This window comes from Polaromonas sp. P1_F4, from assembly GCF_056405675.1.
In genome coordinates this window covers 224,087-266,479 of sequence record NZ_JBFUBP010000007.1, presented here as the reverse complement: position 1 = coordinate 266,479, position 42,393 = coordinate 224,087, and the positions used below count along the sequence as shown (strand labels likewise).

40 protein-coding genes and 1 pseudogene (1 of these 41 running past the window's edge) are annotated in these 42,393 nt (G+C 62.3%); 15 read left to right on the top strand and 26 right to left on the bottom strand.

Going from position 1 to position 42,393, the window contains the following annotated elements:
* Positions 1–191, top strand: a pseudogene (locus tag AC1DYQ_RS16055) (IS21 family transposase); the annotation flags it as partial.
* A gap of 686 nt (positions 192–877) precedes the next feature.
* Here the strand turns inward: AC1DYQ_RS16055 and AC1DYQ_RS16050 are convergent.
* Complete coding sequence (locus tag AC1DYQ_RS16050; protein ID WP_477687588.1) at positions 878–2,698, bottom strand: DEAD/DEAH box helicase; 1,821 nt, start codon at positions 2,696–2,698, stop codon at positions 878–880.
* Positions 2,699–2,922: 224 nt separating this feature from the next.
* Between AC1DYQ_RS16050 and AC1DYQ_RS16045 the strand changes: the two genes are divergently transcribed.
* Both AC1DYQ_RS16045 and AC1DYQ_RS16040 read left to right on the top strand, forming a co-directional pair.
* A complete protein-coding gene (locus AC1DYQ_RS16045) occupies positions 2,923–3,348 on the top strand; it encodes a YybH family protein (RefSeq protein WP_477687587.1) in 426 nt (141 codons plus the stop codon).
* A gap of 193 nt (positions 3,349–3,541) precedes the next feature.
* Entirely contained in the window at positions 3,542–3,919 is a 378-nt protein-coding gene (locus AC1DYQ_RS16040) for a nuclear transport factor 2 family protein (protein WP_477687586.1), read from the top strand.
* A gap of 29 nt (positions 3,920–3,948) precedes the next feature.
* Here the strand turns inward: AC1DYQ_RS16040 and AC1DYQ_RS16035 are convergent, their stop codons facing one another.
* From AC1DYQ_RS16035 to AC1DYQ_RS16020, 4 genes are all read right to left on the bottom strand, one after another.
* On the bottom strand, positions 3,949–4,335 hold the full coding sequence (locus tag AC1DYQ_RS16035; protein WP_477687603.1) for an Hsp20/alpha crystallin family protein: 387 nt from the start codon (positions 4,333–4,335) through the stop codon (positions 3,949–3,951).
* Between the two features lie 112 nt (positions 4,336–4,447).
* The gene (locus AC1DYQ_RS16030) at positions 4,448–4,885 is read right to left on the bottom strand and encodes an Hsp20/alpha crystallin family protein (RefSeq protein ID WP_477687585.1); all 438 of its coding nucleotides are present in this window, start codon (positions 4,883–4,885) and stop codon (positions 4,448–4,450) included.
* 287 nt (positions 4,886–5,172) lie between these two features.
* Entirely contained in the window at positions 5,173–5,418 is a 246-nt protein-coding gene (locus AC1DYQ_RS16025) for a GlsB/YeaQ/YmgE family stress response membrane protein (RefSeq protein ID WP_457282025.1), read from the bottom strand.
* 72 nt (positions 5,419–5,490) lie between these two features.
* A complete protein-coding gene (locus tag AC1DYQ_RS16020) occupies positions 5,491–6,084 on the bottom strand; it encodes a DUF4142 domain-containing protein (protein ID WP_477687584.1) in 594 nt (197 codons plus the stop codon).
* Between the two features lie 291 nt (positions 6,085–6,375).
* On the opposite strand from AC1DYQ_RS16020, the gene AC1DYQ_RS16015 reads away from it, so the two are divergent.
* The 6 genes from AC1DYQ_RS16015 to AC1DYQ_RS15990 all read left to right on the top strand — a co-directional run bounded on the left by AC1DYQ_RS16015 (position 6,376) and on the right by AC1DYQ_RS15990 (position 12,992).
* Complete coding sequence (locus AC1DYQ_RS16015; protein ID WP_477687583.1) at positions 6,376–7,008, top strand: helix-turn-helix transcriptional regulator; 633 nt, start codon at positions 6,376–6,378, stop codon at positions 7,006–7,008.
* Between the two features lie 205 nt (positions 7,009–7,213).
* Positions 7,214–7,912: a zinc ribbon domain-containing protein gene (locus AC1DYQ_RS16010; RefSeq protein WP_477687582.1), complete on the top strand. Its 699-nt coding sequence runs from the start codon at positions 7,214–7,216 to the stop codon at positions 7,910–7,912.
* Between the two features lie 48 nt (positions 7,913–7,960).
* Entirely contained in the window at positions 7,961–9,007 is a 1,047-nt protein-coding gene (locus AC1DYQ_RS16005) for a hypothetical protein (protein ID WP_477687581.1), read from the top strand.
* A 48-nt stretch (positions 9,008–9,055) separates the two neighbouring features.
* Positions 9,056–10,201: a transporter substrate-binding and LysM peptidoglycan-binding domain-containing protein gene (locus AC1DYQ_RS16000; protein WP_457282030.1), complete on the top strand. Its 1,146-nt coding sequence runs from the start codon at positions 9,056–9,058 to the stop codon at positions 10,199–10,201.
* A gap of 298 nt (positions 10,202–10,499) precedes the next feature.
* The gene (locus AC1DYQ_RS15995) at positions 10,500–12,599 is read left to right on the top strand and encodes a D-(-)-3-hydroxybutyrate oligomer hydrolase (RefSeq protein WP_477687580.1); all 2,100 of its coding nucleotides are present in this window, start codon (positions 10,500–10,502) and stop codon (positions 12,597–12,599) included.
* 198 nt (positions 12,600–12,797) lie between these two features.
* Positions 12,798–12,992 (top strand): CsbD family protein, encoded by a 195-nt coding sequence (locus tag AC1DYQ_RS15990; RefSeq protein ID WP_477687579.1) that lies wholly within the window; start codon positions 12,798–12,800, stop codon positions 12,990–12,992.
* A 123-nt stretch (positions 12,993–13,115) separates the two neighbouring features.
* On the opposite strand, the gene AC1DYQ_RS15985 is transcribed toward AC1DYQ_RS15990, so the two are convergent.
* The 6 genes from AC1DYQ_RS15985 to AC1DYQ_RS15960 form a co-directional block, all read right to left on the bottom strand.
* Positions 13,116–14,327, bottom strand: coding sequence for an NnrS family protein (locus AC1DYQ_RS15985; RefSeq protein WP_477687578.1), 1,212 nt, complete (start codon positions 14,325–14,327; stop codon positions 13,116–13,118).
* Between the two features lie 73 nt (positions 14,328–14,400).
* Positions 14,401–14,868, bottom strand: coding sequence for an Rrf2 family transcriptional regulator (locus AC1DYQ_RS15980; protein WP_477687577.1), 468 nt, complete (start codon positions 14,866–14,868; stop codon positions 14,401–14,403).
* 14 nt (positions 14,869–14,882) lie between these two features.
* Positions 14,883–17,159, bottom strand: coding sequence for a nitric-oxide reductase large subunit (locus AC1DYQ_RS15975; RefSeq protein ID WP_477687576.1), 2,277 nt, complete (start codon positions 17,157–17,159; stop codon positions 14,883–14,885).
* A gap of 40 nt (positions 17,160–17,199) precedes the next feature.
* Positions 17,200–17,487, bottom strand: a complete 288-nt coding sequence (locus tag AC1DYQ_RS15970) for a DUF2249 domain-containing protein (protein ID WP_477687575.1) — start codon at positions 17,485–17,487, stop codon at positions 17,200–17,202.
* Between the two features lie 300 nt (positions 17,488–17,787).
* On the bottom strand, positions 17,788–18,192 hold the full coding sequence (locus AC1DYQ_RS15965) for a response regulator (protein WP_457282037.1): 405 nt from the start codon (positions 18,190–18,192) through the stop codon (positions 17,788–17,790).
* Positions 18,193–18,362: 170 nt separating this feature from the next.
* Positions 18,363–18,839 (bottom strand): FKBP-type peptidyl-prolyl cis-trans isomerase, encoded by a 477-nt coding sequence (locus AC1DYQ_RS15960; protein ID WP_457282038.1) that lies wholly within the window; start codon positions 18,837–18,839, stop codon positions 18,363–18,365.
* Positions 18,840–19,050: 211 nt separating this feature from the next.
* Here AC1DYQ_RS15960 and ypfH point away from each other — a divergent pair, with 211 nt between their 5' ends.
* Entirely contained in the window at positions 19,051–19,698 is a 648-nt protein-coding gene (ypfH, locus tag AC1DYQ_RS15955) for an esterase (RefSeq protein ID WP_477687574.1), read from the top strand.
* 427 nt (positions 19,699–20,125) lie between these two features.
* Here the strand turns inward: ypfH and AC1DYQ_RS15950 are convergent, their stop codons facing one another.
* The 3 genes from AC1DYQ_RS15950 to AC1DYQ_RS15940 are packed head-to-tail and all read right to left on the bottom strand — an operon-like array spanning position 20,126 to position 22,430.
* Positions 20,126–20,785, bottom strand: a complete 660-nt coding sequence (locus AC1DYQ_RS15950) for an SPOR domain-containing protein (RefSeq protein ID WP_477687573.1) — start codon at positions 20,783–20,785, stop codon at positions 20,126–20,128.
* Positions 20,779–21,696, bottom strand: a complete 918-nt coding sequence (locus AC1DYQ_RS15945) for a biotin--[acetyl-CoA-carboxylase] ligase (protein ID WP_477687572.1) — start codon at positions 21,694–21,696, stop codon at positions 20,779–20,781. Before AC1DYQ_RS15945 ends, AC1DYQ_RS15950 begins: the two co-directional genes overlap by 7 nt.
* 59 nt (positions 21,697–21,755) lie before the next feature.
* The gene (locus tag AC1DYQ_RS15940) at positions 21,756–22,430 is read right to left on the bottom strand and encodes an SET domain-containing protein (RefSeq protein ID WP_477687571.1); all 675 of its coding nucleotides are present in this window, start codon (positions 22,428–22,430) and stop codon (positions 21,756–21,758) included.
* Positions 22,431–22,514: 84 nt separating this feature from the next.
* Between AC1DYQ_RS15940 and AC1DYQ_RS15935 the strand changes: the two genes are divergently transcribed.
* Entirely contained in the window at positions 22,515–23,048 is a 534-nt protein-coding gene (locus AC1DYQ_RS15935; protein WP_477687570.1) for a TlpA family protein disulfide reductase, read from the top strand.
* Positions 23,045–25,999, top strand: coding sequence for a DNA topoisomerase III (locus AC1DYQ_RS15930; RefSeq protein WP_477687569.1), 2,955 nt, complete (start codon positions 23,045–23,047; stop codon positions 25,997–25,999). Before AC1DYQ_RS15935 ends, AC1DYQ_RS15930 begins: the two co-directional genes overlap by 4 nt.
* Before the next feature lie 139 nt (positions 26,000–26,138).
* Here the strand turns inward: AC1DYQ_RS15930 and AC1DYQ_RS15925 are convergent, their stop codons facing one another.
* The 7 genes from AC1DYQ_RS15925 to AC1DYQ_RS15895 form a co-directional block, all read right to left on the bottom strand.
* Positions 26,139–26,798, bottom strand: coding sequence for an HAD family hydrolase (locus tag AC1DYQ_RS15925; protein ID WP_477687568.1), 660 nt, complete (start codon positions 26,796–26,798; stop codon positions 26,139–26,141).
* A 2-nt stretch (positions 26,799–26,800) separates the two neighbouring features.
* Positions 26,801–28,174 carry an aldehyde dehydrogenase family protein gene (locus AC1DYQ_RS15920; protein WP_477687567.1) on the bottom strand — a complete coding sequence of 458 codons (1,374 nt, stop codon included), beginning with the start codon at positions 28,172–28,174 and terminating at the stop codon, positions 26,801–26,803.
* Complete coding sequence (locus tag AC1DYQ_RS15915; RefSeq protein WP_477648783.1) at positions 28,152–28,970, bottom strand: gamma-glutamyl-gamma-aminobutyrate hydrolase family protein; 819 nt, start codon at positions 28,968–28,970, stop codon at positions 28,152–28,154. Before AC1DYQ_RS15915 ends, AC1DYQ_RS15920 begins: the two co-directional genes overlap by 23 nt.
* 148 nt (positions 28,971–29,118) lie before the next feature.
* Complete coding sequence (locus AC1DYQ_RS15910; protein ID WP_477687566.1) at positions 29,119–30,252, bottom strand: iron-containing alcohol dehydrogenase; 1,134 nt, start codon at positions 30,250–30,252, stop codon at positions 29,119–29,121.
* Positions 30,249–30,770: an N-acetyltransferase family protein gene (locus AC1DYQ_RS15905; protein ID WP_477687565.1), complete on the bottom strand. Its 522-nt coding sequence runs from the start codon at positions 30,768–30,770 to the stop codon at positions 30,249–30,251. Before AC1DYQ_RS15905 ends, AC1DYQ_RS15910 begins: the two co-directional genes overlap by 4 nt.
* Positions 30,757–32,142, bottom strand: coding sequence for a glutamine synthetase family protein (locus tag AC1DYQ_RS15900; RefSeq protein WP_477670574.1), 1,386 nt, complete (start codon positions 32,140–32,142; stop codon positions 30,757–30,759). Before AC1DYQ_RS15900 ends, AC1DYQ_RS15905 begins: the two co-directional genes overlap by 14 nt.
* Before the next feature lie 20 nt (positions 32,143–32,162).
* A complete protein-coding gene (locus tag AC1DYQ_RS15895; RefSeq protein ID WP_477687564.1) occupies positions 32,163–33,653 on the bottom strand; it encodes an amino acid permease in 1,491 nt (496 codons plus the stop codon).
* A 189-nt stretch (positions 33,654–33,842) separates the two neighbouring features.
* On the opposite strand from AC1DYQ_RS15895, the gene AC1DYQ_RS15890 reads away from it, so the two are divergent.
* Entirely contained in the window at positions 33,843–34,799 is a 957-nt protein-coding gene (locus tag AC1DYQ_RS15890) for a helix-turn-helix domain-containing protein (RefSeq protein ID WP_477667718.1), read from the top strand.
* Positions 34,800–34,911: 112 nt separating this feature from the next.
* Here the strand turns inward: AC1DYQ_RS15890 and AC1DYQ_RS15885 are convergent, their stop codons facing one another.
* The 5 genes from AC1DYQ_RS15885 to AC1DYQ_RS15865 form a co-directional block, all read right to left on the bottom strand.
* Entirely contained in the window at positions 34,912–36,045 is a 1,134-nt protein-coding gene (locus tag AC1DYQ_RS15885; RefSeq protein WP_477687563.1) for a 2-aminoethylphosphonate--pyruvate transaminase, read from the bottom strand.
* 32 nt (positions 36,046–36,077) lie between these two features.
* A complete protein-coding gene (locus AC1DYQ_RS15880) occupies positions 36,078–36,590 on the bottom strand; it encodes a DinB family protein (RefSeq protein ID WP_477687562.1) in 513 nt (170 codons plus the stop codon).
* A 7-nt stretch (positions 36,591–36,597) separates the two neighbouring features.
* Complete coding sequence (locus tag AC1DYQ_RS15875; protein ID WP_457282055.1) at positions 36,598–38,313, bottom strand: putative 2-aminoethylphosphonate ABC transporter permease subunit; 1,716 nt, start codon at positions 38,311–38,313, stop codon at positions 36,598–36,600.
* Positions 38,313–39,365: a putative 2-aminoethylphosphonate ABC transporter ATP-binding protein gene (locus AC1DYQ_RS15870; RefSeq protein ID WP_477687561.1), complete on the bottom strand. Its 1,053-nt coding sequence runs from the start codon at positions 39,363–39,365 to the stop codon at positions 38,313–38,315. Before AC1DYQ_RS15870 ends, AC1DYQ_RS15875 begins: the two co-directional genes overlap by 1 nt.
* A 135-nt stretch (positions 39,366–39,500) precedes the next feature.
* Positions 39,501–40,559: a putative 2-aminoethylphosphonate ABC transporter substrate-binding protein gene (locus AC1DYQ_RS15865; RefSeq protein ID WP_477687560.1), complete on the bottom strand. Its 1,059-nt coding sequence runs from the start codon at positions 40,557–40,559 to the stop codon at positions 39,501–39,503.
* A gap of 189 nt (positions 40,560–40,748) precedes the next feature.
* On the opposite strand from AC1DYQ_RS15865, the gene AC1DYQ_RS15860 reads away from it, so the two are divergent.
* Positions 40,749–41,555, top strand: a complete 807-nt coding sequence (locus tag AC1DYQ_RS15860) for a phosphonate utilization associated transcriptional regulator (RefSeq protein WP_477687559.1) — start codon at positions 40,749–40,751, stop codon at positions 41,553–41,555.
* On the top strand, positions 41,542–42,393 hold the 5' portion of the coding sequence (gene phnA, locus AC1DYQ_RS15855) for a phosphonoacetate hydrolase (RefSeq protein WP_477687558.1). The gene runs 387 nt beyond the window's last position; only the first 852 of its 1,239 coding nucleotides appear in the window; it begins with the start codon at positions 41,542–41,544; its stop codon lies beyond the right edge, outside the window. Before AC1DYQ_RS15860 ends, phnA begins: the two co-directional genes overlap by 14 nt.

Genomic DNA, 42,393 nt, shown 5'->3' with positions numbered 1-42,393 from the left:
GGCGTACAGGCCTGGCTCGCAACACCGTGAAGAAGCACCTGCGATCAGAGGAGAGCGAGCCTAAGTACCCAAGACGGGTCAGCTCAAGCAAGCTCGATCCCTACGCCGAGAAGCTGGCCACCTGGCTGGTAATCGAGGCAACAAAATCGCGGAAACAGCGGCGCACTTTGAGGCAGATCCACACACCATTGCAAGAGCATCTTCTAGTAGTGTGTCGTAGTTTGTCGTGATGAAGCTTACTTTTGATCTTGCTTCGAGGTTGCTACGAGTTTTAAATAATTGTTTTACAAACTGCTGATGGGCATCAACCTCTACCAGCGGTGCTACATGTGTACCGATGAGTTCTGCGACACCGCCTGCGGCCGGGCGGTAGCCATAGCGAACAGTAGTGGCGATCGCCTGAATAACTGTTTTGTAGGTAGCCTCCAAGGCTGCCAGAGGGATATTTGTTGCGGCTAAGGTTACCGTTTTTAGTTTGGAACGTTCCGCCAGAGCTATTAAGTCGCCCAAATGACTCAGTGCATGCTCTACATGCGCCTCTGGTGTGAGGTCATCCATGATGCTTTGAAATATCACAGCTGCTTGTCCCGCAAGCAATGCTTTTACCCGTGCTGTGAGGGGATACATAAGTGGAATCCCCGATACCACGCTTGCCCCTGCACCTAAGAGCCAATGTTGTTTACTCAGTTCCAGTAACTTTAGAAGTTCTTCTACTCCGTGCTCAAATGATTTCATGGCGCCTCCTGCCTTATTGTTTGATTTCAAAAAAATGTGGGAGATAAGATTCGTGCCGAAATGCGAGGTCGTGGGCTCGGCGGTGCAAGCGCGATACTTGTGTGGTTGCAATATCTTGGCTAACGCGTCTTCTCTGAATTGTTCATCCGGCGTTCAATCTCACCCCAAACCCGCGATCCCCACCCACTCCCATCACCAGCCGCTGCGTGGCACGCGTAGCCGCCACATAAAACACCCGCGCAGCCTCTTTCTCGTCTTCCCCTGGCGCGGGCATGTTTCCTACGCCGGGTAAGGCCACCACGGGAAACTCCAAACCCTTGCTGACCTTCATGGTCATGACTTTTATCTTGTTGCTGGCGGGGTCGAAGTCTCCCGGGCCAAGGCGGTTCTCCACTGGCAACTTGCGTTGTGCCAACGCCTGTGCGCACAGATCGCGTGTCCTCGTGTCGGCGCACAGTACCGCCATGTCTCCCCAGGCAAAGCCTTCTTTGTGGGCGTTGGCCAGGTGGTCGGCAATGGCGAATGCTTCATCGCGCAGTGTGGGTAAGCGAATGATGAGTGGTGCTTCGCCATCGCGGCCGCAGCTGATGGGCTTGAGCAGGGGGATCCCGTCATCATCCCGGTCGTCTGCAGTCAGCAAATCGGCTGCAATCAGATTGGCGGTTTGCAGGATCTGCTTGGTGTTGCGATAGTTGATCTTCAAAACCGTAGTGCGGCCTTGGGCCTGCACGCCCACGCTCTTGAAGCTGAACTGCTTGGTACGACTGCGATCGTAAATGCTTTGCGCATCGTCGAAGAGCAGTAGCAAGCTGTTGGTCGCCGGGTCGACCATCTGCGTGATGAGCTTGAGCCATTCAGGCGCAAAGTCGTGGCCCTCGTCAATCATGACGGCCTGATACTGGCCACTCGGAATGTGCTTGCGGTCTACGGATGTAATGACGCGCTGCACCAGCTCTTCCACAAACTGCTTACTGCTCACTTGCCCCGGTAGAGCTTGTCCAAAGGCCACTAATTGGTCACGGCACCATTTATGAAAGTGACGCACATGCACTTTGCCGCTCAAGCCCTTGGCGTTCATCACGCTGTGGAGCTTCACGCCCAGCGGTTCGTTAAAGCACAGGATGAGGATGGGCTTCGATGTTGGTGTGTGCGCCTTGGCAAGGTATTCAGCGCGATAACCGAGGATCATGGTCTTGCCTGAGCCCGCCACGCCGTGAATGACCCTGTGGCCATCCCCCAGGCTGCGAGCAAGTTGCTCTTGCTGCAAGTCCATCACACGCATGATGTCGGGCAGTTCGGCGCCTTCGTCGCTGTCGTTGAACAGCTCGCCGCTTGTTTGAACGCGCACTTCAGGGAACATGATCCAGCGCACACGATCCAGCTGCGGCAGCGACATGATGCCGTTCATCATGTAGGGGAACATGTCCCATAGCCGGCTTTGGAATTCCTCTGCACCCACTGGCTCCAGCATCTCGTCCTGGCAGATCACGCGGTGGGGTTCTATGGCATTGCCGAGTTCAGCATCATCGAACTGCTTGCGGGTGATGCCGGTAAATACCACGCCGTAGCTCCACGGAAAGGCCAGTTTGCCTTTGTATTTGCCGTCTTCGTGCACCAGCTGTTTGTCGCGCTGTAAGGCGTCGACCACCTGGTGCGTATATTGGCGCGCCTGCTCAAGAGGGTTCATGACATTTTTGGGAATGCCATCTTGAAGGATTTCCCAGGTCTGCTTGTCGGCACGCTGGATGGTGCTCAACCGCCAGTCCTTAACTTCCAGCACCATCAAGCCGCGCCGGGGATGCATCACCACAAAATCAGGGTGTGCGTATTTGGGGCCAACCGGCACGTCGTACCAGAGGAGATAGTCGTCGTCGAGCTTTTGCTCCAGTCGTTCGGCCAGCCGCCTTTCGCCGCTGGTCATGCGGGAAACGCAAGTGCCGATTGAGGGGATAAGGGTCGCCATTCAGTAGTCACCGAACCATTAACAATTTGTGACGATCATCATGGACCCGAAGTCGCATCGCAGCTAGGGTGCTTCTGCGGTCAAGCCGCTAGAACGTACGAATTTTGCATGTGAATATTCACCAAAATGCCGCGTATTGCGACTTCTCCGCTTTCCCCCTCCTCCCTTGTCCTACGCCGCACCCCGCGCGCCAGGCTTACCTTGACCTTTTAAGGAGACATAAGATGAGCAAACAACAGCAGGATTTCAAAACCTTGATGAAAGAGCGGCAGCACGTCGCAGCCGCGTATGTCAGTGGTGACGCGGCGCCGCTGGGGCGTGTTGTGGCGCAGGAGTCACCGGCCACCTTTATGAGCCCGGGCGGCGGGGTGGTGCGGGGCACGCAGGAAGTGTGGTCGCGCTACCAGCAGGATGCCGGCCGGTTTGAGCCGGGCAGCACGACGCAGCTGGAGATTCTTGACATGGCTGCGGGCGACACCGTTGCCTTCTGGACGGGCATTCAAAAAGCGCAGGCCCGCATGAAGGGTGAGCCAGAGCCCGTGGCGAACAAGCTGCGGGTGACGGAAGTGTTCAGGCGCGAAGGGGATGCCTGGAAGCTGGTGCATCGGCATGCGGACCCATTGGTTGAAGTTGCCAAGCGCCCAAGTTAGCGCTGGGGCTTCTTTCTTCGTCCTCTGAAACTTGAATGATCCTGGCCCGTTGTCAGGATGGCCGTTGCTGTCTGCAGCAAATGGCGCGGCATGCAACACTTGCGCTTTGCCGTAGAACCATGGCTGCGATGAAACGGCCATGAGACCAATGCGCATCAACAGCCGTGAATCAAACAACAAGCCAAGGAAACCCATGCCCACGCCTGAAACCGTAGACCGCTTTGTTGCCCGCGTTGAACAGAACGCGCACACCGAAGCGATTGAAGAGTTCTACACGCCCGACGCCACCATGCAGGAGAACCAGCAGCCTCCGCGCCGCGGGCGCGACAAGCTGGTGGAAGGTGAGGCGAAAGTGATGGCGCGCGTGAAGTCGGTCACGTCAACCTGCGTGCGGCCGGTATTCATCAGCGGTGACAAGGTGGTCATTCGCTGGGTGTTCAATTTTGTGTGGGCCGACGGCAGCGCCATGCGCATGGAAGAGCTGGCTTACCAGCGCTGGGAAGGCGAGCGCATTGCCGAAGAAACGTTCTTCTACGACCCGGCGCAGCGCACGCCGGTGCCGGCCAAGTAAGCAGGCAGGCCCGGCCGTGCGGGGTGCGATCAAGCCGCCTTGATTTCGATGCGCCGGGGCTGTGCGTGCTGCGCCTTGGGTATGCGCAGCTTCAGCACACCGTTCGCCAGTTCGGCGCTGACTTTCTCGGTGTCCAGCTCCTTACTGAGCGTGAACACGCGGTGAAAGCGGCCCAGCCCCACTTCGGTGTGGGTTGACTGCAAACCTTCGGGCGCAGACAGGGCCGACTCGGCGTCTATCGTCAGCGTATCGGCCTCTACCTGCAGGTGCAGCTTGTCGCGCGGCACGCCGGGCAGGTCGGCATACAGGGTAATGCCGGTGCTGTCTTCCACCACATCGACAGGTGGCGTCAGTGCGCCATTGCCGTAGCGCGAGGTGTCTTTCTGCGCCACTTCGCCCGTCTGGCTGGTTTGCATGCTGCGGCCGGAGGTGCTGCCGTTGTTGGCACTTCCATTACCGCTGCTCCGTGCGGCACCGCTGTTGCCGCCGGTTTGTTGGGTGTTTGCGTAGTTCATGGCATGCCTCCTTTCACTGGATGGTGATGCGGCGCGGCTGGGCCGATGCGCGCCGCTGGATGGTGATGTGCACCAGGCCGTCCTTGAAGCTGGCGTTCACGGCGTCGGGGTCGGCGTCGTCGGGCACGGTGAGCACGCGGCGGAAGCTGCCGGCAAAGCGCTCATTGATGTGCAGCGTTGATTGCGCGCCCGCTTCGGGCAGCTCGGTTTTGCGCTCACCGGCAATGGTGAGCAGGCCGCGCTCCAGGCTGACGTCGAGTGACTTCGGGTCAATGCCGGGTGCAAAGGCATACACCTCTACGGTTTGCGGCGTGCCGCCAATGTTCAGGGCGGGAAAGCTGCTGCGGCCAAAGCCGCGAATGCTGGGAGACAGATCGAAGGCCTGCTGCACGTCGCGCTGCAGGCGATCGAGTTCGGCGAACATGTCGCGCGGAAATAACGATCGGTACATGGCGAAAACCTCCATACGGGTTGAACATCAGTGCGCCAGAAAATCGCCAAAAAAAGCGGCTTCCGGCGCCCGGGAAGAGGATGTAGGAATCGCCAAAAAAATTTCAAGAGGGAATTTGCGCACGTCACTCTCAGGCGCGGCGGGTCTGCAAAAGGGCGGCCCAGGCAGCGGCGCGGCGGTCAGGTTTAAAACTTTTTTCGCAAGGCACCCACGCGTGAGCCGCACAGCACAACGCCCCGGTGCACGTGAATGCACCGGGGCGTCTGGCTGGCATTTTTACGGCCTGCTCAGCGCTTGGCGATCAGGCGGTAGCCCAGCAGCAGCACGATGGAGCCAAGCACGGCGGCGATGAAGCCGGCCGTTTCGCCTTGCTGGTACCAGCCCATGGCCGCGCCCAGGTAGGTGGCAAGGAATGAGCCCGCAATACCGATGAGCACGGTAATGATGAAGCCGCCAGGGTCGCGGCCGGGCATCAGGAACTTGGCGACAAAGCCGATGATGAAGCCAATGATGATGGTCCAGATAATTGACATAGCGTCTTCCTAAAAAAGTGGGGAAACCCAGGGCGCGTGCCACAGCCCGCGATGAGTAGCTTACTTGGCGGCTTACTTGGTCGGTACTACAGCCTTGGCCATTTCCAGATGGGCTTCCACCTTGGGCAGCATCTTGCCGGCCAGCGCCTTCAGGTCGGCGTCTTTGGCGTCCTTCTGGATCTTGGTCAGCAGCTTGATGGTGGCTTCATGGTCGCCCACACCGGAACGTTTGGCGTATTCCGTGTCAAACAGGTTGCCTGACAGGGCCTTCATTGCGGTGGCTTTGGTTTTGGCCATCACGCCGGGGCCGTCGGGCAAGGTCGCGCCTTTGGCGCGGGCCAGTGCCTGCACTTCGGCCAGCGCGCTGTTGTGGTCTTCAATCATTTGCTGCGCAAACTTTTTGATCTCGGCGTTCTGTGATTTTTCCAGCGCCATCTTGCCGCTTTCGATCTCGGCGATGTTGGCTTGGGCCAGGTCGTCCAGCATGCCCTTGTCGGCACGGGCCAGCTTGCCGGCGTCGGCCGCTGTTGGGGTGCCAGCGGTGGTGCTGGTCTGGGCCGCGGCAGGCAGGGCAGCCAGTGCCAGGGCAGAAGCGGCCACGGCGGCCAGTGCCACGCTGCTGAGTTTGAATTTTGATCGGTTCAATCGGTTCAATCGGTTCAACATGAGGGCCTCCTTTGAAGGGGTGGTTGTTGATTGGGTTGATTTGGGTATGGAGGAACAGACGCCGCGAAGAAGCACGCCGCGGCAGATAGCGTTGTACTTTCGCTGCTGTGGCGGCCGTGCGGTGCAGGAGGCCGGGCAGGCTCTGTGTAGGAATTTGCTTGCGCGTGGTGTCCGGCTGCCGCGCACGGGCGCCGGCTTTTTGTTCCATACATGCAGCGTGGTGCGATACGATGGCCGTCTGGACAATTTGTCTGAAATTCGAATCGCCTGACTCGCCGGAGGCCGTGCACCATGAAAAAACCCAGTAAAACGCCCAGCAACAAACATCTGCTCGCCGAGCTGAAAAACATTGCCGAAGGCCTGGGCAAAACGTTTGCGCCGTTTTGCGAAGTGGTGGTGCACGACCTGACGCATCCGAAGAACGCCATTCTGGCGATTGAAAACAACCTGAGCGGCCGACGCCTGGGCCAGCCCGCCACCGAGCTGGGCCTGGCGCGCATCCAGGACCCGGACTACCCCGCGGTAATCGCCAACTACGCCAACCAGTTCGCCGACGGCCGCAAGGTCAAGAGCACGTCAGTGGGCATTCGCAATGAAGAAGGCGAGTATGTGGCGGCGATCTGCCTGAACGTGGACCTGACGCTGTTCAACGGTTTCCAGGCGGCGATGTCGCAGTTCACCGCGATTGAAAGCAGCGCCGTCACCGAAACGCTGGACGCCGCCAATGCCGACCGCATACAGCAGTGCATTGACGAATTTGCCGCGGCCCGCGCCACGACCTCACGCTCGCTCAAGCCCGCAGACCGCAAGCAGCTGGTGCAAGACCTCAAGAAAGCCGGCTACCTGGAGATTCGCCGCGGCGCCGAGATTGCCGCCGCGCACATGGGCGTTTCGCGCGCCACGGTGTACAGCGACGCGAAGTAAGTAAAAAGTAAAGCAGGGAAGGTGGGCAGGGTGTCTGGGAAATCAGACATTGTGTCCGACTGAAAGGGGCTCGTACCCTTGGTTTTGGGGAAGAAACCAGGTGCTGCTATATAGTCATCAACGACTAATGGCCGCGAGACGCGCCTGCGCCTGGAAAACAGCCGCAAGTGAGCCGAAAAAATTGTTACCGAGGAGTGAGGGAACCATGACAGACAACACCACGCCACCCGAGGGCGGATCCGGCTTTTTTGGAAAACTCCGGGACGTCTTGTTTGAGCCTGAACCCACGCCCGGCGCGCCTGCCTCTGCGGACAAATCTGCCGTCACGGCGCCAGCTCCCTTGCCATCGGCCGCGGCCAATGTGGCGGCCGCCAAAGCCAAAAATCCGATGGTGGACCGCATGATGGAAGTCGTGATGGAAAAAACCACGGCCTATACGGCGCTGGTAGAGGCCGTCACGCCGCTGGAGGCCTTCATTCCTGACGAGGCATCGCGCTACAAGGCCGCATTCGGCATTGTGGGCAAGACGCGGACGGTGGACCAGATCGTCCAGTCCATCGACATGCAGCATCTTCCCGCGCTTGAAGCGGAATCCCAGCGCTTTCATGGCCAGGCCAAAAACCAGCAGGACCTGCAGATCAATGCACGAATCCGGGAGATAGATTCCCTGCGTGCTTCGGTCGCCAAGGTGGACGAAGAGCGCGCACGCCTGCAGGAAAGGCTGGGGCAGATTCAGCAGGAAGTGGAGACCGCCCACAAAAAAATCGCCGGATTCGAAAGAGAAATTGCGGCCAAGCGCGCGGAGATCGTTGAAGTCAACATCCGGTTTGAAAGCGCTCTGGCCGTGGTCAAGGCCCAGCTGGTGGAAGCCAGGGCAAAAGTCGTGCGCTACCTCGGCACCTGAAGCGCTGAACATTCCTGATCCGTACACGCAGAATCAAAGGACAGAACTGTGAACCTCATTCCACAGAATTTCAAACCCAAATCGTTCTGGGAGCGCCCGGAAGGCGTGACCGGCCAGATCGTTGGCGTCAGCCTGATCGCCGGCGCCGGTTTCCTGCTTTACAAGGCTCTGCCCTACATCATCACGCTGCTGCAAAACACCATCTATGCCGCATTGCTGGGCGTTGTGGTGGTGGTGCTCGGCTTCATCATTACCGACAAGCGTTTCTGGCGCCTGGGCAAGTACATGTACATGAGCCTGATGCGCAAGATCACGCAAGTGTTCGTGGAAATCGATCCCATCGGCATCATGAAAAATTATGTGGAAGAGCTGCAGGACAAGCTCGCCAACATGAACACCCGCATCGCCAAGCTTTCCGGGATGATTCGCCAGTGCAAGGAAGAGATTGCCAACAACAACAAGTCGCGCGACGGATCCCTGCGGCTGATGAGCGAGGCGAAAAAACAGAACAAGACGATGGACGCAGCGCTGGCTTCGCGTGAAGTGGGCCGCATGAACGACGCCAACCTGACCTATCAGGACCTGCTGGCGAAACTGGAACTGCTGTACCGCGTGCTCGCCAAGTACCAGGAGGTGTCGAACTTCCTCATCAAGGACATGCAAAGCGAGATCAAGGTCAAGGAGCGCAAGAAGGAAATGATGGACAACGCCCATTCGGCCATCAAGTCTGCGCAAGCCATCATCAACGGCGACCCTGACACGCGCGCCATGTTCGACATGGCCAACGAATACCTGGCGGCCGACTATGCGATGAAGATCGGCGAGATCGAGGATTTCGCCCGCATGTCCGATAGTTTCATGCGCTCCGTCGACCTGCAAAATGGTGTGTACGAAGGCGATGCGATGCAGATGCTGGCCGAGTGGGAAAAGAATGCCGAGTCGCTGGTGCTGGGCGATTCAAAGCGCCTCCTGATCGAGAACAACCCGTCGCCCGGCCTGCCGGTGAGTATCGTCAGCAGCCCGCAGGGCGTACCCGTGGAAGCGCGCGCCGACGGGGTGGACTGGTTCCAGAAAAATTCAGCAGACAAAAAATAAGCTTCAACAAGACTTCCGAAACCAGAAAACGCAAAGCGGACTAAAGCCATGGCCCTCAAACCTATTCCCCGATTGATCCTGATTGTTGCCGTCGTCGGCGGCGCCGTGTATGGCGGCATGAAATACCTCGATTCGCGCGCCCCTGCCAACATGAGCGGCAACCCCGGCGCAGGGGCCAATCCGGCCCCACCCGCCGACGCGCCCGCGCCCAAGGCGGCGGCTGTCGCTCCGGCCGCGGGCGGCGGGGCAACCTTCCAGAGCATCGTGGACAAGGGCACAGTGCGCGTCAGCGTGCAGTCGCCGGCCAAGCCCTTTTATTACGTTGAAAACGGCAAGCCGCAGGGGTTTAACTACGAATTCCTGAAGGTGCTTTTCGCCCAAAGCGAGTTCACGCCCAAGGGCGGGCAAATCAACATCGACACCGACCATATCGTGGACACCTACCCCGATGTGCCGGCTGCGCTGCTCAAGAACGACAACCGGGGCAATTCAACGGTGGACATCGCCATTGACGGCCTCACCTTTACCGACGAAGACCTGCCGGGCGTGGTGTATTCCATTCCGTATGTCGAGGACTTCGGCTACGCCCTCATTACACCGAAGGTGTCCTCTATCCGGAGCGTTGAAGACCTCAACGGCCTGACCGTCGGCATCCTCAAGGGCGACCCCGACGTCAAGGCGTATGTGTCGCGCCAGTTCCCGAAGGCGCGTCTGATCGAGCTGAGCGACGAATCTGTCAATGGCGAGCGCAACTGGATCAACAACTTCATCAAAAAGGGCCAGGTAGATGCGGTGATTTACGACTACCCCTTCGGAGTGGCCGAAATCCGCGGGACAGACCTGCAGTTCGCGGTGTCCAAGCTCCCGGGTTCCAACATCAAGTACAAGATAGGTGTGCGCAAGGCAGACAGCCAGCTGCTTGAAAACATCAACATCGCCATTCGCAAGGCCAAAGTGCTGCCCGAGTACGGCGAACTGGTGAAGAAATACTTCACGAGCACCAATCTGGCCAAGGTCAAGAACGCCGACAAAACCGAAACGGTCTATGTGGTGAAAGCGGGCGACACACTCTCGAAAATCGCCGCCGCCACGTTGGGAAGCAACATGCGCTTTGGCGAGATTGAGTCGCGCAACAACCTGCCCAACCCGAACCTGATTCACGTCGGCCAGAAGCTGGTGATTCCCAAGGGTTGAAGCACACGTTGAATCCCAATGCTGCAACCGGTATGGCTTGTGGCTGGGTAACGCGGCTGTTCGTTCACCGGGCAGCCTGAATCGCGGCGCATGGCGCCGCTTTTTTTTGGCCGTACGCTTTTCGCTGCGTCTATCCGCTGTGGCAGCGGGGGCGACCAAGCCTTTGAGGCGGTCCGGGGCCAACGCGAGGTTGAGGCAAAACCCTTACAAGAAAAACCTTACAAATCCGACAATCCAAAACGCCCATACAGACGGCATTGCGCTGATGATGTTGTACGAATAACCCGAGGAGGACGACATGAAATTCACCCTGATCAAAACAACCACGGCCCTGGCGGCAGTGGCCGCGCTGGGCGGCTGCGCAAGCGGTGTGGGCGTGCAGCCCAACATCAAACCGGTCTGGCTGGGCGGCATCACCACCGGCGTGTATGACGGCGGCAACGACGACTTGCTGACTGCCGGCCTGGGCAAGAGCGGCCTGGCCGCAACGGCGCCGCTGCCCGTCGACCCTTTGAACCCAAGCGCGGCCGAACTGCGCCGGATTGCGATTTACAACAACTACCGCGCCATCCTCGACATTTCCCCCGGCGGCGGCTACGGCACGCTGTACGGCCCCAATGTGGATGCCAAGGGCAACATCACGGCCAGTGAAGGCAAGATCGCCGGCACGGAATACATCGCCTATTCAGACGACGGCAGCGGCCGGCAGAACGTCACGATGATGGTGCAGGTGCCGGCCAGCTTCAACCCGGCAAGCCCATGCATCGTCACCGGCACCTCGAGCGGTTCGCGCGGTATCTACGGCGCCATTGGGTCGTCGGGTGAATGGGGCCTGAAAAACGGCTGCGCCGTGGCCTATACCGACAAGGGCACCGGTAGCGGCATGCACGACTTGCAGAACAACACGGTGCACCTGCAAAACGGCCTGCGCGCCGACGCAGTGGCGGCCGGCACTGCCTCCAACTTCACTGCCAACCTGACGCAGGCTGAGCGCGCAGCCTTCAACGCGGCCACGCCCAACCGCTTTGCCGTCAAGCATGCGCATTCGCAGCAGAACTCTGAAAAGGACTGGGGCCGCTACACGCTGCAGGCTGTGGAGTTTGCCTACTTCGTATTGAACGAGCGCTATGGCAAGCCTTCGCCGAACGGCGGCGGCCGCCTGAAGACGCTGAACCCGTCGAACACCATCGTGATCGCGTCCAGCGTGTCCAACGGCGCGGGTGCCGCGCTGGCCGCGGCCGAGCAGGACACGCAAGGGCTCATCAGCGGCGTGGCCGTGGGCGAGCCGCAGGTGCAGCTGGTGCCCGATGCGCGGCTGAGCGTGCGGCGCGGCAGCAGCACGCTGGCCGGCACCGGCAAGCCGCTGTATGACTACACCACGCTGGCCAACCTGCTGCAGCCTTGTGCTGCGCTGGCTTCGCCAGGCACCAACGTCTTCAACACCATCAACCCGGTCATTGCCGCGAGCCGCTGCAGTGCGCTCAAGGCCAACGGCATGGTCGCGGGCAACACCACGGCTGAGCAGGCGGGCAGCGCCATGGCCACGCTGGTGCAGGCAGGCTGGCAGCCCGAGGGTAACGACCTGCAGGCGTCGCACTATTCGTTTGCCACCCTGCCGGTGGCGCTGACGTATGCCAATGCCTACGGGCGGGCCGGCGTGCAGGACAACCTCTGCGGCTACAGCTTTGCCGCCACGGCGCCTGCCGCTTCGCCCACACCCAACCTGCCGGTGCCTGCGCCGGCGGGCCCGCTGGCCACGTCATTCGGCACCGGCAACGGCATACCGCCCACGGTGGGCGTGAACATCGTCAACAACGCCAGCCTGGGCGGCCCGATGCTGGACGCGGCTTCCATCTCTGCCGGCAACGTGCAGGACTACAACAGCGCCGGTGCCCTGTGCCTGCGCAACCTGGCCACGGGAAACACCCCCGACGCACTGCGCGTGCGCGAGGGCATCCAGCAGGTGCTGCGCACGGCCAACCTGCAGGGCAAGCCCGCGCTGATCGTGCATGGCCGCTCTGACACGCTGGTGCCGGTGGCGTTTACCTCGCGCCCCTACTTTGGCCTGAACAAGATGGTGGAGGGTTCGCGCAGCAAGCTCTCGTACATCGAAGTCACCAACGCCCAGCACTTTGATGCCTTCCTGGGGTTTCCGGGTTACGGCCAGCGGCTGGTGCCGCTGCACCGCTATTTCATCCAGGCCATGGACATGATGTATGCCCACCTCAAAACCGGGGCACCGCTGCCGGGCAGCCAGGTGGTGCGCACCGTGCCGCGCGGCCTGAGTGGCACCACGCCCAACCCGATCGCGCCCGCCAATGTGCCGCCCATCAAGCTGCAGGCGGATGCGCCGGACCGGATCACGTTCTCCAGCAATGTGGTGACGGTGGCTGATTGAGTGATGAAGGTGTACAGGCAAACAGGGACCGACATGCGTTTGGGTGCTTGGCCTACGCTGCGTTCCCGGCAGCCCGGTATCTTGGTAACTGGCTGACGTGACACGACGAACGTTGGCCCGGGATACCCCTCGCGATGGCCTCGCAAGGGTCTCGCCAGGGTTTCCTGGACCTTCCCGTCGAATTCATCAGGAGTCATCATGAACAAGGATCAAGTCAAAGGCGCAGCCAAAGACGCAGCTGGCAAGGCACAGGAAGCTGCCGGCAAGCTCGTGGGAAGCAAGGACCAGCAAGCCAAGGGCTTGGTCAAACAGGTGGAAGGCTCTGTGCAGAAAAATTATGGTGATGCCAAGGAAGTCGTCAAGGACGTGACCAAGGGCAACAACCGCTTCTGAGGCTTTTGAGCCAGCATGCCCGGCTTGCCGGGCAGCATGAACAGCGGCGCATTGGCGCCGCTTTTTTATGGGTGTTTGTTTTTCAGCTTTGGTGTGGCGGGGCGGGCTGACCCGGCCAGTCACCTAGCCGGGATGCCCGTCCGCACGCGCACGCGTCAGGGCCGGCCAGTAGCTCACGGCATACAGCGCGAAGCCGGCGGACCACAGCGCGGCCGAAACCAGTACGGCGTGCAGCGTCTCGGCCGGCGCGATAAGCGGCACGAACACGCGCACCAGCGCCGAGGCGAGGACAAGCACATAGCAGGTGACTTCGGTGCGGCCCGCCTGGAGCTGCCGGCCGGTATGGCCGAGCGCGGTGCGGGTCATCATGCCGATGATGAGCCCGCCGATGGCGCCCACCGTCAATGCGTGGGTTGCCGCCGAAGGTGTGACCCAACCGGCCGCAGCCAGGACGCGCAGCACCAGGTGCACCGGAATCCAGAAGTAGGCGGCATGTAGCACCCAGACCAGCGGTGTGTGCATGGTCTTCCACGGTTGCCACAGTGCCCAGCGCGCAAGGTGTGCGGCCGCACAAACGCCGGCCAGCGCCGCCAGCGGTGCGCCCTGCAGCTGCAGCGCATCGGCCAGCAGCAGCACCAGCACCGAGCCCAGCGCGGCTTTCTCGAGCCAGGGGCGGCGGGTGGCGTTGGCGCCCGGCACGCCGTTGTTGGTGAACATGGGGATCACGCGGCCACCCATCACGGCCATGATGAAGAGCATGACGTCAAGCGCGGCCTGAATGCCGACCCAGCCGGGCAACTGCATGAGCCCGAGCTGCGCAAGATGCACCGCCAGCACGGCCACCGCCATCAGCAGCAGCAAGCCGATGAAAAAGTAGTTGCGGCGATTGCGCGCGGCGATGAAGGGAATCGCCAGCGCGGCGGCCGCGGCCAGCGGAAACGCGACGTTGACCGCCGCCGCTGCCCAGCCGAAGGGCGTGAGCACAAGCACCCGCCCGGCCACCCAGAGCGCTGCCAGCGCGGCCAGGGGCAGGCCGGTGGGCGTGGGGCGGTTGGACCAGTTGCGCCCGGCCGTGAACAGGAAGCCCACCACCACGGCCAGCGTGAAGCCGAACAGCATTTCGTGCGCATGCCACATCGGCCCCTGCAGGTAGGGCTGGCCCAGCCAGCCGGCGAACTGCAGCGCCCACAGGCCAATCGACAGCGCGGCGAACACGCTTGCCAGCAGGTAGAAGGGCCGAAAGCCGGTTTGCCAGAGCGCGATGCCTTGCGTTTGCGCCGATGGAACAGGAGCGCTTTTGGGCGGGCTTTTGAACTGGATGGGCTGTGTTGTCATGCAGGAATATCCGTAGGTAGCGTGGTGTGCGGCGAACTGTTGCTGATGCACTCTGCGACAACAGGGGTTGCGCTCATGAGGCGCGCCCGGCCGGCGAAGCCGATGCCGTCTGGCTGGTGAAGAAGCTGGCGAGCGACTGACGGTTGCGAACGAGGTCTGCCAGCGTGTAGCGGTCGAGCACGCTGTAAAACGCGTCGACCGCTTCGCCAAGCACGCCGCGCAGGCGGCAGATGCGGGTGATGGCGCAATGGCCGCCCGCCTCTTCAAAGCATTCGGCCGGCACGTCCGTTCCTTCGGTTGCGCGCACCACCTCGCCCACAACGATCAGCTCCGGCGCTTTTGCCAGCCCCAGCCCGCCGCCCTTGCCGCGCACGTTGGCCAGCCAGCCGTTCTTGCCGAGGAAGTGCACAACCTTCGTCAGGTGGTGTTCGGACACGTCAAACGCATCCGCTATCCCGGCGATGGTGGCGCGCCGCTCTGGTTGCGCCGCCAGGTAGATCAACACACGCAGGCTGTAGTCGGTGAAAGCCGTGAGTTTCATGGTGGCTTGCCGGGTCAGGGCCCCGCCGTTGCGGGTACCGCGGTCATGCCGGCCGGCTGTACGGCCGGGCGGCGCAGCAGGCGCGCGGCATACCAGGCCAGGAAGCACGCACCGATGGCGAACAGGATGTCGCCGGGTACGCGCATCCAGACCAGGGTTTCCATCACGCCCGAGTGGATGATCTCGGGCGAGCGGGCGTACCACAGGCCCTTGGTGACGCTGGCCCAGGCCTGGTAGATGCCGGCAGGCAGCAGCGACAGGAAGACCATCATCGCCAGGCCGATGTTCAGGCTCCAGAAGGCGGGCTTGAGCAGGTTGTCGGCATGCAGGTGGCGCGCATACAGGCCGCGCAGGCAGAACAGCATGAGGCCGATGCCCAGCATGCCGTAGACACCGAACAGCGCGGCATGGCCGTGGGCCGCCGTCATGTTCAGCCCCTGCACGTAGTACAGCGAAGCCGGCGGATTGATGGCAAAGCCCAGCAGGCCGGCGCCCACGGTGTTCCAGAAACCGACGGCCACAAAACACATCACGGGCCATTGGTAGGTGGCGAGCCATGGCATGGCCCTGGAGCGCCGGTAAGTCTGCAGGGCTTCCAGGCCGATCAGGGTCAGCGGCACCACTTCGAGCGCCGAGAACACCGCGCCGACGGCGATGACCGAGATCGGCGTGCCGGTGAAATACAGGTGGTGCAGGGTGCCCAGGATGCCGCCGAACAGGAAGATGATGGTCTCGGCGATGATGGCGCGGTTGGCGCTTTCGGCGCGCACGAGGCCCAGCTTGGTGAAGATCAGCGCGACGACGGCGGTGGCGAACACTTCAAAGAAGCCTTCGACCCACAGGTGGACCAGCCACCAGCGCCAGTACTCGATCATCGAATAGTGGGTGTGCTGGCCCCAGGTGAGTGACGAGGCGTAGAAGCCGCCTATGCACATGGCCGACAGGAACACCATGGCGATCATGCCGCGCGTTTCCGAAGGTTTGACCAGTGCCGGCCACAGCGCGCGGCCCAGCAGGAATACCCAGAACAGCAGGCCCACGAACAGCAGCAGCTGCCAGACACGGCCCATGCTGGTGAACTCCAGGCCCTGGTTGCCGATCCAGAAACTGAAGTCGACACCGCGATGCTGCAGCGTGCCCAGCCAGCCGGTGGCGGTAGAGCCGACAACAATGGCGATCAACGCCCAGAACAGCACGTCGACGCCGAGCTTTTGCAGTTTGGGCTCTCGGCCCGACAGCAGCGGCGCGATGTAAAGGCCCGTGGCCAGCCATGCGGTGGCGATCCAGAAGATGCCGACTTGCGTGTGCACCGTGCGGCTGACGACATAGGGCAGCACCTGCGCGAGCGGCAGGCCGAAGAAGGACGACCCCTCAACTGCGTAATGCGCGGTGACCACGCCCATGCCGATCTGCAGCAGCATCAGGCCGATCACGGCAAAGAAGTACTTGCGCGTGGCCTTCATCGAAGGTGTGGCAACGGCGCCCAGCAAAGGGTCGGCCTGGGGCGGTTGCGCCTCGGGCCCGTGCCGCTGGCTTCCATGCAGCCACAGCATGGCGGCTATGCAGGCCAGCAGCAGGACGATGCTGACCATCGACCAGATGGCGGCCGAGTTGGTCATGGTGTTGCCCACCAGCGGCTCGTGCGGCCAGTTGCTGGTGTAGGAAAGGTTTTCTTCTCCTGGGCGGTCGGTAACGGCGGCCCAGGATGTCCAGAAGAAGAATGCCGCGAGCGCCTGGCGGTCGGCTGCGTCGGGCAGCGCGCCTTCGCTCATGGCGTATTGCTCGCGCAAGGCGTCCAGGCTGGCGTCGTGGCCGAACAGGCCTTCGTAGTGGCGCGCCACCTCGCGGATGGCTTGCGCCCGCGCGGGTGTGACGGTGACGGCGCCGCTGGCCGCGTCGTAGGTGTTGCGGCGCATTTCTTCCTTGAGCGCCGCTGCGACTGCGCCGTGGTCTGAGGCCGTGAGCGCGGCGGGCGCCTTGCGAAGCTCCTGCGTGCGCAGGGCCTGCAGGGCCAAAGCTTCCCGGTGCAGCCAGTCGGCAGACCAGTCCGGCGCCACATAGGCGCCGTGGCCCCAGACACTGCCTTGCTGCTGGCCGCCGCTGGCCAGCCAGGCGCGCTGCCCTCTTTGCACCTGCTCGCCCGTGAAAAGCACGTCGCCTGTGGTGCTGACGACGGCGTTGGGGATGGGCGGTGCGGTCAGGTAGATCTGCCAGCCGAGGTAGCCGAGCGCCCCGAAGGACAGGACGAATACGAAGCCGAGCCAGCGCCACAGCATGTTGTTGTTTTTCATCGGGTTTCCTTGGGAAGTCTTGAGTGGGAATGCGTGGAAGTCAGCCACCACCGCAGGCGCCGCAGCACTGCCGGCCGCCCTGTGCAGGTGCAAGCCGGGTGATGGCGACGCGCCAGGTGTCGGGCCCCTGCTCCAGGTAGTCCCAGGAGAATCTGCCGGGCAGGTCCATCATGAACCGGGCATGCAAGGGCTTCGGGTTGTGGTCGTTGATCAACTCCATGGCCTGGCCGGTGCCGAGTTGGTCGAATGTCGAGAAGACCAGCGGATGGCGCTCGCTGGGCGCAAGCTCGCGGAGATCGACCCTGGTGTGGGAAGCGGTGTGTGTCATGGGGACTCTTTCAAAGGAATCGCGAATGGTCTTCATAAGATGCATTCGAGATACACCTATGGTTAGCCATCGGTCCCTGGGCGCTGTTGATCCAGATCAAACGGAGCCGCTGCAGGCAGCACTTTTCTGGTTTTGCCGCAGAAGCCGGCGTGGAGTGCGGGCGCGGCGATGCAGCGCGCCCAGGCGGGCGTTCACATCAGGGCCTGCCGGGCAGCGAGAGTCGCGGCATGGCGCCGCTTTTGTGTGTGGGCTTGTTTTAGCGGGCGCCTGAGCAGAACGCCTGCCGCTTGAACGTGGGGACTACTGGGGCAGCAGCGGGGCCGTACCGCCCAGGCTGGCCGCATGGGCCTGGCAATAGAGCACCAGCTTTTCCACGTCCTGCGATTTGTCGAACACCTCGTCGGCGCCGAGCTCGCGGCAGTAGTGCAGGATGTTTTCCTGGTTGTGGCTGGTCAGCACCACGACCTTCTGGCGGGAGCTGCGGTGCTGGCAGTCTTTCAGCACGCCAAAGCCGGAGCCTTCGGCGAGAAAGAGGTCGACGATTGCAAGGTCCCAGTCATCGTGGTGGGAACCCAGCCACTGGCGGGCGCTGGACTCGGAATCGGCGTGGCCGACGAAACGCAGGGGTGCGATTTCTTCCATGGCCTCAACCAGTGTTTTGCGTATGTCCGGCTTGTCTTCGACAAGAAACGCGTTGATGACCATGGGTACCTCTGAAGTTAATCCATGAAGTTAGCCATCATCCTGCGCCGGGGCTGTGGTCGTGCATCTCCGGGGGATGTAGGCTCAATCCCACTGTAGTTCAGCGGGCCCCCCAGAGCGGTAACGGTACGTAACGCTAACGGCTTAATCGCCGAACGGTCACGTTGCGCAGATTAATGGTGGTGGCCGTGCTCGCCGTGCACATGGCGGTGGGCAATTTCTTCCTCCGAAGCGGCGCGCACGTCGGTCACTTTCAGGGTGAAACGCAGGGCCTTGCCGGCCAGCGGGTGGTTGCCGTCCAGCAGGACGGTGTCGCCCTTGATCTTGGTGACGTTGAAGACATGCTCGCGGCCGTCGTCGCCCCGGCCTTCGAGCTGGCCGCCCACCTTGACCCCGGGCGGAAACTGCGTGCGGGGGATGGTGCGCACCAGGCTTTCGTCGCGCAGGCCGAAGGCGTCCGCCGGCTCCAGCGCCAGCACGGTCTGGAAGCCCTTTTCCTGGCCGTCCAGCGCTTCTTCGATCTTGGGCAGGGTGTTGCCGTAGCCGCCGTGCAGGTAAACCATGGGGGCGCTGCTTTGCTCAACCAGCTTGCCCTGGGCGTCTGCCACCTTGTAGCTAAGGGTAACGGCGGTGTTTTTTCCGATTTTCATGGTGTTTTTCCAGATCTCTGGTGCGTGAAAAACGCTGATTCTCGCCGACTCGGGCCAAAATTGTCCGGACGGCCGGAACGGGAGGCTGTTGTCGCGGGGCCGCCCGGCTGATGTTGAAAGCCGGCGTGGAGGCCCCAGATGCGTTTTCCCCCCCCGCCTTCCCGCCTGCTTCCGCCTGCTTTTGCCTGTTTTTTTATCACGACGCCCTGCCATGAACCCCATTGACACCGAAACCATTGAACTGCTTCCGGCCACCGCCGTACCGCGGCAGCTGTTTGTGCTGCTGCACGACGCGGGCGGCACGGCCGCCGACATGCTGGAGCTGGGCAACCTGCTGGGCGGCGCGTTTCCCGAGGCGGCCGTGCTGATTCCGGAAGGCCTTTCGGGCCCGCATGCCGATGCGGCGGGCGCTACCGCGGCGGGCAAAGATGACGCCGCTGCGCTGGCCGCGCGCGTGGAGGTTCTGGCGGCCTTTGTGCGTGCGCAGCAGCGGCGCTTTGAGATCCTGCAGTCGGACACCGCGCTGGCCGGCTTTGGCGCCGGCGCCAGCCTGGCGCTGGCCCTGAGCGATGCGCACGACGGCCTGGCGGGCCGCCTGCTGGCTTTCGGCGGCGGCTACCAGATCTGGCCGGCGAAAGCGCCCGCACTCACCACCCTGCACCTGCTGCACGGGCAAAACGACGACGTGGTGCCGCTGGCACGCACGCGCGGCGACTTCGACCACCTGATGGAACTGGGCGCCGACGCCACCCTGGACGTGGCTGCCAGGCTGGGCCACGAACTGCACCCCGCGCTGATGGACCAGGCCGTGACGCGTCTGCAGACCTGCGTGCCGCTGCGGCACTGGAAAGCCGTGTAGAGAATCACCCCCGTCCAGGCTCACTGCGTGTAGCTTGTTCCCCCTCGAGGGGGCGGTGAAACTGGTACACCCCTGTCCAAGCTCACTGCGTGTAGCTTGTTCCCCCCTCGAGGGGGCGGCGCCTGCGGCCCGGCAAAGCCGGTTCCGCGGCCCCTGCTGGCTTGGGTGTGGCGGCTCAGGTATTTCTCAAGAAAATAGTGCCGAGAGCCAAGCGGGACGGGCGCAAGCAGCTCCTAAATCAATAGCAACTGGGTGCGCACCGGATACGGAACCTTCGACAGGCTCGGGATGATCGGATATGAAGCGTGTAACCGCGGCGAGCTCTTAAGCCAGCATGAGCCGCGGAACCGGCTTTGCCGGGCCGCAGGCGGGCGGCCCCCTCGGGGGGCAGGGAGCTACACGAAGTGAGCGACCGTGGGGGTCTTATCTAGCAAGCCCGTAAGGGCTTGCCCGCCAACTGCGGCTTGAGCAACTCCAGTTTGGCCATGAGCGGCGCATCAACGGCCGGGAGTCTGAGCAGCTGGCCGCGTATTTCAGGCTGTTCCTCCACTACCTTGGCAGTGCGCACACCGCGTGTGGCGACCTTGGCCAGTTCACGCTCGGCGTCGGCCTGGGAACTGAAATGGCCCAGCGAAAGGCCTGGTCCCAGCGAGGAGTTGACGAGGGGCTCAAACGATACCCCCATGCCGCGCAGCTCGCTGCGTTTTTTGGCCAACGCGTCCTCGTTGGTGTATTTGCCCATGTAGACGATCCAGCGGCCCGGCTCCGAGCTGTTCTCGAGTGACCAGCTGCCGATAGGCAGGCCGGCCTCCAGTCCGAAGCGCAGGGCGATGGTCTGCTCGGGGGTGAAAAGGCCGGCCTGCAGGCATTCAGGGGCGGGCGGCGGCGCTGCAGTGGTGGTGCTTTCCAGCTGGCCGGCATCGGTGGCGCTCAGAAGGCGCATCGCCTTGGGCCGGATCTGCTGCGCCAGGCGCTGGGGTTCGGCCTGGGCGATGGGTGCAAAACCGTAGTCGGCCAGCAGGCCTTGCGTCCAGGCGAAGTAGCCTGCGTTGGCCAGGACCAGCGCCAGCACCAGCAGCCTCAGCATGGGCGCGCATCCTTGGGAGGTTGCGCCGCCACGGGCCGTACGCTGACTTCGGAGCTGGTGATTTGTTTCATGCCAGCCGCAGTATGCACCAGCAGCGCGCCGTTTTCGCCCACGCCGTGGGCTGTGCCTTCCATGCCGTTCTGGCCGTCGGACAGCTGCACGGCCCGGCCTGCCAGAACGTCGCGTGCCGCAAAACGCGCCTGGAAAGGCGCAAAGCCAAAGCGTTCAAACGCCTGCATCGCCTGTACCAGCGGCGGCACGATGCGCAGCAAGGTGGCGGGTGCGTCCAGCGCCGGCAGCAGCGTTTGCAAGCCGCCCGGCGGAATGCCGGGCATGGCGGGTGCGGCAGCCGCAACGGGGATGTCCACCGCGCGGATGTTGATGCCGATGCCGACCACCACGTAACGGATGCCTTCCCAGCTGGCGGTTTCCACCAGGATGCCGGCCAGCTTGCGGTCGCCTTCGGGGGTGGACAGCCAGAGGTCGTTGGGCCATTTCAGGCCGATACGGGGTTTGGCGGCCTGGCCGGAGGCGCTGCCGGCGAGCGGCTCGAGGCTTTCGGCCACGCTGATGCCGGCCACCAGGGAGAGGCCGGACCAGTCGGCGGGCGCAAGCGGCAGGCCCAGCGAAAACGTGAGGCTGTCGCCGCGGCGGCTTTGCCACTGGCGGCCCAGCCGGCCGCGCCCGGCGGTTTGCTGTTCGGCCACCAGCAGCAGGGGCTCGGGCCGGGGGGCGATGCCGGGGCTGCCGCCGCTACCGGAGGGGCTTCCGCGAAAACGCCGCATCAGCTCGGTGTTGCTCGAATCAATCTCGGGCAGGACTTCCACCGTGAACCCCGGCAAGGACGGCGCCAGGGCCTCCCAGAGAGCTTCGGCGGGCCAGCGGATGGGGGATGTAAGGGGAGTGCTCATGAGAAGGTTGCTGCCGGTTGCACCGGCGGCATGGCCTGTGAAGCGGGTTGAGCGCCTGCTCAGTCCTTCTTTTTCTTTTTGGGTTTCTTGCCGGCCTTTTTATCGGCAGCCTTCTTGTCAGCCTTGGCTTCAGCCTTTTTGTCGGCTTTTTTGTCGGACTTCTTTTTGTCCTTGTTCTTTTTCTTGCCTTCGTCGTCTTTGGGCGCCAGCAGTGTGCCGCGGCAGTTTTTGGCGCCGCACCAGCAGGGGTATTCGGCCAGCAGCTTCTTGGTGTAAGGCGCGTCGATGATCAGGCCGTAGTCGTAGAACAGTTCTTCGCCGGCCTTGATGTTGCGCAGCGCCTTGATGAAAACGCGGCCGCCTTCTTCGTCGGCTTCGCAGTTGGGCTTGCAGCTGTGGTTGATCCAGCGCGAGGAATTGCCGCCGTGCTTGGCGTCGATCACATGCTCTTCGTCGATGTGGAAGTAGAACGTGTGGTTGGGGTCCTTCGGGTCGTGCGGGTGACGGCGCAGCGCCTCTTTCCAGTTGATGATTTCGCCGACGTATTCGATCAGCGTTTCACCTTCGGCCAGGTCCTGCACGGCGAACACACCCTTGCCGTGTACGCCGGAACGCCGCGTCTGGATACGGCGCCCGTCGGCAGCCGGAGCCGCGGGTTTGGAAGGAGATGCGGGGACTGCGGAAGCCTGGGTTTTTGACACGACGTATTTTTTTGGTATGGTTAATTCATGCATGTGCGCGTGCGTGCGCATGCGTGCGCACCCGCGCGCGTACATGCGCGAGAGCCGCTATTGTAGTGATGCGCCCAAGGAGCCCCCGTGTTCAACCGCAGAAACCTGATGCAGACCGCTGCTGCCCTTGCCTTGCCGACCGCGGTGGGGCTGGGCCTGCCGGCGTGGGCCAAAGGCGGGGAAAGCCCCTTGCCGAAGGTCGGCAGCACCCTGCCTTTGCCGGCCGTCACGCTGCTGGACGGCAGCGCCTGGAAGCCTGCCGAGGTGGGTGGAAAGACGCTTGTGGTGTACTGGTGGGCCAGCTGGTGCCCTTTTTGTGCGGTGCAGTCGCCCCATATAGAAGCTTTGTGGCGGGCCCAGAAGGCCAACGGGCTGGAGGTGCTGGCCCTGTCGATTGACAAGCAGCCGGCAGCCGCCGCTGCCTATATGAAGACCAAGGGCTACAGCTTTCCCGCCGGGATGCTGACCCCCGAGGTTGCCAAATCCCTGCCCAAGCCGGTGGGCCTGCCCGTGGTGGTGGTGCTCAAGGTGGCGGCGAACGGACGTGAAGGCAAAGTCGTATTTGCCGAAAGCGGGGAAATGTTCCCCGAAGATGTAGAAGGTTTGAAGAAGTACTTATGAAAACTCTGGTGATTGCAGAAAAACCCTCGGTCGCACAAGACATTGTGCGGGCGATCACGCCTACGGCCGGCAAGTTTGAAAAGCACGACGAGTACTTTGAAAGCGACGAGTGGCTGGTGACGTCGGCCGTGGGCCACCTGGTCGAGATCCAGGCGCCGGAAGAGTTTGACGTCAAGCGCGGCAAGTGGAGCTTTGCCAACCTGCCTGTCATTCCGCCCTACTTCGACCTCAAACCCATGGATAAGACGAAGACGCGTCTCAACGCGATCGTCAAGCTGACCAAACGCAAGGACGTGGGCGCCCTCGTCAATGCCTGCGACGCGGGCCGCGAAGGCGAGCTGATCTTCCGGCTGATCCAGCAATACGCCAACAGCAAGCACCCGGTGAAACGGCTGTGGCTGCAGTCCATGACGCCGGCGGCCATCCGCGACGGCTTTGAGAGCCTGCGCACCGAAAAGCAGATGCAGGGCCTGGCCGATGCGGCGCGCTCACGCTCGGAAGCCGATTGGATGGTCGGCATCAACGGCACGCGCGCCATGACGGCCTTCAATTCGCGCGACGGCGGTTTCTTTTTGACCACCGTGGGCCGTGTGCAGACGCCGACGCTGTCGGTGGTGGTGGAGCGCGAGGAAAAAATCCGCAAATTTGTCAGCCGCGATTATTGGGAAATCCACGCGACCTTCCTGGCCGAGGCCGGTGAATACCCCGCCAAGTGGTTCGACCCGAAGTGGAAAAAAGCCGCCGCCAATGCCGACAACACCGAGCCCGACGCCGAACTGAAGGCCGACCGGGTCTGGTCCGAGCGCGAAGCCATGGCGATTGCCGAAGCCGTGCGCGGCAAGTCCGCCACGGTGACGGAAGAAAGCAAGCCCACCACGCAGGCCGCAGGCCTGCTGTTTGATTTGACCTCCTTGCAGCGCGAGGCCAACGGCAAGTTCGGTTTTTCGGCCAAGACGACGCTGTCGATTGCGCAAAGCCTGTATGAACGCCACAAGGCCCTGACCTATCCGCGTACCGACTCGCGTGCGCTGCCGGAAGACTATTTGCCGGTGGTCAAAAAGACCTTTGAAATGCTGGAAAGCAGCGGCATGAAGCATCTGGCGCCGCATGCGGCCACGGCCATCAAGGGCAATTACATCAAGCCCAGCAAGCGCATTTTCGACAATGCCAAGGTGAGCGACCACTTCGCCATCATCCCAACGCTGCAGGCGCCTAGCGGCCTGAGCGAAGCCGAGCAAAAGCTGTACGACCTGGTGGTGCGCCGTTTCATGGCGGTGTTTTTCCCGAGCGCCGAATACCTGGTCACCACGCGTATTTCGCAGTCGGTCGGCCACAGCTTCAAGACTGAAGGCAAGGTGCTGGTCAAGCCGGGCTGGCTGGCGATTTACGGCAAGGAAGCCGCCGACGAAGTGGCCGACGCCAAGGATGGCGACAAGGGCCAGAGCCTGGTGCCGGTCAAGCCGGGCGAAATGGTGCGCGCCGAAGTGGTCGAGGCCAAGGGCCTCAAGACCCGGCCGCCCGCCCGCTATTCTGAAGCCACGCTTCTGGGCGCAATGGAAGGCGCCGGCAAGACGATTGACGACGACGAGTTGCGCGAAGCCATGCAGGAAAAAGGCCTCGGTACGCCGGCGACCCGCGCCGCTACGATTGAAGGGCTGATTGCCGAAAAATACATGCTGCGCGAAGGCCGCGAGCTGATCCCGACGGCCAAGGCCTTCCAGCTCATGACGCTGCTGCGCGGACTGGACGTGCAGGAGCTTTCAAAAGCCGAGCTGACCGGCGAGTGGGAATTCAAGCTGGCGCAGATGGAGCACGGCAAGCTGAGCCGCGAAACCTTCATGGCAGAAATTGCGACCATGACCGAGCGCATGGTGGCCAAGGCCAAGGGCTACGACAAGGACACGATTCCCGGCGACTACGCTACGCTCTCGGCGCCCTGCCCCAACTGCGGCGGCGTCATGAAGGAAAACTACCGGCGCTACACCTGCACCGGCAAGAACGGCGACGACGGCTGTGGTTTCAGCTTCGGCAAAACGCCGGCGGGCCGCACCTTTGAAGTGGCTGAGGTTGAGCAGTTCCTGCGCGACAAGAAGATCGGTCCGCTGGACGGCTTCCGTTCCAAGGCCGGATGGCCTTTCACCGCGGAGATGGTGATCAAGTTCGACGAAGAGACCAAGAACTACAAGCTCGAATTCGACTTCGGCGACGACAAGAATGCCGAGACCGGCGAGATCGTCGACTTTGGCGACCAGCAGTCGCTGGGCCCCTGCCCGCGCTGCGCCGCACGGGTGTTCGAGCTTGGCAAAAACTACGTCTGCGAAAAGTCGGTGCCCACGCTGGCGCAACCGACGCCCAGCTGCACCTTCAAGACCGGCCAGGTGATCCTGCAGCAGCCGATTGAGCGTGAGCAAATGCACAAGCTGCTGGAAACCGGCAAGACCGATCTGCTCGACAAGTTTGTCTCCATGCGCACGCGCCGCCCTTTCAAGGCCATGCTGGCCTGGGACAAGGAGGCCGACAAGGTGAACTTCGAGTTTGCGCCGTCCAAGTTCCCGCCGCGCAAGCCGGCGGCCGCCAAGACCGGCACGGTGAAGACGCCTTTCGGCAAAACCGTCGCCGCGAAAACTGCAAAAGCACCGGCAGCCAAAAAAGTCGCCGCCAAGAAAACGCCCGCCGCCAAAACCGCCAAGCCCAAGACGCCCCGCGTCGCCAAGCCGGGGGCTGGCCTCAAGCCCAGCGACGCACTGGCCGCGGTGATCGGCGCCGAGCCGGTGGCACGCACCCAGGTCATCAAAAAGCTCTGGGACTACATCAAGGCCGAAGGCCTGCAGGATGCGGCCAACAAGCGCGCCATCAACGCCGACGCCAAGCTGCTGCCGGTGTTTGGCAAGCCGCAGGTCACGATGTTCGAGCTGGCCGGGATTGTGGGCAAGCATCTGAGCGCGGAGTAAGCGTCAGATATGGGAAGAAGTTGCTATTGTTTTAATAGCTGCTGGCGCCCGCCCTGATGGTCTTGCAGGCCATTTTTATACTCAAATGAGGCGGATGCAGCCCTCTCCGGGGCTGTTTCAGCTGCGCAGGTCGGGCTGCTCAGTGCAACTGCAGCGCGGGCCAGCCGCGCTCAGTCCCAATCGCTGCCAGCGTCGCATCGGCATTCACAGTCACCGGGTGTTTCACGGCTTCCAGCAGCGGCAGGTCGTTGATGGAATCGCTGTAGGCGGTTGTTTTGCAATCCTTGAAGCGCAGGCCGCGTGCGGTGAGCCAGGCATGCAGGCGCTCGACCTTGCCTTCGCGCATGTTCAGCACGCCGGTGGTGCTGCCGGTGAAACGGCTGCCTTGCATCTCGGGCTCGGTGGCAATCAGGTGCTCGATGTCGAAGTAGATGGCCGTGAGCTCGGTGATGAAGCGGTTGGTGGCTGTCGTCATGACCACCAGGTCACCGGCTTCCAGGTGCTTGTCGACCAGTGCGATCGCAGCCGGCGTGATGCGCGGCACGACCCATTTGGCCAAAAACTCCTGCCGCATCGGCTCCCACTCCTGGGCTGTGCGCCCAGCCAGGGTGCCCACATAAAAATCGGCAAACTCCTTCAGGCCCACGGTGCCCGCCTTGTAGCGCGCTGCCATGTCGGCGTTGCGCGCGGTGAATTCGGTCTTGCCCAGGTAACCCTTCTCGATCAGGAAATCGCACCACAGCACATCGCTGTCACCGTTGAGCACGGTGTGGTCCAGGTCGAAGAGGGTGAGCTTCATGCTCAGGATTGACGGAGATGCCAAGCCTTCGGCCGGGTGAAGGTCTGGATGCCGTAGGTGGACAGTGTCAGGCCCACACCCGAATCACCGTAGCCGCTCCAGGGCAGGCGCGGGCTGACACGGTCGCAGCAGTTCCAGTAAACGCTGCCGGCGTTGACCTGTGACAGCAGTGCCCGGGCGCGCTTTTCATCGGGTGTGAAGACGCCGGCGGTCAGGCCGTAGCGTGTGTCGTTCATGAGTTTGACGGCCTCTGCGTCGCCCGATACCTTCTGGATGCCGATGACCGGCCCAAAGCTTTCCTCGCGCATCAGCTCCATGCTGTGGTTGACGTTGCTGAACACCGTGGGTTCATACCAGGTGCCAGGTCCAGCGCCGCGCTTGCCACCTGCCAGCAGGGTCGCCCCTTTGGCTTTGGCATCGGCGACCTGGGCATCCAGAACCTCCAGCTGCGGCGCGCGGGTGATGGCGCCGATGTAGGTGTCTTCGCTCATCGGGTCGCCGGTCTTGAAAGTCTTCACGGTGTCCACAAAGGCGGTAACGAACGCGTCGTAAATTTTTTCATGCACGTAGATGCGCTCAACCGAGCAGCAGCTCTGGCCGGTGTTGTACATCGCGCCATCGGCCAGTGATTCGGCGGCGTTCTTCACGTTGGCGTCTTCGGTCACGTAAGTCGGATCCTTGCCGCCCAGCTCAAGCTGGAGCTTGACCATGCGCGGGCCGATGGCTTTTGCGATCTTTGCACCGGTGGCGTAGGAGCCGGTGAAAAAGAGGCCGTCCACCGGCTGCTCCATCAGCGCCGCACCGACTGCGCCGCCGCCGATCAGCAGCACAAACACGTCTTGAGGAACACCGGCCGCATGCAGCAGGCGCGCGATGGCCTGGCCCGTCATGGCCGCATATTCGGAAGGCTTGTAAAGCACGGCATTGCCTGTCAGGAGCGCGGGAATGAACACATTGCCGCCGACAAACCAGGGGTAGTTCCAGGCCGAAATATTGGCGACCACGCCCAGCGGCGTGTGCTCGATCTGCTCGGTCATGCCGCCATCGGCAAACACGGTCTGCGTGGCCGTGGAGGCATCAAGCTCTGCCAGGAAAAAATCAATGCGGCCCAGCAGGCCGTTGAGTTCATTGCGTGACATCTTGATCGGCTTGCCGGTTTCACGCGTCATGACGGCCGCCAGGGTGTCGAGCTCTGCAACGATGCCGGCACGAAAGCGCGTGATGCAGGCCTTGCGCTCGGCCACCGGCACGGCGGCCCACGCAGCCTGCGCGGTGCGCGCCTGCTTTGCCTTGGCAGCAACGGAAGCCGCGTCGTCCGCAGGCAGTTCGGTGATCATCTCACCTGTGGCTGGGTTATGAATGGCGAGTTTGGTCATGTTTATTGGCTTTGCTTTTGGCCGCCGCTACGGCGGTGAGGAAATCATCGAGTACGGCGGCGTCGTCAATCGTGTCGGAGCCGGGTTTATGGAATTCGGGATGCCACTGGGTGGCGGCGATATAGCTCTTGGTTTTGTCCTTGCGGCGTATCGCTTCCACGATGCCGTCGTCCACGCTGAAAGCCTCGGCTTCAAACTCGGGCGACAAGTCCTTGATGCCCTGGTGGTGGATGCTGTTGACGCGCACGCGCTCCACGCCGGGGTACATGGCGGAAAGCCTGGAGCCCTGCACGATGTTCACGCTGTGAAAGTTCTGGTCGTAAGTGACGGCGTCGCGGTGAACGAAGGAGTCAGGCACCTGCGTATTGATGTCCTGGTAGAGCGTGCCGCCGAATGCAACATTGAGCAATTGCAGGCCGCGGCAAACGCCAAACACCGGTTTGCCGGCTCTTTCAAACGCGGCTACCAGTGCCTTGTCGTATTCGTCACGCACACGGTCGCCCGACCATTTTTCTTCCAGCGGCTCCTCGCCGTAACTGCCGGGCCAGACGTCGGCGCCGCCGTGCAGCACCAGGCCGTCCAGCCACTGGGCATAGTGCTCATAGGTCACGTCGCCGCGCTGTGTGCTGCCCGTCGGGCAAGGCACCATGACGACCATGGCGCCGGAAGACATCACCCAGTGGGCAATCGACTGTTCGACATACTGCAGCGTCTTGCCGGTGAAGAAAGAGCGGGTTGGGTCGGCATGCGAGAAACACGCGGACAACCCAATCTTGAGACGACTAGCGGCGATCATGCGAGTACCCTTCTCAAAAGTGATCGTTCTGTTCTGCCCAAGCCGGGGCCGCGGAACCGGCTTTGCCGGGCCGCAGGCGCAGCGGCCCCCTCGGGGGGCAGCGCATTACACGAAGTCGAAGACGCAGTGAAAAGCGTGGGGGCCACATTCATAAGGCGGCCTCGAACAATCGCTGGAAGTCCTCAGCCTTGCAGGGCCGTGGATTCGTCTGGTGGCAGATGTCGGCGGTGGCGATCTCGACCAGGCGCGGCAGGTGTTCACGCTTGACACCGTGGGCCGACAGCGGGCCGGTGATGCCAACGCTCTCCTTGAGCTGCTTGAGCCAGGCTACAAAAGCTTTGCCACCGCCGGCCACGCCACATACGTGGGCCAGCTCGTCAAATTTGGCGGGCGCCGATTCGTAGTTCCATGCCAGCACCGTGTCGATCATCAGCGCATTGGCCAGGCCGTGGTGCAAGTCGCAGACAGCGCCCAGCGCGTGGGCACATGAATGCACGGCGCCCAGGTCTTTCTGGAAGGCGATGGCGCCCATCATGGAGGCCATCATCATGTCGCTGCGAGCCTGCAGGTTGGAAGGTTCCTTCACGGCCTTGAGCAGCGCATGCGCCGCGATGCGCGTGCCTTCGAGTGCAATGCCGTCGCACAGCGGGTGATAGGCCGGCGAGAGGTAGCTTTCGATGTTATGGGTGAGGGCGTCCATGCCGGTGGCGGCCGTGACGGCGGGCGGCAGGCCCAACGTGAGTTCGGGATCGGCAAACACCACTTTCGCCAGAATTTTTGGGCTGAACACCACCCGCTTGAGGTGCGTGTCATTTTCGCTGACCACACTGGAACGGCCGACTTCGGAGCCGGTGCCCGAGGTGGTGGGCAGGGCCACGAAGTAAGGCAACTCATTGACGATGGGCCGTACCTGCGGATGGTCCCAGACATATTCCAGGATGTCGCCTTCATGGGTGGCGACAATACCGACCACCTTGGCGACGTCAAGTGCTGCGCCGCCGCCAAATCCAATCACGCAGTCGGCCTTGTGCGCCTTGTAGGCTGCGGCACCGTCCATGACCTGGCTGCAGGTCGGGTTGCCGAAGACGCCCGAGAACACCGCCACGTCCAGGCCGGCCAGGTGGGTCCTGAATTCGGCCAGAACGGGCAAGGCGCCCAGCGCTTTGTCGGTCACGATGAGCGGGCGTTTGCAGCCCGCTTCTTTCAGGGTGTCGGCGACGAGCTTGCGCGCGCCTGCGCCGAACTTGATGGTGGTGGGGAAGGAAAAACCGGTGATGCTCATAGTGGTGCGACCTGGAAGTACATGTGTTGTTTGCCGTAAGAGACATTGTTGACCCGAATCGCGTCGGGCTCTATGCCGAAGGATTTAAACCCGCATTTCTCGTAGAGTGCCGTCGCCTCGCGGTTGCCGGCGGTGACCGTCAGCACCACGAGCTCCACGCCGCCGGCGCGTGCCTCCTCCAGCACCTTGCCGACCAGCGCCCGGCCTATGCCATGCCCCTGGTATTCGGGCGCGACGTACATCGCAACCAGCGTGGCCTTGTGACGGTTCTTCAGCCGCGTCTCCCGGTTCAGCCCCGCCACGCCGGCCATCGCGCCGTCCAAAAAGGCGGCCCACATGACGGTGTCGCCGGCGGGTGAAAGGCGCTTTTCGGTGTCGGCCAGCACGCGCAGGTTTTCTTCCTCAAAGCTGGAGGTGAAGGCGTCCGCGTGCTCGCGCAGGCCGCGCAGGCGGAATTCGCGGTAAACGGCGGCGTCGGGCACGGTCAGCCTGCGGATCAGGAGGTCAGATGATTTCAAAATAGCGTTTCATTTCCCAGTCGGTGACGGCGTCCAGCCATTGGCGCCATTCCCACTCGCGCGTTGCCGCGAAGTGATCCACGAAAGTATCGCCCAGCCAGTCGCGCGCGATGTCCGATTTCTGGAAAATACGTGTGGTTTCGATCAGGGTGCGCGGTGCGCGGGCAATGTGTTCGGCTCCCTGGTTGGTGCCGGTGATCGGCGCGCCCAGCTTGAGGCCTTTTTCGACGCCGTCCAGTCCCGCAGCGATGACGGCCGCCATCGCCAGGTACGGGTTCACGTCGGCGCCAGGGCAACGGGTTTCCAGCCGGGTGGCTTTGGCGCTGCCCGCGATCACGCGGAAACTTGCAGTGCGGTTGTCCATGCCCCAGGTCGGCTTCACAGGCGCCCAGAAGCCGTCGACCAGGCGCTTGTAGCTGTTGATGGTGGGCCAGATCATGGGGCCAAATTCCATCATGCAGGCGACCTGGCCGGCGACGTAGCTCTCGAACAGCTTGCTCATCTTGCGCGGGTGCTTTGCGTCGAAGAACAGATTGGTCTTGCCGTCCGACAAACTCTGGTGGATGTGGCCGCTGCAGCCCGGCAGCTGCTGGTGGGGCTTGGCCATGAAGCTGGGCATGATGCCAAAACGCGAGCCGATCTCTTTGGCGCCGGTCTTGAACAGGATGGCGCGGTCGGCCTGCTCCAGTGCCTCGCTGAAGCCAATAGCTACTTCATACACGCCCGGCCCGGTTTCGGTGTGCAGGCCTTCGATCGGGATGCCGAAGGCCAGCATCTCGTCCATGATGGCGTTGAAGAAATCCTGGTTCTCGTTCATGCGCAGCAGCGAATAGCCGAACATGCCAGGCGTGAGTTTTTCGGCCCCTACGCCGTTTTTCGCGGCCCAGCTGTGCGGCGTTTCCAGGAAGTTGAACCATTCGAACTCCATGCCCGTCATGGGCATGAAGCCCATTTTCTCGGCACGCTTGAGCACGCGCTTGAGCGTCTGGCGTGGGCACACGGCGTGCGGCGTACCGTCGGCGTTCACGAATTCACCCAGCACAAAGGGCACGTTGTTGTCCCAAGGCACGTGGCGTGTGGTGGCCAGGTCCAGCCGTGCCAGCGCATCCGGAAAGCCGTGCTGCCAGCCTGTGACGGACGTGTTGTCGTAGCAGTTGTCCATCATGTCCCAGCCCAGCACCACGTCGCAAAATCCAAAACCGCCCGCCGGGTAGGGCTCGGCCGCGCCGAAGAACTTGTCCTTGTGCAGGTACTTGCCGCGCAGCACGCCGTCGATGTCGCTGACGGCAACCTTCATCTTGTTGGCGCCCGACTTGCGCAGCATCTCCAGGGCTGGATGGGGTGCGGAGGATTTGGTGGCTTTTTTGGGCATGGTCGTGGGCACCTTGTGGTTTAGGGGTGGGCGCTTGCCCGGCCTTTTTCGGCCAGGCCAATCGCAAATTCTTCTTCCGGCGAGAGGATCAGCCGGTGCCGGCCCATTACTGCGAAGTAGCTGATACCGATGGCAAACCACAGGGCAACCCAGAGCACGCCGACGCGGTAGATGGGATCGCTGAGTTGGAAGTAGATGGTGACCAGCGCGATGAGCAGGGTCAGCACCGCGCCTGCCACACCCAGCGGGCTGCGGTAGGGGCGCTCCATGTTCGGCAGCTTGCTGCGCAGGCGGATGAACGACAGCGCCTGCATGACGTAGGAAAACATGGCGCCGAACACCGCCATGTTGAGCAAGGTGCCGCCGATGACGGCCGAGCCTTTGTCAACGCCCAGCGAAAACCACAGCACAAACATGACCACCAGCGCCACCACCGAGCCGACGATCATGGCGATGTGCGGAGTCTTGCGGCTGCCGTGCGTGACGGACAGTGCCGAAGGAAAGTACCCGGCGCGGCTTAGCGAATAGATCTGCCGGCCCTTGGCAAAGATGATGGTGTGAAAACTCGCCACCAGGCCCAGCACGGCCACCAGCGCCAGTATCTTGGCGATGCCGTTGCCGTAAATTGCCTTGAAGCCGTCGAGCAGCGGCTCACCCGAGGTGCTCAGCGCATGCGAGCCTATGCCCGCGACCGAGGGGTTGAGCCAGAGGATCATGAAGGCCGAGAGGATGAGCGTGAAGATGCCGGCAATGATGCCGCGCGGCATGTCACGGCGCGGGTCCACCGACTCTTCAGCCGCCAGCGGTAGCTGCTCGATTGCCAGGAACAGCCACACCGCAAATGGCAGCGACGCCAGCACGCCGGCGAAGCCCAGCGGCAGGAAGGGGCCGCGGCCCTCGGGCAGCACGGCGCCGCCGGCGCCGACATTCATGGCCCAGCGTGCGAAGTCGATCTTGGGAAAGGCGCTGATCCAGAACGCCACCAGGCAGGCCAGCGCCAGCAGCGTGACGGCCAGTGTGATCTTGAACGACAGCTCGACGCCGATGATGTTCAGCCCGATGAAGACGATGTAAAAACCTATCCACCACAAAGGCTGCCAGGCCGGTGGTGTGCCGAAAATGCTGCCCATGTAACTGCCGATGAAGAACACGATGACAGCCGGTGTCAGCACGTATTCCACGTTTTCGGCCAGCCCCGTCAGGAAGCCGCCCCAGGGCCCCATGGCGGTGCGTGCGAAAGAGTACGCGCCACCAGTGTGGGGCAATGCGGGTGACATCTCGGCCAGCGAAAAGGTCAGGCCAAGATACATCACGGAGATGATGATGGTGGCCAGCAACATGCTGCCCCAGCCGTTGGCCAGACCCAGGTTCCAGCCGGCGAAGTGGCCGGAGATCACGGCGCCAACGCCGAGTGCCCAGAGCGACCAGACGCCGGCATAGCGGCGCAGCCCCCTCTTTTCAAAATAGCTGCCGTCGACTTTCGCGTATTGCACGCTGGAACGTTCTGACATGGTGGCTCCCTATAGGTTGCAAGGTTGAGGGCCCGGTGGGGCTGTCTTGCATCGTAGGGCGAGCGTAGGTGCGCTGAAATCCCATTTCGGCAAGTAACGCAGCGAGATTGAGCTTAAGGAGATGGCGAGTAAGTCGAAGTGTTTCAAAGCGTTGCTTGCACACGGCACGAATCCTGCAAGAATGCGGCCATGGTCCACACGCCTGACACTCTCCAGCCAGCCCTGCTGTCCCGCGCGTCGTTCGCCGACGCAGACGAGCAGGCGGCGGCACTTACGGGCTGGAACCAGAGCTACCTCCAGCTGTCTCGCGGCGCCTTTGGCGGCGAGGTGCGCCAGCTGGAATTCGCGGGCCTTCGCCTCTTTGTGGAAAGCCTGCGGGAGTCGGTGTACCAGACCGGACGGATACGCGATGGTGCCCTGGCCTTGGGGCTGCCGCTCCAGGTCGAAGGCCCCAGCGTTTTTTGCGGCGCGCCCAGCGACGCAGGTGCATTGCATGTGTTTTCGGGGGCGTCGGGTTTTGAGTTCCGCTCTTCCCGGCGTCATGTGATGCTGGGGCTGGAGCTTGACGAAGCGGCCTGGCGCCGCTGCGGCGAGCATGACCCGGCGCTGCAGGCCCGGCTCGGTGCGCAGGCAGGGTTGCGCCGGCTGGATGGCGCGGCGCAGGCGGGGCTCAGGCAGTGCCTCACCGGTGTGCTGGATACGGTGGAGGCGGCCCCTGCGCTGCTGCAGTCGCCCGCCGTGCAGGCTGCGATGCTCGACAGCGTGGTGGAGCAGCTCGGCCGCGTTCTTGCGCCCGCGGGTAGCGCGGACGCTGTCGGCACTCATGGGCATTGGACGCTGACGCGACGTGCCCGCGAACTGGTGCACGCGCAGCTCGATCAGCCGCCCACGGTGCTGGCGCTGTGCGAGCAACTCGGCGTGAGCCGGCGGACCTTGCAAAACGGCTTCCAGACAGCGCTGGGCATCAGCCCATTGGCTTATCTGCGCGCCGTGCGCTTGAACGCGGCCAGGCAGGCATTGAAGACCGCTACGTCTGTGACGGCGGCTGCAACGCACCTGGGGTTTTGGCATTTTGGTCATTTCGCGCACGACTACCAGCAAATGTTTGGCGAACTTCCTTCCGAAGCGTTTCGCCGAAGTCACTAGGCCCCCACGCTCCCCACTTCGTGTGGTTCGCTGCCCCCCGAGGGGGCGCTGCGCCTGCGGCCTGGCAAAGCCGGTTCCACGGCTCATGCTTGTAAAGAGACGTTCTCAGGGCCTACGCTCCGTGCGCGTGGGTTGCCGGTGCGGCGGAGCTGATGCCCATGTCCTGCAGGGCACCCGCCACCGCCAGTACGGCTTGCTCGATCTCATTCGGGCCGATTGCACCGATGCAGCCCACCCGGAAAGTTTCCACCTGCGTGAGCTTGCCGGGATATAGGACAAAACCGCGATCTCGTGCAGCGGCATAGAACTTCTTGAAGTCGTAGCGGCTGTCGGCCGGTGCGTGGAAGGTCACGATGATGGGCGCCTGGATGGCCGGGTCCAGGAAGGGCTTGAAACCGAGTTTTGCCATGCCCGCAATCAGCGTGCGGTAGTTGCTTTCGTAGCGCGCCAGGCGCGCGGGCTGGCCGCCTTCTTCCTCGAATTGCGCAATCGCCTCGGCCAGCGCCACCACCACATGGGTGGGCGGCGTGAAGCGCCACTGCGTGGTTTTTTCCATGTAGGCGTACTGGTCGTGCAGGTCCATGGCCAGCGACTGGCTGCGACCGGCACAGCCGTCCAGTACGGCCTTGCGGATGAAGACAAAACCCATGCCGGGCACACCTTCAAGGCATTTTCCGCTGGCCGCCACCAGTGCGTCGAAATGCACCTTGCGCGCATCGATTTCTATCGCGGCGAAGGAGCTCATGGCGTCCACCAACAGGCCCTTGCCATGGGTTTTGCAGACGTCGGCCACTTCCTTCAGCGGGTTGAGCACGCCCGCGCCTGTCTCGCAGTGGATCAGCATGACGTGGGTGATGCTGGTGTCGGCTTCCAGCATGGCGTCCAGTGCGGCGGGAGAGACCTGTGCCGCTTCGTCGAAGGGCATGATGGTGCAGCGCCGTCCCATCAGCGTGGTGAGCCTGGCCGCGCGTTTGCAGTAGGCGCCGTTGTCCATCACCAGCACGTGGCCGTCCCGCGGCACCACGGTGGCCACTGCCGCTTCCACGCTGAAAGTACCGCTTCCCTGAAGCGGAACGACGACATGCGAATCCTGCCCGTGGATGACGGCCAGCAGGCTTTTGCGCACACTCGCCGTGACGGCGTTGAAATCGCTGTCCCAGGAGCCCCAGTCTTTCAGCATCGCGAGCTTGGTGCGCAGGGTGGTGGTCAGCGGCCCGGGGGTGAGGAGGATTTTGTCTCTGTCCATTTGTTATGCCTGTGGTCTTCGTTGCGGGCGATTCAATTCAGTCGGGCCGGGTATCCCTGCAGGAATACGGGCAGGTCCATGCCTGGGGGGCGCGCCGGAACCTGGTAGATCATGTCGGCTACGTAGCCCCGGTGGTAGGTCTTGTGGTTGACAACATGCAGCAGCATGTCTCCCCGTGTCATGGCACTCGCGTCGCCATCGATGAACGTGAAATGCACGATTTCGTCGAGTGCCCCGGCGCTCAGGGTGTCCGCGTATTCGATGTACCAGGTGTCGATTTGCCCCTGAGCTGCGCACAGCGCTTCCAGTGTGGGAGTGGCCTCTGTGTTGCGGGAGCTGAAGCCATGCGGCCGCCCCTGCAGGTGCGCCTGCCAGATGAGATCCACCACATAGGCGTGGTTCAGCGTACGAAGCATGTTGCCAAAGCCGGTTGCGCGTGGCGCCAGGAGCTCACCTGCAGGAAGCTGCTTTAATGCGCCGAACAGGCGGTCGTTGGCCCATGCGGTGTAACGCGTGAGCATGCGGATGTTGCGCTGGGCTGTCATGAAGCTCCTAGCGCGAGCTGGTTCGCCACGCTTGCGTACGGCGGTTGACCCACCAGGCCAGGGCCATGAAAAGCAGGGTTGCAATCGTTGATGCCATACCGATCAGGACGGCCATGGCTGCGGCTGCGCCCATTTCGCCGGCTTCATCCAGGTTCAGGATGGCGATCGACGCAACTTTGGTTTCGGGCGAATAGAGAAACACCACGGCGGAGATGGTGGTCATGGCGTTGATGAAGAAGTAGCGCGCGATGTCGACCAGCGCCGGCGTGCAGATGGGCAGGGTGACGCGCCAGAAGGTCTTGAAGAAGGGTACCTTGAGCGAGGCGCTCACGGCTTCAAATTCGCCATCAAGGCTCTTGAGTGCGGTTACGGCCGTCAGGTGGCCGGTGGTGTAGAAGTGCACGATGGTGCACAGCGTAAGCAGGGTCAGCGTGTGGTACAGGCCGTTCAGCGGATTGCCGGGCGCATTGAAAAAGAAGATGTAGCCCAGTCCCAGCACCAGGCCGGGCACGGCCATGGGCAACATGGCCAGCATGCGCACAAAGCCGCGCAGGCCGTCCATGCCTTTGGTTTTTTCGAGCAGGTAGGCGCTGCAAAACACCAGAGCGGTGCCGAAGAAGGCCGTGCCCGCCGCCATCTTCAGGCTGTTGAGAAAACCGACGCCGACTTCCGCGTCGATCAGGCCCATGGTGTAGTGGCGCAGGCTGGGCGTGAGGTTGTAGGGCCAGAAGCTGGCGAAGGATGCGAACACCGCCATGCCCAGCATGGCCAGCACCAGGAAGGCGATGGCGCAGCAATACAGCGTCATGACCCGGTCGTAGCCGCGCGAAGGCGTGGGCCGGTAGGGCACGGCACGCGCCGTCAGCATCGCGGTCTGGCGCTTGCTGACGTAGCTGTCTACCGCGAATGTCAGGACGGCGGGCGCCAGCAGCAAGATAGCGACCACTGCGCCCTTGGCGAAATCCTGCTGGCCGATCACCAGCTTGAAGACGTCGGTGGCCAGCACATTGAAGTTGCCGCCTATCACCTTGGGAATGCCGAAGTCCGTCATGACCAGCGTGAAGGTGACGAGCGCCGCGGAAATAAGGCCGTACTTGGCACCGGGCAGCGTGATGGTGAAGAACTTGCGCCTGGCGCTGGTGCCCATGGCATTAGCCGCCTCGTACAGCCGAGCGTCGGACAGGCTGAGCGCGGTGACCAGAATCATCAGCGCATGCGGAAACACCGCAAAACATTCGGCCACCACAATGCCGGGCGCACCATAAATCTGGTCGATGCCGATACCCTGCATCCAGCCTTTGAGCACCCCCTGGTTGCCAAACCAGTAAATCAGCGAAATGGCCGACAGGAGGGAGGGGGCCAGCAGGGGAACCAGCGTGATGCCGCGAAACAGCGCCTTGTATTGCATGCACGAACGGGTCAGCGCATAGGCAAAACCAAACGCCAGGGGTACCGCAATCAGGGTGACGGCGCCTGAAATCCAGAGGCTGTTCCACAGGCTTTCGAGCAGTGCCGGCGTTTTGGCGTACTCGATGAAATTGTCAAGCCAGATGAAATCCCCGGCCTTGTCCTGCACGGCCTGCTGCAGGATGGCCAGCAACGGGGCCGCCAGAAACGCTATCAAAATAATAGCTGCCAGCGCAAGGGCAGCATAGGCCAGGTGGTCAATCCAGTGCACACGCTGCCGCACCAGGGGCAAAGCAGGAGGTGTATAGACGGGCATCAGAACACCTTGATGCGCTCTGGCAGCAATTTGAGGGGAAGGGTCGAGCCGACCTGCAAGGATTGCTCCGACAGGAAATTGAGCGAGAGGTAAACCGTGAGCTTGTGGGTGCCCAGTGCAGGAGAGGCCACGTGAACGTGGCAGAAGGAGCCGAGGAATTCGATTTTTTCGATGGTGGCGTCGAACACATGGGCGTCATCCGCTGCAATGGGCCGGGCCAGCACATCTTCAGGGCGCAGGTAAACCTTGACCTCGCGGTCGGTGCCGTCGCAAGGCAGGCACAAGGCGCCGAACCTCATCTGGCCGCCGCTGACCTGCGCCGGCATGACATTGACCTTGCCGACAAAGTCCGCCACGAACGGCGAAGCCGGCTCGCGGTAAATTTCCATCGGTGTTCCCACTTGTTCGATCAGGCCGTGGTTCATCACCACAATGCGGTCGGCGACGCTTAAAGCCTCCTCCTGGTCGTGCGTCACCATGATGGTGGTCACGCCCAGTTTTTGTTGCAGCGCGCGGATTTCCTGGCGCAGGCGTACGCGCTCCAGTGCATCGAGTGCCGATAGCGGCTCATCGAGCAGCAGCAAGCCTGGCGAGGTGGCCAGTGCGCGCGCCAGCGCGATGCGCTGCTGCTGACCGCCCGAGAGCTGGCTGGGATATTTCGCCTCGCTGCCCGGCAAGCCCACCAGCCTGACCAGTTCAGTCACCCGTTGGGCAGCCTCGGCCTTGGGCGTCTTGCGATTGACGAGTCCATAGGCCACGTTGTCGGCCACACTGAGGTTGGGAAAGAGCGCGTAACTCTGGAACACGATGCCGTAGTCGCGCAGCGCCGGCGGCAGCCGCGAGATGTCGCGCCCGCCCTGGTGTACTTCACCCGAGGTCTGCACCTCCAGCCCGGCAATGATGCGCAACAACGTCGTCTTGCCGCAACCCGAAGGCCCCAGAAAACAAACGAACTCGCCCTTGCGGATGTCCAGGTTGATGTCTTGCAGCGCGGTGAAGGCACCGAATTCCTTGCGGATATGGCGCAGGTTCAGAAAGGTGTCGTTGTTCATTCGTGAGCCATACATGTATTACCTGAACGGTCGGCGCCGGCGCAAAGGCAAGCAGCGGCGTGGAACCGGCTCCGCCGGGCCACAGCGGCTGTCCCCCTGAGGGGGAGAGGCGGCCGACAGGCCGGCTACAGGGGGCTACTTCTTCTCTGTTTTGGAGTTATAGCGCTTCGTCCACTCGTTCAAAATGCGCTCGCGGTTGTCTGCTGCCCAGCTGAAATCCATCTTGACGAGGCGGGCCTCATAGTCCTTCGGCACATTGGCCAGCGGCGGTGCCAGTCCAGGCTGCGCGGTGATCGCGAAGTTCTTGCCGTACAGCATCATGGCGTCCTTGCTCGAAGCCCAGTCAGCCAGTTTCTTGGCGGCATCCAGCTTCTTGGTGCCCTTGTGGATGGCAAAGGCTTCCAGATCCCAGCCGAGGCCTTCCTTGGGGAACACCAGATCAATCGGCGCACCCTTGGCCTTGTTGGTGTTGCCGCGGTATTCAAACGAAATGCCCGCCAGAAATTCTCCGGAGGCGGCCATGTTGCAGGGCTTGGAACCCGAATGGGTGTACTGCGCGATGTTTTCGTGCAGCGCGTCCATGTACTTCCAGCCGCCGCCCTTGCCGTCCTTGTCGCCAAAGAGCGTGAGCCAGGCGGTCACGTCGAAGTAGCCGGTGCCGCTGGAGGCGGGGTTGGGCATGACGATCTGACCCTTGTAGATGGGTTTGGTCAGGTCCTGCCAGGTCTCGGGTGTAGGGATGTTTTTCTTCTTGGCTTCGACGGTGTTGAAGCACACGGTGGCACCCCACACGTCCATGCCGAACCAGGCGGGAACTTTCTTCTTGTCACGGTACTGGCTCATGATGCCGTCAAGGTTGATCGGCGCGTAGGGTTCGAGCATGCCCTGCTTGTCGAGCAGGGCCAGGCTGGAGGCAGCCACACCCATGATGGTGTCGGCCTGGGGATTGGATTTTTCGGCGAGCAGCTTGGCGGTGATCACACCGGTCGAGTCGCGGACCCACTTGATTTCGATATCGGGGTAGACCTTGTTGAAGCCCTCTTGATAGGCCTTGATCTGGTCTGTTTCCAGCGCGGTGTAGACCAGCAGCTGGGTTTTCTGGGCGAATGCGCCGGTGGTGGCGGTGAGCAAGCCGAAAAAGCCGATAAGAGCGATCGCCTTTGGCAGGGATTTGAGATGGGTAGCCAGCTGCATAAAAAGTCCTTTGTGGAAAACCTGCAATGTTGTGACCTGTTCGTGTCGGGGCAGTGACACTGCGATGACCAACCTGTGTTCAGGTCATATCAACCCAGCTCAATATTTATTTAACGCTGCCCCTTTTATCTTGTCAATTGTTTTTTGCAGATTGTTGACAATCTTCGGTTTTGTGCTTCAATGCAGGGCATGAATGCCGTGTTTCATCCCACTATCGCGCTGTTGCAGACCAGTTCCCTCACCACGGTGGTGCAGCAGGAAATCGAGCGCGCCATTCTTGTTGGCGAATACGAACCGGGCAGCAAACTCATTGAGGCAGCGCTGGCTGAAAAGATGGGCGTCTCCCGCGGGCCGGTGCGTGAAGCCTTCCGGATGCTGGAGGAAGCTGGCCTGGTGCGCAACGAAAAAAATCGCGGCGTCTTTGTGCGTGACATTCCCATCGAGGAAGCCGTCGAGATTTTCGACCTGCGCGCCGCGATGGATGAACTCGTCGGCCGCCAGCTCGCCAGGAACATCACGCCGGCCCAGCTCAAGGAGATCCGGAGTCTCGTCGACTCGATGGAAAAGGCCGTCAAGGCAGAAGACGCCTACAACTACCACCTGCTTAACCTGAAATTCCACGACCGGCTGGTGGAAATGGCAGGCAACAGCAAGCTCACGGCCATCTATCGCAAGCTCATCAAGGAGCTGTCGCTGTTCCGGCGCCTGAACCTGGCCGACGGCTGGCTCATGCCGATCTCGGCCAACGAACACCGGCAGATCGTCAAGGCCATCGCCTCCGGTGACGCGGACGTCGCAGGCCGGGCCATGTACGACCACGTGATCGAGAGCAAAGAGCGCACGATTGAAAACGACCTGCGGCGACAGGCGCGCCTGCAGGCCAGCCCGGCTACCCGTTCGGCACAGGCCAGGGCGTCGCACCTGATCGATGACGACATCGCAAAAGGCTCGGAAAAAAACATGGACAAGGGAAGGCTCCAACGTGGCAGTCGCTGATAAAAAGACCGAAGTGAAAGTCAATGGCCGGGCATACAGGCTGCCGACCCAGCCCGTCGTGGTGGTGTGCGTTGACGGCTGCGAGCCTGACTACCTGGCGCAGGCCGTGGCCACCGGCCACATGCCGTGGCTCAAGCGCACCCTGGCGCTGGGTTCTGGCCTGACGGGTGATTGCGTGGTACCCAGCTTTACCAACCCCAATAACCTGTCCATCGTGACGGGCGCGCCGCCCAGCGTGCACGGCATCTGCGGCAACTACCTGTTCGATACCGCCACCGACACCGAGGTCATGATGAATGACCCCAAGTGGCTGCGTGCGCCCACCCTGCTGGCAGCCCTTGCGGACGCGGGCAAGTCCCTGGCGGTGGTCACAGCCAAAGACAAATTGCGCAAGCTGCTGGGCCACAAGATGAAAGGGATCTGCTTTTCGTCCGAGAAGGCCGACCAGGTCACGCTGGAAGAAAACGGCATTGAAGACGTGCTGGGCCTGGTCGGCCAGCCGCTACCCAGCGTCTACAGCGCGGACCTGTCGGAGTTCGTGTTTGCTGCCGGCGTGAAGATCATGCAGAAATACAAGCCCGATGTGATGTACCTGTCGACCACCGACTATGTGCAGCACAAGCACGCGCCCGGCACCGAAGGCGCCAATTCCTTCTATCGCATGATGGACGGCTACATGCAGCAGCTCGACGACCTGGGTTGCGTGATCGTGCTCACGGCCGACCACGGCATGAACGCCAAGGTCGCCATGGACGGCACGCCCGACGTGATTTACCTGCAGGACTGGTTTGACAACTGGCTGGGCGCGGGCGTTGCGCGTGTGATCCTTCCGATCACC

What these genes read in the sequence shown, in the direction of transcription:
- AC1DYQ_RS16050 (WP_477687588.1), bottom strand. Translation starts at nt 2,698, where the DNA reads ATGGCGACCCTTATCCCCTCAATCGGCACTTGCGTTTCCCGCATGACC.
- AC1DYQ_RS16045 (WP_477687587.1), top strand. Translation starts at nt 2,923, where the DNA reads ATGAGCAAACAACAGCAGGATTTCAAAACCTTGATGAAAGAGCGGCAG.
- AC1DYQ_RS16040 (WP_477687586.1), top strand. Translation starts at nt 3,542, where the DNA reads ATGCCCACGCCTGAAACCGTAGACCGCTTTGTTGCCCGCGTTGAACAG.
- AC1DYQ_RS16035 (WP_477687603.1), bottom strand. Translation starts at nt 4,335, where the DNA reads ATGCAAACCAGCCAGACGGGCGAAGTGGCGCAGAAAGACACCTCGCGC.
- AC1DYQ_RS16030 (WP_477687585.1), bottom strand. Translation starts at nt 4,885, where the DNA reads ATGTACCGATCGTTATTTCCGCGCGACATGTTCGCCGAACTCGATCGC.
- AC1DYQ_RS16025 (WP_457282025.1), bottom strand. Translation starts at nt 5,418, where the DNA reads ATGTCAATTATCTGGACCATCATCATTGGCTTCATCATCGGCTTTGTC.
- AC1DYQ_RS16020 (WP_477687584.1), bottom strand. Translation starts at nt 6,084, where the DNA reads ATGTTGAACCGATTGAACCGATTGAACCGATCAAAATTCAAACTCAGC.
- AC1DYQ_RS16015 (WP_477687583.1), top strand. Translation starts at nt 6,376, where the DNA reads ATGAAAAAACCCAGTAAAACGCCCAGCAACAAACATCTGCTCGCCGAG.
- AC1DYQ_RS16010 (WP_477687582.1), top strand. Translation starts at nt 7,214, where the DNA reads ATGACAGACAACACCACGCCACCCGAGGGCGGATCCGGCTTTTTTGGA.
- AC1DYQ_RS16000 (WP_457282030.1), top strand. Translation starts at nt 9,056, where the DNA reads ATGGCCCTCAAACCTATTCCCCGATTGATCCTGATTGTTGCCGTCGTC.
- AC1DYQ_RS15995 (WP_477687580.1), top strand. Translation starts at nt 10,500, where the DNA reads ATGAAATTCACCCTGATCAAAACAACCACGGCCCTGGCGGCAGTGGCC.
- AC1DYQ_RS15990 (WP_477687579.1), top strand. Translation starts at nt 12,798, where the DNA reads ATGAACAAGGATCAAGTCAAAGGCGCAGCCAAAGACGCAGCTGGCAAG.
- AC1DYQ_RS15985 (WP_477687578.1), bottom strand. Translation starts at nt 14,327, where the DNA reads ATGACAACACAGCCCATCCAGTTCAAAAGCCCGCCCAAAAGCGCTCCT.
- AC1DYQ_RS15980 (WP_477687577.1), bottom strand. Translation starts at nt 14,868, where the DNA reads ATGAAACTCACGGCTTTCACCGACTACAGCCTGCGTGTGTTGATCTAC.
- AC1DYQ_RS15975 (WP_477687576.1), bottom strand. Translation starts at nt 17,159, where the DNA reads ATGAAAAACAACAACATGCTGTGGCGCTGGCTCGGCTTCGTATTCGTC.
- AC1DYQ_RS15970 (WP_477687575.1), bottom strand. Translation starts at nt 17,487, where the DNA reads ATGACACACACCGCTTCCCACACCAGGGTCGATCTCCGCGAGCTTGCG.
- AC1DYQ_RS15965 (WP_457282037.1), bottom strand. Translation starts at nt 18,192, where the DNA reads ATGGTCATCAACGCGTTTCTTGTCGAAGACAAGCCGGACATACGCAAA.
- AC1DYQ_RS15960 (WP_457282038.1), bottom strand. Translation starts at nt 18,839, where the DNA reads ATGAAAATCGGAAAAAACACCGCCGTTACCCTTAGCTACAAGGTGGCA.
- ypfH (WP_477687574.1), top strand. Translation starts at nt 19,051, where the DNA reads ATGAACCCCATTGACACCGAAACCATTGAACTGCTTCCGGCCACCGCC.
- AC1DYQ_RS15950 (WP_477687573.1), bottom strand. Translation starts at nt 20,785, where the DNA reads ATGCTGAGGCTGCTGGTGCTGGCGCTGGTCCTGGCCAACGCAGGCTAC.
- AC1DYQ_RS15945 (WP_477687572.1), bottom strand. Translation starts at nt 21,696, where the DNA reads ATGAGCACTCCCCTTACATCCCCCATCCGCTGGCCCGCCGAAGCTCTC.
- AC1DYQ_RS15940 (WP_477687571.1), bottom strand. Translation starts at nt 22,430, where the DNA reads ATGCATGAATTAACCATACCAAAAAAATACGTCGTGTCAAAAACCCAG.
- AC1DYQ_RS15930 (WP_477687569.1), top strand. Translation starts at nt 23,045, where the DNA reads ATGAAAACTCTGGTGATTGCAGAAAAACCCTCGGTCGCACAAGACATT.
- AC1DYQ_RS15925 (WP_477687568.1), bottom strand. Translation starts at nt 26,798, where the DNA reads ATGAAGCTCACCCTCTTCGACCTGGACCACACCGTGCTCAACGGTGAC.
- AC1DYQ_RS15920 (WP_477687567.1), bottom strand. Translation starts at nt 28,174, where the DNA reads ATGACCAAACTCGCCATTCATAACCCAGCCACAGGTGAGATGATCACC.
- AC1DYQ_RS15915 (WP_477648783.1), bottom strand. Translation starts at nt 28,970, where the DNA reads ATGATCGCCGCTAGTCGTCTCAAGATTGGGTTGTCCGCGTGTTTCTCG.
- AC1DYQ_RS15910 (WP_477687566.1), bottom strand. Translation starts at nt 30,252, where the DNA reads ATGAGCATCACCGGTTTTTCCTTCCCCACCACCATCAAGTTCGGCGCA.
- AC1DYQ_RS15900 (WP_477670574.1), bottom strand. Translation starts at nt 32,142, where the DNA reads ATGCCCAAAAAAGCCACCAAATCCTCCGCACCCCATCCAGCCCTGGAG.
- AC1DYQ_RS15895 (WP_477687564.1), bottom strand. Translation starts at nt 33,653, where the DNA reads ATGTCAGAACGTTCCAGCGTGCAATACGCGAAAGTCGACGGCAGCTAT.
- AC1DYQ_RS15890 (WP_477667718.1), top strand. Translation starts at nt 33,843, where the DNA reads ATGGTCCACACGCCTGACACTCTCCAGCCAGCCCTGCTGTCCCGCGCG.
- AC1DYQ_RS15885 (WP_477687563.1), bottom strand. Translation starts at nt 36,045, where the DNA reads ATGGACAGAGACAAAATCCTCCTCACCCCCGGGCCGCTGACCACCACC.
- AC1DYQ_RS15880 (WP_477687562.1), bottom strand. Translation starts at nt 36,590, where the DNA reads ATGACAGCCCAGCGCAACATCCGCATGCTCACGCGTTACACCGCATGG.
- AC1DYQ_RS15875 (WP_457282055.1), bottom strand. Translation starts at nt 38,313, where the DNA reads ATGCCCGTCTATACACCTCCTGCTTTGCCCCTGGTGCGGCAGCGTGTG.
- AC1DYQ_RS15870 (WP_477687561.1), bottom strand. Translation starts at nt 39,365, where the DNA reads ATGAACAACGACACCTTTCTGAACCTGCGCCATATCCGCAAGGAATTC.
- AC1DYQ_RS15865 (WP_477687560.1), bottom strand. Translation starts at nt 40,559, where the DNA reads ATGCAGCTGGCTACCCATCTCAAATCCCTGCCAAAGGCGATCGCTCTT.
- AC1DYQ_RS15860 (WP_477687559.1), top strand. Translation starts at nt 40,749, where the DNA reads ATGAATGCCGTGTTTCATCCCACTATCGCGCTGTTGCAGACCAGTTCC.